Source organism: Mesorhizobium sp. P2_C4 (genome assembly GCF_056404575.1).
The window spans coordinates 1-57,671 of record NZ_JBFUDT010000003.1 but is presented as its reverse complement, the minus strand read 5'-3'; the positions used below and the strand labels follow the sequence as shown (position 1 = coordinate 57,671).

The 57,671-nt window shown below is 62.9% G+C and carries 49 protein-coding genes, 2 tRNA genes and 1 pseudogene (1 of these 52 running past the window's edge); 28 read left to right on the top strand and 24 right to left on the bottom strand.

Features of this window, described 5'->3' with window-relative positions:
• From AC1DX6_RS12780 to AC1DX6_RS12770, 3 genes are all read right to left on the bottom strand, one after another.
• On the bottom strand, positions 1-816 hold the 5' portion of the coding sequence (locus AC1DX6_RS12780) for an aldose epimerase family protein (RefSeq protein WP_477315087.1). The gene continues 210 nt to the left of window position 1, outside the view; the window shows 816 of its 1,026 coding nt (coding positions 1-816); it begins with the start codon at positions 814-816; its stop codon lies beyond the left edge, outside the window.
• Between the two features lie 93 nt (positions 817-909).
• Positions 910-2,367, bottom strand: coding sequence for an NAD-dependent succinate-semialdehyde dehydrogenase (locus AC1DX6_RS12775; protein ID WP_477313811.1), 1,458 nt, complete (start codon positions 2,365-2,367; stop codon positions 910-912).
• Positions 2,368-2,686: 319 nt separating this feature from the next.
• The gene (locus AC1DX6_RS12770) at positions 2,687-3,637 is read right to left on the bottom strand and encodes an AEC family transporter (protein WP_477313809.1); all 951 of its coding nucleotides are present in this window, start codon (positions 3,635-3,637) and stop codon (positions 2,687-2,689) included.
• Between the two features lie 145 nt (positions 3,638-3,782).
• Here AC1DX6_RS12770 and AC1DX6_RS12765 point away from each other — a divergent pair, with 145 nt between their 5' ends.
• The 10 genes from AC1DX6_RS12765 to AC1DX6_RS12720 all read left to right on the top strand — a co-directional run bounded on the left by AC1DX6_RS12765 (position 3,783) and on the right by AC1DX6_RS12720 (position 14,360).
• Positions 3,783-6,797 (top strand): caspase family protein, encoded by a 3,015-nt coding sequence (locus AC1DX6_RS12765; protein ID WP_477313807.1) that lies wholly within the window; start codon positions 3,783-3,785, stop codon positions 6,795-6,797.
• Between the two features lie 95 nt (positions 6,798-6,892).
• The gene (locus AC1DX6_RS12760) at positions 6,893-7,441 is read left to right on the top strand and encodes a histidine phosphatase family protein (RefSeq protein WP_477313805.1); all 549 of its coding nucleotides are present in this window, start codon (positions 6,893-6,895) and stop codon (positions 7,439-7,441) included.
• Between the two features lie 219 nt (positions 7,442-7,660).
• Positions 7,661-7,736: transfer RNA gene (locus AC1DX6_RS12755), tRNA-OTHER, on the top strand.
• Positions 7,737-7,738: 2 nt separating this feature from the next.
• Positions 7,739-7,807, top strand: a tRNA-Ile gene (locus AC1DX6_RS12750).
• A 359-nt stretch (positions 7,808-8,166) separates the two neighbouring features.
• On the top strand, positions 8,167-9,306 hold the full coding sequence (locus tag AC1DX6_RS12745) for a slipin family protein (protein ID WP_477313803.1): 1,140 nt from the start codon (positions 8,167-8,169) through the stop codon (positions 9,304-9,306).
• A 177-nt stretch (positions 9,307-9,483) separates the two neighbouring features.
• Positions 9,484-9,765 carry an acyl carrier protein gene (locus AC1DX6_RS12740; protein WP_006335407.1) on the top strand — a complete coding sequence of 94 codons (282 nt, stop codon included), beginning with the start codon at positions 9,484-9,486 and terminating at the stop codon, positions 9,763-9,765.
• A gap of 58 nt (positions 9,766-9,823) precedes the next feature.
• A complete protein-coding gene (locus AC1DX6_RS12735) occupies positions 9,824-11,014 on the top strand; it encodes a beta-ketoacyl-ACP synthase (protein WP_477313801.1) in 1,191 nt (396 codons plus the stop codon).
• Positions 11,015-11,028: 14 nt separating this feature from the next.
• Complete coding sequence (locus tag AC1DX6_RS12730; RefSeq protein WP_477313800.1) at positions 11,029-12,300, top strand: beta-ketoacyl-ACP synthase; 1,272 nt, start codon at positions 11,029-11,031, stop codon at positions 12,298-12,300.
• 36 nt (positions 12,301-12,336) lie between these two features.
• Positions 12,337-13,365 carry a zinc-binding dehydrogenase gene (locus AC1DX6_RS12725; protein ID WP_477313798.1) on the top strand — a complete coding sequence of 343 codons (1,029 nt, stop codon included), beginning with the start codon at positions 12,337-12,339 and terminating at the stop codon, positions 13,363-13,365.
• Between the two features lie 2 nt (positions 13,366-13,367).
• On the top strand, positions 13,368-14,360 hold the full coding sequence (locus AC1DX6_RS12720; RefSeq protein WP_477313796.1) for a lipid A biosynthesis lauroyl acyltransferase: 993 nt from the start codon (positions 13,368-13,370) through the stop codon (positions 14,358-14,360).
• A 385-nt stretch (positions 14,361-14,745) separates the two neighbouring features.
• Here AC1DX6_RS12720 and AC1DX6_RS12715 read toward each other — a convergent pair whose 3' ends face one another.
• Complete coding sequence (locus tag AC1DX6_RS12715) at positions 14,746-15,594, bottom strand: hypothetical protein (protein WP_477313794.1); 849 nt, start codon at positions 15,592-15,594, stop codon at positions 14,746-14,748.
• A 230-nt stretch (positions 15,595-15,824) separates the two neighbouring features.
• Entirely contained in the window at positions 15,825-16,256 is a 432-nt protein-coding gene (locus AC1DX6_RS12710) for a L,D-transpeptidase (protein ID WP_477313792.1), read from the bottom strand.
• A gap of 219 nt (positions 16,257-16,475) precedes the next feature.
• Here AC1DX6_RS12710 and AC1DX6_RS12705 point away from each other — a divergent pair, with 219 nt between their 5' ends.
• From AC1DX6_RS12705 to AC1DX6_RS12685, 5 genes are all read left to right on the top strand, one after another.
• Positions 16,476-17,765 (top strand): acetylornithine deacetylase/succinyl-diaminopimelate desuccinylase family protein, encoded by a 1,290-nt coding sequence (locus AC1DX6_RS12705; protein ID WP_477313790.1) that lies wholly within the window; start codon positions 16,476-16,478, stop codon positions 17,763-17,765.
• A gap of 126 nt (positions 17,766-17,891) precedes the next feature.
• Entirely contained in the window at positions 17,892-19,370 is a 1,479-nt protein-coding gene (locus tag AC1DX6_RS12700; RefSeq protein ID WP_477313788.1) for an ABC transporter substrate-binding protein, read from the top strand.
• A gap of 79 nt (positions 19,371-19,449) precedes the next feature.
• The gene (locus AC1DX6_RS12695; protein ID WP_477313786.1) at positions 19,450-20,397 is read left to right on the top strand and encodes an ABC transporter permease; all 948 of its coding nucleotides are present in this window, start codon (positions 19,450-19,452) and stop codon (positions 20,395-20,397) included.
• Complete coding sequence (locus AC1DX6_RS12690) at positions 20,394-21,263, top strand: ABC transporter permease (RefSeq protein WP_477313784.1); 870 nt, start codon at positions 20,394-20,396, stop codon at positions 21,261-21,263. The genes AC1DX6_RS12695 and AC1DX6_RS12690 overlap by 4 nt, the downstream gene beginning before the upstream one ends.
• Complete coding sequence (locus AC1DX6_RS12685) at positions 21,260-22,882, top strand: ABC transporter ATP-binding protein (protein ID WP_477313782.1); 1,623 nt, start codon at positions 21,260-21,262, stop codon at positions 22,880-22,882. The genes AC1DX6_RS12690 and AC1DX6_RS12685 overlap by 4 nt, the downstream gene beginning before the upstream one ends.
• Before the next feature lie 33 nt (positions 22,883-22,915).
• Here AC1DX6_RS12685 and AC1DX6_RS12680 read toward each other — a convergent pair whose 3' ends face one another.
• Complete coding sequence (locus tag AC1DX6_RS12680; RefSeq protein WP_477313780.1) at positions 22,916-23,347, bottom strand: TerB family tellurite resistance protein; 432 nt, start codon at positions 23,345-23,347, stop codon at positions 22,916-22,918.
• 112 nt (positions 23,348-23,459) lie between these two features.
• Between AC1DX6_RS12680 and AC1DX6_RS12675 the strand changes: the two genes are divergently transcribed.
• The 4 genes from AC1DX6_RS12675 to AC1DX6_RS12660 all read left to right on the top strand — a co-directional run bounded on the left by AC1DX6_RS12675 (position 23,460) and on the right by AC1DX6_RS12660 (position 25,929).
• A complete protein-coding gene (locus tag AC1DX6_RS12675) occupies positions 23,460-24,245 on the top strand; it encodes a TSUP family transporter (RefSeq protein WP_477313778.1) in 786 nt (261 codons plus the stop codon).
• Positions 24,246-24,298: 53 nt separating this feature from the next.
• Entirely contained in the window at positions 24,299-24,469 is a 171-nt protein-coding gene (locus AC1DX6_RS12670; protein ID WP_477313776.1) for a hypothetical protein, read from the top strand.
• A gap of 91 nt (positions 24,470-24,560) precedes the next feature.
• The gene (locus tag AC1DX6_RS12665) at positions 24,561-25,394 is read left to right on the top strand and encodes a helix-turn-helix domain-containing protein (RefSeq protein WP_477313774.1); all 834 of its coding nucleotides are present in this window, start codon (positions 24,561-24,563) and stop codon (positions 25,392-25,394) included.
• Between the two features lie 112 nt (positions 25,395-25,506).
• Positions 25,507-25,929, top strand: a complete 423-nt coding sequence (locus tag AC1DX6_RS12660) for a VOC family protein (protein WP_477313772.1) — start codon at positions 25,507-25,509, stop codon at positions 25,927-25,929.
• On the opposite strand, the gene AC1DX6_RS12655 is transcribed toward AC1DX6_RS12660, so the two are convergent.
• Both AC1DX6_RS12655 and AC1DX6_RS12650 read right to left on the bottom strand, forming a co-directional pair.
• Positions 25,926-27,401, bottom strand: coding sequence for a cobyric acid synthase (locus tag AC1DX6_RS12655; RefSeq protein WP_477313770.1), 1,476 nt, complete (start codon positions 27,399-27,401; stop codon positions 25,926-25,928). The two genes, AC1DX6_RS12660 and AC1DX6_RS12655, sit on opposite strands and share 4 nt — an antisense overlap.
• Positions 27,401-28,015, bottom strand: a complete 615-nt coding sequence (locus AC1DX6_RS12650) for a dimethylsulfonioproprionate lyase family protein (RefSeq protein WP_477313768.1) — start codon at positions 28,013-28,015, stop codon at positions 27,401-27,403. The genes AC1DX6_RS12655 and AC1DX6_RS12650 overlap by 1 nt, the downstream gene beginning before the upstream one ends.
• 151 nt (positions 28,016-28,166) lie before the next feature.
• Here AC1DX6_RS12650 and AC1DX6_RS12645 point away from each other — a divergent pair, with 151 nt between their 5' ends.
• Positions 28,167-29,333 carry an isobutyryl-CoA dehydrogenase gene (locus AC1DX6_RS12645; protein ID WP_477313766.1) on the top strand — a complete coding sequence of 389 codons (1,167 nt, stop codon included), beginning with the start codon at positions 28,167-28,169 and terminating at the stop codon, positions 29,331-29,333.
• A 24-nt stretch (positions 29,334-29,357) separates the two neighbouring features.
• Positions 29,358-30,242, top strand: coding sequence for a 3-hydroxyisobutyrate dehydrogenase (mmsB, locus tag AC1DX6_RS12640; protein ID WP_477313764.1), 885 nt, complete (start codon positions 29,358-29,360; stop codon positions 30,240-30,242).
• A gap of 279 nt (positions 30,243-30,521) precedes the next feature.
• On the opposite strand, the gene AC1DX6_RS12635 is transcribed toward mmsB, so the two are convergent.
• From AC1DX6_RS12635 to AC1DX6_RS12605, 7 genes and pseudogenes are all read right to left on the bottom strand, one after another.
• Positions 30,522-30,881, bottom strand: a complete 360-nt coding sequence (locus AC1DX6_RS12635; RefSeq protein ID WP_477313762.1) for a hypothetical protein — start codon at positions 30,879-30,881, stop codon at positions 30,522-30,524.
• Between the two features lie 143 nt (positions 30,882-31,024).
• A complete protein-coding gene (locus AC1DX6_RS12630; protein WP_477313760.1) occupies positions 31,025-32,404 on the bottom strand; it encodes an aspartate aminotransferase family protein in 1,380 nt (459 codons plus the stop codon).
• Positions 32,405-32,454: 50 nt separating this feature from the next.
• Entirely contained in the window at positions 32,455-32,580 is a 126-nt protein-coding gene (locus AC1DX6_RS12625) for a capsid protein (protein ID WP_477313758.1), read from the bottom strand.
• Between the two features lie 32 nt (positions 32,581-32,612).
• Positions 32,613-34,682 carry a prolyl oligopeptidase family serine peptidase gene (locus AC1DX6_RS12620; protein ID WP_477313756.1) on the bottom strand — a complete coding sequence of 690 codons (2,070 nt, stop codon included), beginning with the start codon at positions 34,680-34,682 and terminating at the stop codon, positions 32,613-32,615.
• Between the two features lie 97 nt (positions 34,683-34,779).
• Positions 34,780-35,940, bottom strand: a pseudogene (locus AC1DX6_RS12615) (MFS transporter).
• 113 nt (positions 35,941-36,053) lie between these two features.
• Positions 36,054-37,229 (bottom strand): MFS transporter, encoded by a 1,176-nt coding sequence (locus tag AC1DX6_RS12610; protein ID WP_477313754.1) that lies wholly within the window; start codon positions 37,227-37,229, stop codon positions 36,054-36,056.
• Between the two features lie 155 nt (positions 37,230-37,384).
• On the bottom strand, positions 37,385-38,074 hold the full coding sequence (locus tag AC1DX6_RS12605; RefSeq protein ID WP_477313752.1) for a helix-turn-helix domain-containing protein: 690 nt from the start codon (positions 38,072-38,074) through the stop codon (positions 37,385-37,387).
• A 172-nt stretch (positions 38,075-38,246) separates the two neighbouring features.
• Here AC1DX6_RS12605 and AC1DX6_RS12600 point away from each other — a divergent pair, with 172 nt between their 5' ends.
• From AC1DX6_RS12600 to AC1DX6_RS12585, 4 genes are all read left to right on the top strand, one after another.
• Complete coding sequence (locus AC1DX6_RS12600; protein WP_477313750.1) at positions 38,247-39,299, top strand: hypothetical protein; 1,053 nt, start codon at positions 38,247-38,249, stop codon at positions 39,297-39,299.
• Between the two features lie 197 nt (positions 39,300-39,496).
• Positions 39,497-41,074 carry a trimethylamine methyltransferase family protein gene (locus AC1DX6_RS12595; RefSeq protein WP_477313748.1) on the top strand — a complete coding sequence of 526 codons (1,578 nt, stop codon included), beginning with the start codon at positions 39,497-39,499 and terminating at the stop codon, positions 41,072-41,074.
• An 87-nt stretch (positions 41,075-41,161) separates the two neighbouring features.
• Complete coding sequence (locus tag AC1DX6_RS12590) at positions 41,162-43,732, top strand: GcvT family protein (protein WP_477313746.1); 2,571 nt, start codon at positions 41,162-41,164, stop codon at positions 43,730-43,732.
• 5 nt (positions 43,733-43,737) lie between these two features.
• Positions 43,738-45,093 carry a M24 family metallopeptidase gene (locus tag AC1DX6_RS12585; RefSeq protein ID WP_477315085.1) on the top strand — a complete coding sequence of 452 codons (1,356 nt, stop codon included), beginning with the start codon at positions 43,738-43,740 and terminating at the stop codon, positions 45,091-45,093.
• On the opposite strand, the gene AC1DX6_RS12580 is transcribed toward AC1DX6_RS12585, so the two are convergent.
• A complete protein-coding gene (locus AC1DX6_RS12580) occupies positions 45,058-45,885 on the bottom strand; it encodes a phosphate/phosphite/phosphonate ABC transporter substrate-binding protein (protein WP_477313744.1) in 828 nt (275 codons plus the stop codon). The two genes, AC1DX6_RS12585 and AC1DX6_RS12580, sit on opposite strands and share 36 nt — an antisense overlap.
• A 90-nt stretch (positions 45,886-45,975) precedes the next feature.
• Positions 45,976-46,986, bottom strand: a complete 1,011-nt coding sequence (locus AC1DX6_RS12575) for a fatty acid desaturase (protein ID WP_477313742.1) — start codon at positions 46,984-46,986, stop codon at positions 45,976-45,978.
• Between the two features lie 228 nt (positions 46,987-47,214).
• On the opposite strand from AC1DX6_RS12575, the gene AC1DX6_RS12570 reads away from it, so the two are divergent.
• Entirely contained in the window at positions 47,215-48,057 is an 843-nt protein-coding gene (locus tag AC1DX6_RS12570; protein WP_477247795.1) for a helix-turn-helix domain-containing protein, read from the top strand.
• 90 nt (positions 48,058-48,147) lie between these two features.
• A complete protein-coding gene (bmt, locus tag AC1DX6_RS12565) occupies positions 48,148-49,164 on the top strand; it encodes a betaine--homocysteine S-methyltransferase (protein ID WP_477313740.1) in 1,017 nt (338 codons plus the stop codon).
• Positions 49,165-49,173: 9 nt separating this feature from the next.
• Here the strand turns inward: bmt and AC1DX6_RS12560 are convergent, their stop codons facing one another.
• From AC1DX6_RS12560 to AC1DX6_RS12530, 7 genes are all read right to left on the bottom strand, one after another.
• On the bottom strand, positions 49,174-49,452 hold the full coding sequence (locus AC1DX6_RS12560) for a hypothetical protein (protein WP_477313738.1): 279 nt from the start codon (positions 49,450-49,452) through the stop codon (positions 49,174-49,176).
• 256 nt (positions 49,453-49,708) lie between these two features.
• Entirely contained in the window at positions 49,709-51,850 is a 2,142-nt protein-coding gene (locus tag AC1DX6_RS12555; protein WP_477313736.1) for a vWA domain-containing protein, read from the bottom strand.
• A gap of 2 nt (positions 51,851-51,852) precedes the next feature.
• Entirely contained in the window at positions 51,853-52,413 is a 561-nt protein-coding gene (locus AC1DX6_RS12550; protein WP_477313734.1) for an RNA polymerase sigma factor, read from the bottom strand.
• 280 nt (positions 52,414-52,693) lie between these two features.
• On the bottom strand, positions 52,694-53,872 hold the full coding sequence (locus tag AC1DX6_RS12545; RefSeq protein WP_477313732.1) for a BaiN/RdsA family NAD(P)/FAD-dependent oxidoreductase: 1,179 nt from the start codon (positions 53,870-53,872) through the stop codon (positions 52,694-52,696).
• Between the two features lie 103 nt (positions 53,873-53,975).
• Positions 53,976-54,713, bottom strand: coding sequence for a dienelactone hydrolase family protein (locus tag AC1DX6_RS12540; protein WP_477313730.1), 738 nt, complete (start codon positions 54,711-54,713; stop codon positions 53,976-53,978).
• Positions 54,714-54,818: 105 nt separating this feature from the next.
• Positions 54,819-55,490 (bottom strand): hypothetical protein, encoded by a 672-nt coding sequence (locus AC1DX6_RS12535; RefSeq protein ID WP_477313728.1) that lies wholly within the window; start codon positions 55,488-55,490, stop codon positions 54,819-54,821.
• A 96-nt stretch (positions 55,491-55,586) separates the two neighbouring features.
• Entirely contained in the window at positions 55,587-57,161 is a 1,575-nt protein-coding gene (locus tag AC1DX6_RS12530) for a trimethylamine methyltransferase family protein (protein WP_477247778.1), read from the bottom strand.
• A gap of 264 nt (positions 57,162-57,425) precedes the next feature.
• Here AC1DX6_RS12530 and AC1DX6_RS12525 point away from each other — a divergent pair.
• Positions 57,426-57,671: B12-binding domain-containing protein (locus AC1DX6_RS12525; protein WP_477313726.1), on the top strand; the 246-nt coding region annotated here is incomplete at its 3' end.

The following is a 57,671-nucleotide window of genomic DNA, read 5'->3' as shown; positions in this document are numbered from 1 at the left end:
GGTCCAGACCTCCATCTCGACACCGGAATTCGCCCCTTGCGCCCAGGATGCCTGCTTGAGCGGTCCCCGCGTCGAGGCAAGGCAAAAATTCTGGTCGTAGGGCAATTGCTCACCCTCGGTCTCCATGCGCAGCGGCCGCGCCTGACGGAAATCGAAGGGAGTGCCGTCGACCGGCTTCACCGCGCCGGTCGGAATCAGTTCGCTGTCGACCGGCGTATAGGCGCCGGCATTCAGCATCAGCCGGTGGTCGAGTATATCGCCGGCACCACCGTCATCGAGGTTGAAGTAGGAATGCTGCGCGAGATTGCACGGCGTCGGTTCCTCGCAGGTCGCCGTCAGTTCCATGCTGAGCGTGCCGGGGATTTTCAGCCGATAGGTGCAGGTCACGTCGAGCGCGCCGGGAAAGCCCATCGTGCCGTCGGGATCGTGCAGCGTCAGCGTGACGAAATCCTTGCCATGCAGAGACACCGTCCACGGCCGGTGGAAATAGCCTTGCGAGCCGCCATGCAGCGTATGCTTGTCGAGAAAATTGCGCTCCGTATCATAACGCTTGCCGGCGATGGTGAAGCGGCCACCCCCGATACGGTTGGCATAGCGTCCGACGACCGCACCGAAGAAGGCCCTGTCCGTCTCATAGGGTGCAAAACGGTCATAGCCGAGCACCAGCGGCGCGTCGTGCCCGGCCAGGCGCAGATCCTGCAGGATAGCGCCCAGCCCGATGATGTTGGCGGTGAGACCGCCGCCCTTGATGGTGAAGCGGCGGACATCCTCGCCCGCCTGCGTCGTGCCGAAAACCTCGCCGTCCTTCATCGCTATGCCCATACGTCGGTTGGTTGGTCCATGGACTTAGGCCGGCTGAATGTCGTCTGGCAAGGGCAGGCACATGGCCTGCCCTGTCCTCAATGTTTCCTAGAGGCCGAGGCCACCGATGCAGACATATTTGGTGTCGAGATAATCCTCGATGCCCTGATGTCCGCCTTCCTTGCCGAGGCCCGATTCCTTGACGCCGCCGAACGGCGCTTCCGGCGTGGTGATTAGGCCTTCATTGACGCCGACCATGCCGTATTTCAGGCCTTCCATGACCCGGAAGGCGCGGCCGAGATCGCCGGTGTAGAAATAGGCGGCAAGGCCGAACTCTGTGTCATTGGCGAGCGCGATGGCCTCTTCCTCGGTCTCGAACTTGAACACCGGGGCGATCGGGCCAAAAATCTCTTCCTTCATGAAGCGCATGTCGGGCTTGGCATTGGCGATGACGGTCGGCTGGAAGAACGAGCCGCCAAGCGCGTGGCGCTTGCCGCCGGCAACGACCTTGCCGCCCTTGGACGTGGCGTCGGCGATGAATTCCTCGACCTTCTCGACGGCCTTCTCGTCGATCAGCGGCCCCTGCTGCACGCCCTCTTCCAGGCCCGAGCCAACCTTCAGCGCATTGCTGGCAGCGACCAGCTTCTCGACAAACTTGTCGTAGACACCGGCCTGCACGAGAAAGCGGTTGGTGCACACGCAGGTCTGGCCGGAATTGCGATACTTGGCCGTGATGGCGCCGGCGACGGCACGCTCGATGTCGGCATCGTCGAAAACGAGGAACGGCGCGTTCCCGCCGAGTTCCATCGACACTTTCTTGACGGTGACAGAAGACTTCTGGATCAGCATCTTGCCGATCTCGGTCGATCCCGTGAAGGTGATCTTGCTGACCAGCGGGTTGGCGCAGATCTCGTCACCGATTTCGCTGGCCGAACCGGTCAGAATGTTGATGACGCCCTTGGGGAAGCCGACCTCTTCGGCCAGCGCGCCCCAGGCAAGGCCGGAATAAGGCGTCTGCGACGCCGGCTTGACGACGGCGGTGCAGCCGGCGGCCAACGCCGGTCCGAGCTTGCGGGCCAGCATCGAGGACGGAAAGTTCCACGGCGTGATGGCGGCGATGACGCCGACCGGCTCCTTGGTCACCAGGATGCGGCGGTCAGCCCACGGCGACGGCACGACGTCGCCATAGGTGCGGCGGCCTTCTTCGGCGAACCACAGAATGTAGGCCGCGGCCGAGCCGATTTCGCCTTTGGATTCGAACAATGACTTGCCCTGCTCGATGGTCAGCAGTTCGGCCAGCACGTCCTGATTGTCCATCATCGCGTCATGCAGCTTGCGCAGCAGCTTCGAGCGCTCGAGCGCGGTGGTCTTGCGCCATGTCTTGAAGGCGGTGGCGGCGGCCTCGATGGCGCGGTGGGTCTCGGCCTTGCCCGATTTCGGCACGGTGCCGATCTTGAGGCCGGTGGCCGGATTGTTGACGTCGACAGTCTGGCCGCTGTCGGCCTGCACCCATTCGCCGTTGATGAGATTGGCCTGCCGCATGAAATGGCTGGTTTTCTGAAGCATGGTCTAGCCTCCGTTCGGCGCTCTGACGGGCCGGTTTCTCGAGAGATATTCGGTAAGCGTGCGCTATCCCGCACGCTGGAGCCACTGCTCTTTACCTAGGGCAAGCCCGGCAAGCAATCGCAATATGGCATATAGGGGTTGGGCCAGCGCCAAGCGAGAGCAAATTGGCGTATCGCCTGAGGGTATGTTGAGATTCAGGTCAGGCCGCGCCGAGAATGGTGGGGTCCGAGAACCGGAACGGAGCGTACCTTGTACGTGAGTATCGGAAGCGCAGGAAGCCGCCTTTCACAGGTCGGCATCACCTGAATATCGACATACCTTAGCCGAAGACGTGGACAACCACCGTTAACCAGAAGGCGGTGGTGACGACCGCGCTCGCCGTCGCGATGGTCATCTGGTTCGATGCCAGCGCCTGGCCGGTGTTGAACTGCACGGCGATCAGATAGGAATTGACGCCGGATGGCAGCGCCGCCACCACGACCGCCACCTTGGCCGTCAAGGGCGGCAGGCCGAGCAGCCAGACCAGGCCGAGCACCAGCGCCGGCATCACGAACAGTTTCAGCACCGACAGCGCCATCGCCGGCCGGATGTTGCCGGTAATGCCGAAACGGCGCAGGCTGAGCCCCATAGCAAACAACGCCACCGGCCCGGCCGTGTTAGCCAGCGCATCGACCAACCGCGTGGCAAGGTTCGGCAGCGGCGCGCCGCTGAGACGCCATGCCAGCCCGGCGAGGATGCCGATGATCAGCGGGTTGGTGAACAGTCTTCTCAGAAAGCTCTGGATGATGCGCAGCGGATGCACGGGCTCGCTGCCACCGCGGCCAAATATCTCGAACATGATGATCGAAGCCATCATCATGGTCGGCAGATGCACGGAAACGAGCAGCGACAGCACTTCGAATCCGCTGGATCCGAATACACCGAGAACGAAGGGAATGCCCAGCAGCACCACGTTCGAGAAGGACGACGACACGCCACCGACGATGCCGGTGCGTGCGTCCCGCCCGAAGACCCGCGTCGTCACCAGATGGCCGGCGGCCCATGTGACTGCCACTGCCGTGAAGTAAGCGCCCCACAGCGACCAGGGCGCTACGCCGTGGAAATCGGAATTCACCATCGTCCGAAACAGCAGCAGCGGCATCGCCACGTTGATGGCGAATTCGGAGATGCCGTCCCCGCTCGCCGGTTTCAGATAGCCGGTGAGCCCGGTGAGATAGCCGAGCGCGACGAGGCTGAAGACAAAAAGAACGGTTTCGGTAAGCGGCGACATTTTTCAGGGATAGGCGAGCCCGGATGGCAGCGCAATCGCCCTGCCCTTCGCAAATCGATCCTCGATCCGGCCAGCGCCTGAATTTGATCATGGTCGGGTGGCAGCGCTATACAGGCTTGGGAGCAATGGGGCGGACACAAAGCGAATGGTCGCGACGCCGAAACAGCGTCATTTCAAACAGGCGTGGCTGACGGCTTTCGTCGCCGCTCTGTTTTGCCTTGCCGCGACGGCGCTTGCGGTTGCGGATACGGCGAGCCTGAAGGGCGTGGCGCTGATCATCGGCCAGTCGAAATACGAGCACATCACCGCCCTTGCCAATCCGGCCAACGACGCTCGCGACATGGCCAAGATGTTGACCGATCTCGGTTTCGACGCCCGCAGTGTCACCGATCGCGACGCCGCCAAGCTGAAGCGCGACCTCGAACGTTTCGTCGAGGATGCCGAAGGCGCCGATGTCGCCTTCATCTACTATTCCGGCCATGGCATTGAGGCCGGCGGCGAGAACTATCTGGTTCCGGTCGATGCCGACGTATCGTCGCTGAGGGATGCCGATGAGGCGCTGGTGCCGATTTCCGCCGTCATGGACGAATTGAAGAAGACCGTGCCGGTGACGATCATGCTGCTCGACGCCTGCCGCACCAACCCGTTTCCGCCGGATGCTGTCGTGCGCCGGGCGCCGACGGCCTCGGAGTCGCCGATTGGCGCCGGCGGGCTAGAGCCGGTGCGCGGCGCCAAGGCGCTCGGCGATGCGCCGGCGGCAACGGAAAACCTCGGCACTGTGGTCGGTTTTGCCGCCGAGCCGGGGCGCCCGGCGCTGGATGGCGCCGTCGGTGAAAACAGCCCCTATGCTGCAGCGCTGCTGCGCCACCTCGCTGCGATGAAAGGCACCGAATTCGGCTCGGTCATGCGCATGGTGACGGAAGAGGTCTATCTCGACACCAAGGCGAAGCAGCGGCCATGGGTCAATGAGAGCCTGCGCCGGCTGCTCTATTTCGGCGTCGCACCGCCGGAGCCGACCGGCGATGACGGGCTGATCACCGGCGAGCGCCGGCAATTGCTGCTGACCATTTCCGACCTGCCCGATCCCAGACGCGCGCAAGTCGAACTGGCCTCGTTTCAGGAGGGCGTACCGCTCGACGCCCTCTACGGTGTGCTCAAGGCGCTCGGTACCGAGAAGATCCCGGAGGATCCGACCGACCTGCAGAAAGTGCTCGATGCACAGGCCGATCGGCTGAAGAAGATGATCTCCGAAAGCGACGCCTTGCGCACCGACGATCCGGAGATCAAGCAGCTGGTCGCCTCCGCCGACAAGGCCACCAGCCAGGGCGCCATCGTCACGGCCCGCAAATTCCTCGACGAGGCGGTTGGCCGGGTCGAGCAGGGCAGCGGCGCGGTCGACCAGGCAGAGGAACTGATCAAGCGCAAGCGCATTGCCGATGCCGCGATCTATGCCAGGCGAGCCGATGCGTCAGCGCTGGTGTTCGACTACCAATCCGCCGCCAACGACTACGGCAAGGCGTTTTCACTGGTCGAGAAATGGGACGACAAACTGCGCTGGAACTACAAGAACCAGGAGGCCGAGGCGCTGAATGCGCACGGCGATGCCACCGGCGACAAGGACGCTCTGCAGCGCGCCATCGACGCCTACCATGTCATCCTCAACTTCATTCCCAATGGCGAACAGAATCGCGACTGGGCGATTACCCGCAACAACATGGCGGTGGTGCTGCAGACCATCGGCGAGCGCGAGACCGACACCGCTAGGCTGGAAGAGGCGGCAGACATCTTCCGTGCCTCGCTGGCCGTGTTCGAGCGTGACAAGGACGACCTCAACTGGGCCGCGGCCCAGAACAATCTGGGCAATGTGCTGTTGAAGATCGGCGAGCGCGAGAGCGACCCGAAGCGCCTGAACGAAGCGGTTGCCGCGATGCGTGCGACGCTGGAGAAGCGCCCGCGTGAAAAAGTCCCGCTGGACTGGGCCACTTCGCAGATGAATCTCGGCCTGGCGCTTTACGCGCTCTCGGAGCGCGAGCCAGGTGGCGAGCATATGACCGAGGCCGAGGCCGCCTATCGGCTGTCGCTCGAAGAATATACGAGGCAAAAGGCGCCTGTGCAGTGGGCCATGGTGCAGAACAATCTCGGCAACACGCTGGTTTCGCTGGGCACGTTGCGCAACGACAAGGCGAAAATCACCGAGGCGGCCGACGCCTTTCGCGCCGCGCTCGAGATTCGGACCCGCGAGACCTTCCCGGTCTCCTGGGCGACCAGTCGGCTCAATCTCGGCAATGCGCTGAACAGTGCTGCCCGTTTCGATCTCGGTACCAGCAATCTGGAGGAAGCTGCGGCAGCCTATGGTGATGCGCTGACGATCTTCACCCGTCAGCGTTTTCCGATGGATTGGGCCTCGACCCAGAACAATCTCGGCTCGACCTACCAGACACTTGGCCAGCGCAGCGGCGATCCGGCCAAGCTCGAGCAGTCGGCTTCTGCTTTCCGGGCGGCGCGGCGGGTCTACACCAAGAAGGACTTCCCGCTCGACTGGGCGATGACGCACTACAATCTCGGCAACACGCTGCAACTGCTCGGCGGGCTGTCCGACAAGCCCGAGCACTACAAGGATGCGATCGAGGCCTATCGCGACGCGTTGCGCGAGTACAAGCGCGAGACGACGCCGCGCCAATGGGCGCTGGCTGAGGCCGGCCTCGGCTCGGCGCTACACTGGCTGAGCATGAGCAATGCCGATCCCAAGACCCTGGTCGATTCGATCACCGCGCGACGGGCAGCACTGGAGGTGCTGACTTTCGAGACGGCGCCCGTCGATTGGGCGAACGCGCAGAACGGCATCGGCATGAGTCTGCTCAATCTCGGCAATCTCGAACGCACCGACAAATATTTGAACGATGCCGAAGCCGCCTTTTCGGCGACGCTCAAAGTCTTCACCCGTGAGAGCCTGCCGATGCAATGGGCCTTCCAGCAGAACAATCTTGGCGACATCCATTGGAATCGCGGCAGCTACGGCGGCGGCAACGCTGAATACCAGAAGGCGATCGAATTCTTCGAGAACGCCAAGCTAGGCTTTACTGAAGCCGGCTACACGCCCCCCATCGCGCTGACCGACCAGAAGATCGAGCTGGTGAAGAAGCAGATGGCGAAGAAATAGGCCCTACGCTGCCGCGCTTGTCTTTCAGCTGGCTTTGCCCTCCCTATATGCCTGTCACCGGACTCGCCTGCCGGCGACCGGGAGAAAGATAACTGATGCTTCGACTTGCCCTGGCACTGTTTCTGCTTGTCGTTCCCGCCGTGGCCCATGCAACGGATTCCGGCTGGGCGCAGTTGGCTGATGGTGGACATGTCGTGCTGCTTCGCCACGCAATGGTCACCGGCACCACCGATCCGGCTAATTTCGACATCACCAAATGCGCCACCCAGATCAACCTCTCGGCCCGCGGCCAGCAGCAGGCGGGCAAGATCGGCGCGCTGTTTGCCGCCCGCGCCGCGCCCATCGAGCGCGTGCTGTCCAGCCGCTATTGCCGCTGCCTCGACACCGCTCGCATCGCCTTCGAAGCCGAGCCGGAACCCTTCGCGCCGCTGGATCTCCTGAAGACCGATGCGACGGAAAAAGCCGCCCAGATCGCCGCTATCATGGCGGAGATCCGCGGCTATTCCGGCTCCGACAACCTGGTCATGGTCACCCATCTCGAAAACATCGTGGCGTTGACCGGCATTTCGCCGCGCGAAGGCGAAGCGGTGGTGGTCGAGCCCAAGGGCGATGGCCTGCGCGTGCTCGGCCGCGTCACCTTCTGACGGCGCGGACGTCCACAGGGCAGGTGTTGCCGAAATACAACCACCGGAAGAAGCCGCAAATTCGCCACGACAATGCCGCTTGCGACAACCCGTCGCAGGGGCTATAGGCGCGCTCCCGGTCACGAAAACCGAAGCGAGCACAACGGTTGGAGCTTTCGTCTCCGCCCGTGCAGGCGGCTTTGCCGCCCTGTATACGGCGCCGTTTCGGGGATTGGGATCGCGGATGTAGCTCAGTCAGGTAGAGCGCCGGATTTGGTTCCGGAGGTCGCAGGTTCGAATCCTGCTGTCTGCACCACGGATAGCTCAGTTGGGTAGAGCATCAGACTTATAATCTGACTGTCGAAGGTTCAAATCCTTCTCCATTGGCCTGATAAGCCAACACCTTTGGGTGGTGTTATCTGAAAAACGGTCCGGGACCGGAATGCTGAAGACCTCAAGGCGGCCGAGGCCCACGGGCCGAAGTCGTATCGAAAGGTCCGACGCCATCGGCTCGCGGCCAGGCCCGCGGTGATGATCAAGGCGCAGTGTCGCCGGCAAGGGAGGCTGCGGCCTCCGGCGCCCGCCTCGCTGCCTCGCGATCCGCTCCCGAAGGCCCGCCACGAATTGATGCCACCGGTCCCCGGATCATTCGTGCCCGGAATGACGACGTGAAACGAGAAACGAAAGGATGATCGACGCATGAATTGACGCCTCGGAAGGGGCCATGCCCGACAGGAGTAATGACAATGACCATTCTCGATAAGGTTCTTGGACGCGAGCGCGTCCTCGTAAAGGAAAACGAACGTGCCATCACCCTCTACAAGGGGGAGATCAAGGCTGTGCTGCTGCCGGGTGAGCATTGGCTCGCCAACCGGCGCCAGAGCCTTGAGGTGTTCCGGCACGATCTGAAGACCCCGGAATTCGTTTCGGCATACGAGAAGGCGTTGTTCGACAAGCTCCCGGATGTGGCCGCGCGTCATTTCACCGTCGTTCGCACCGGGCGTACGGACGTCGCAATCATCGAGCGTGACGGCAACCTCCACGCCGTTCTGGCGCCGGATCGCAAGCTCGTGCTGTGGACCGATGCCGGTCCGTGGAAGGTGACGGTGATCGACACCGCTGCCGATCTGGCGATTGATCCCTCGGTCATGCGCCGGCTCGGCCAAAGCAGGAAGACGGAATTGATGTCCGTCCATCCGGTCGTCGACGGTCAGGCCGGCCTGCTCTTCGTCGACGGCGCCCTTGTGCGGACGCTTGCCGCGGGTGTGCATGGCTTCTGGAATGTCGGACGCATGGTGCAGATCAAGGTCGTCGACCTCAAGCGCCAGTCGCTCGATGTCGCCGGACAGGAAGTGCTGACCAAGGATCGCGTCACGATCCGCGTCAACATCGCCGCCGAATACCGTGTCGTCGACCCGGTCAAGGCGGTGAGCGCTGTGAAGGACTTCTCAGAAGCCCTCTACCGCGCCCTCCAGTATGCCTTCCGCAAGGCCCTTGGGGCGCTCACGCTCGATCAGATCCTCGAAAAGAAGGTGACGATCGACGAGGAGGCTGCCGGCAAGGTCCGTGCCGACATGGCCGAGATCGGGATCGAGGTCAGCGATATCGCCCTCAAGGATGTCATCCTGCCGGGCGAGATGCGCGAGATCCTCAACCAGGTGGTTTCGGCCGAAAAGCAGGCCGAGGCCAACATTATCCGCCGTCGCGAGGAGACGAACGCCACGCGTTCCCTGCTCAACACGGCCAGGGTGATGGCCGAGAACCCGGTGATGCTGCGGTTGAAGGAGCTCGAGGCTCTGGAGACCATTGCCGGCAAGGTCGAGCGACTGACCGTCCACAACGGAACGGGCGGGCTGCTGAACGACCTGGTCAAGCTCCGCGACTGAGCTGACCCAACGTTAAATCGGAAGGGCCGCCGGGCAAACCGGCGGCCCTTCTTGTCTTTGCAACCGAGGCATCCCATCTGCGCCCGGCGTATCAGGCCTTTTCCTGCCGGGAAAAACCGATTAGACAGCGCCCAAACACATGCGGACAGATTCCGCCCGCAACCGAAGGAAAAGCCCTTGTCCACCACGTTCGACAAAGTCGCCAAGATTATCGCCGACACCAGCGAGATCGATATCGACACCATCACGCCTGAAAGCCACACCATCGACGATCTCGGCATCGACAGCCTCGACTTCCTCGACATCGTCTTTGCCATCGACAAGGAATTCGGCATCAAGGTGCCGCTGGAAAAGTGGACGCAAGAGGTCAATGACGGCAAGGCCTCAACCGACGACTATTTCGTCATGAAGAACCTGTGCGCCAAGATCGACGCGCTGGTTGCGGCCAAGAACGCCTGATGTGGCCCAAGTCGCGCGGCCTTGACGCGCCTTGCAGCCTGACCCACAACAGCCGCCCATGAGCCCCCACGACGTCGTCATCACTGGCATTGGCCTTGTCTCCTCGCTAGGAGAGGGTCCGGATGCGCACTGGCAGAAGCTCGCTCAGCCGGGCCTGACCCCCGTGCTCGAAGCCGCGCGCTTCTTGCCCTACACCGTCCATCCCTTGCCGGAGATCGACTGGAACCTGCAGATCGTCAAGCGTGGCGATCAGCGGCAGATGGAGACATGGCAGCGGCTCGGCACCTATGCCGCCGGCCTGGCGCTGGACGATGCCGGCATCAAGGGCAATGACGAGCTCTGCGCGACCATGGACATGGTGGTGGCCGCCGGCGGCGGCGAGCGCGACGAGGCGGTCGACGCGGCCATTCTCGCCGCTTCGGAAAGCCGCAACGACCGCGACGTGCTGCTCAACGAGAAGCTGACCACGGAATTGCGCCCGACGCTGTTCCTGGCCCAGCTTTCCAACCTGCTCGCCGGCAACATCTCGATCGTTCACAAGGTGACCGGTTCCTCGCGCACCTTCATGGGTGAGGAAGGGGCAGGCGTCGCCGCTGTCGAGACGGCTGCCGCGCGCATCCGCTCCGGCCAGTCGACGCATATACTGGTCGGCGGCGCCTTCCAGACCGAGCATTCCGACATGCTGCTTGGCTATGAACTGGCCGGCTATCTGCACCGCGGCGCCTGGAAGCCTGTCTGGCAAAGGCAAGGTGCCGAGGGCGGCGGCGTGGTGACCGGATCCGGCGGCGCCTTCCTGGTTCTCGAACAGCGTGAGCACGCGACCAACCGCGGGCGAAAAATCTATGCCGAACTCGGCCCGGTCGTATCCGGGCGCGCCAAGCGCCGGCAGGGCGAACTCGACGCCAGCATCGCCGCGCTCATCAAGCAGGCTGCCTTGCCGAACGGCGAGTTGCTTGCCATCTCTGGTGCCTCCGGCGCGCATGCCGCGACCGCGGCCGAGAAATCGGCGCTCGATGCCAATCCGGCGATATCAGCCCGCGGCTTCTCGACTTTGACCGGCCATATGAAGGAAGCGCAGTTTCCCTTCGCCGTTGCGCTGGCGGCGCTGGCCGTCGACCGCAAGGCCGCCTACCCCGCTTTTGACGCTGTAGCCGAGAAGCCATTCAAAGGCGTTCCGAAAACCGTGCTTGCAACCGCGATCGGCTATCACCAATTCGAGGGCTTGGCGCTGGTCAACGCTGCCGACTAAGGGTTCAAGAAAAAATGGCCAATCTGAACGACCATATGGGCAGGCCGATCGTCGCCGTCACCGGTATCGGCGTGGTGACCTCGCTCGGCGTCGGCAAGACCGACAATTGGGCGGCACTGACCGCCGGCAAGTCCGGCATCCATCCGATCACCCGCTTCCCGGTCGATCATCTGAACACGCGTATCTCGGGCATGGTCGACTTTCTGCCGTCCAGTTCCAAGGGCGCCAGCCTCCTGACCTACGAACTGGCCGAGACGGCCGCGCGCGAAGCTGTCGCGGAATCGGGTCTTGATTCCGGCGATTTCGGCGGACCGCTGTTCCTCGCCTCGCCGCCGGTCGAACTCGACTGGAGCGAGCGGTTTTCGCTCTACAATTCCGACAGCCAAAACGCCGGCGCCGAAAGGCTGCTGCGGGTGGCGCGCGGACTGAAGGAACTCGATATTTTCGAAACCACCCAGTTCGGGTCAATCGCCGACCGGCTTGCCGACAGCTTCGGCACGCGCGGCCTGCCGATCACGCTGTCGACCGCGTGCGCCTCGGGCGCCACCGCCATCCAGCTCGGCGTCGAAGCAATCCGCCGCGGCGAATGCGACCGGGCGCTGGCGATCGGCGCCGACGGCTCGGCCACCGCCGAGGCGCTGATCCGCTTCTCGCTGCTGTCCGCACTTTCGACCCATAACGACATCCCGGAGAAGGCATCCAAGCCGTTCTCCAAGGACCGTGACGGCTTCGTACTGGCCGAGGGCTCGGGCGCGCTGGTGCTGGAATCGCTGGAAGCGGCTCTTGCCCGTGGCGCGACCATCCTCGGCATCCTGCGCGGCTGCGGCGAAAAAGCCGACGATTTTCACCGCACCCGCTCCAAGCCCGACGGTTCGCCGGCGATCGCCGCGGTCCGTGCCGCCCTTGCCGATGCAGGCTTGAGCAAAGACGAGATCGATTACGTCAACGCCCATGGCACTTCGACGCCTGAAAATGACAAGATGGAGCATCTGTCGCTGTCGACGGTATTCGGTGACCGGATCGGCTCGATGCCGGTCTCGTCGAACAAGTCGATGATCGGCCACACACTGTCGGCGGCCGGCGCGGTCGAGGCGGCGTTTTCGCTGATGACCATGCGCGAAAGCGTCATCCCGCCGACCATCAACTACGACAATCCCGATCCGGCGATCGTCCTCGACGTGGTGCCGAACAAGAAGCGCAACGCCGAGGTTGGCACCGTCCTGTCGAACTCCTTCGGCTTCGGCGGCCAGAACACTTGCCTTGTCATGGCGCGGGAACCGGTCTAAGCGACCTCTTTCCGCCAATCAGAACCGACAGGCTCAATGCGCGCATTGCAACTTATCGAGGATCGCCGTCTTGAGACGGTGGATCTGCCGCCTCCCCCGCCGCCTTCGCTCGGCGAAGTCACGCTGCGCATCAAGGCAGTGGCGCTGAACCACATCGACGTCTGGGGCTGGCGCGGCATGGCCTTCGCCAAGCGCAAGCTGCCGCTGGTCGTCGGCGCGGAAGCCTCCGGCGAGGTCGAGGCCGTCGGTCCCGGCGTATCCAATCTGCTGCCCGGGCAATTGGTGTCGATCTATGGCGCCCGCACCTGCGGCCTTTGCCGTGCCTGCCGCGAAGGCCGCGACAATCTCTGCGAGCATGTCTCCGGCGTTCATGGCTTCCACCTCGACGGCTTTGCGCAAGAGAAGATCAACCTGCCGGCCCGCCTGCTGGTCCCTGCCCCGCCCGGCGTGACCGACATTGGCGCGGCCGTCGCGCCGGTCACCTTCGGCACCGTCGAGCATATGCTGTTCGACAATGCCAGGCTGCAGCCAGGCGAGACCATTCTGGTCCATGCCGGCGGCTCCGGCATCGGCTCGGCCGCCATTCAGCTGGCGAAGAAGATGGGCTGCACGGTGATCACCACCGTCGGCTCGAACGAGAAGATCGACAAGGCGCGAGCGCTGGGTGCCGACCATGTCATCAACCACCGCGACGACCGCTTCGAAGGCGTCGTGCGCAAGCTGACCAAGAAGAAAGGCGTCGACGTCGTGTTCGAGCATGTCGGCACTGACACTTTTGCCGCCTCGATGCTGTGTCTGAAGCGCGGCGGACGCCTGGTGACCTGCGGCTCGACCTCCGGCGTGTCGACGCAGATCAACCTGATGCAGCTGTTCCAACAGCAGTTGAAGCTGCTCGGCTCCTTCGGCTGCCGCATGGAAAACATGGCCAACGCCATGCAGAAGATGGCGGCGGGACAGGTCGCGCCGGTCATCGACACCGAAGTCGGCTTCGGCGATATCGACGCCGCTCTGAAGCGCATGGAAGGCCGTGACGTGTTCGGCAAGATCATCCTGCGCGTCGACTGAGAATGGTCGGCAAAGTGCTCAGGAAAGCCCGCAGAGACTTCATGTTTCGCTATGGCCGGCGGCTTCGCCAGATGGAGCATTGGCTGGTCGCGCGCCTGGCCATGACGATCATCTCGCTGCTGCGCCTGCTGCCGGCCGACAAGGCGCTCAATTTCGCCGACCGCGTCGCCCGCCGCATCGGACCGCGGGTCGGACGTCACCGGGTGGCGGTCAACAATCTGCGCCTCGCCTATCCGGAAAAGAGCGACGCCGAGATCGAAGCCATCGCGCTCGACATGTGGGGCAATATGGCTCGCCTCGCCGCCGAGTACATTTTCCTCGACGCGCTTTTCGACTATGACCCGAATGCAACCACGCCCGGCAGGGTCGAGGTTCGCGGCGCCGATCATTTCGTCGAGATCGCCGGCGAGCAAAAGCCGCACATCCTGTTCACCGGCCATCTCGGCAATTTCGAGCTGCTGCCGGTGGCCGCCGCCACCTTCGGCATGAAGATCACCGCGCTGTTCCGCCCGCCCAACAATCCCTATCTCGCCGACTACATCCACTCGACGCGTCGCTCGACGATGGGCGCCTTGCTGCCGTCTTCGACTGGCGCCTCATTTGCGCTTGCCGCCATTCTGGAAAACGGCGGCAATATCGGCGTGCTGGTCGACCAGAAATTCTCGAGCGGGCTGGAGACGACCTTTTTCGGCCGTACCTGCCAGAGCAATCCGGTGCTCGGCATGCTGGCCCGCCACTATGACTGCGACGTCTATCCCGCGCGCTGCGTCCGGCTGCCGGGCAACCGTTTCCGGCTCGAGATCGAGGACAAGCTGACCTTGCCGCGCACCGAGGCCGGCAGCGTCGATGTTCCCGCCACCACCCAGCTTCTCGCTGATGTGGTCGAACGCTGGGTGCGCGAGGATCCCGGCCAATGGATGTGGTTCCACAAGCGCTGGGAGATCAGTGGCCGTCGCCGCAGCCGGCGCGGGCAGGCAAAGGAAGCCGCCAGCTAGATCCCGAACCAATGGTTCGCGCAGCGAAAAACGAACCCGTCACTTCGGAAAGATCAAGGTCAAACAAGAAGATAGAGCCCCGTCCTCATTCCATCGGATTGGACCGGACTCCGAACCCTTCTCTTCGCAACATTGCCTCGGTGGTTGCCAAGCTCATCCGCCATTGCGGGCAAAAAGCGTGCAACGAGAAAAAGCCGCGGAGATTTCCCTCCGCGGCTTTCGGTCGATTCTGTGTCCGCTTTGACCCGTTGGACGCTGCTAGAGCATGATCCCGAAAAGTGGGAACCGGTTTTCTCGGACAAAAACGGGAACCGTTTTGTCCAGAGATCATGCTCAAACAAGAAAGCTAGAGCCCCATCCCGATTTCATCGGGATGGAACAGGCTCTAGAACAATGGGACGATAATGTTCGGTCGGTACGTATCCATCGTGGCGCCGTTGCGATCTTCGTCGAGCAGCGTGTCGGAACCGAAACTTGCCCGCAAGCCAACTACATATTTGTGAACGTTTATGCTTCCGCCGCCGATACCGCCGCCTGCGGAGATGTGGTCCAGCTGATAGCGCCCGAACAGCGAGATGGGCGTGCCGGAAAACCGGTACATGGCCTGCAGCGCTCCAGAGACGGTGTCGAGATGGGCGCCAAATCCCGAGAGCCGGGAAAAACCGAGTTCGCCGTCGAAGCGAAGATTGTCCTGGGCGAAATAGCGCACTACACCCCGCCCACCCCAATTGTCGAAATGCCCGGATTCTCCTGAGGCCCGAAGCTGACCGTAGTTAACCTGGCCATAGAGGGTGACATTGCCCATGTATAGCTGGGCCTCGGGTCCGACCGCGAAGCTGTAGAGGTTCGGGCCGCCAAAGTCGCCGCCATAGCCGGTGACCGACGCAAAGCCGCCAAGCGCATAGGTGCTCGGATCGCGCCAGTAGCCGTGAACAGCACCGCCGTAGCCGTAGATGTTGTTGTCCTCTACCCAAAGCGAATCGACGAACGCGTCAGTCTGTATGTTCCAGCGCGAATCGATCGGGAAATTGACTCGGCCTACGCCGCCGGCGGTCGTTGCCGTTTCGTGCCCACCTTCGGCCGACAGATAAATCCCACCGAGATAGGCCTCGACGTAGCCGGAAATATGCGGCTGGGTGATAGCGGGATCCATGACTATCGGAGCGACGGCATCGGCGGCGAAGGCCGATGTGGCTGTTGCAGCAAGCGCCGCGCCAAGAAGAAGTCGATACATCACAGAACCCCCTCGTCTTTTACCTATTCGGCATCTACCATCAATGTCCACTGACGCAAGCATAAGTAGCGTCAAACCCGGCAGACGGGCCGAGTTAGTTGGCCAATGCGATATTCCTGCAACATTTGGCGCCAAAGTTGTTTGAAAACACGCAAGCAACCACATGCCAGCCAGACGGACGTGGAACACTGCCGTCCGCCAGGATCGCCTGTCTCTTCGTCAACGCAGAGTTAGTTGGTGACGACGATCCGAGTGTTGCCAAAGCCGACTTCGCGCACCATCGAATAGAAGGTTGCCGCATTGGCAGTGTGCAGACGTACGCAGCCATGCGATGCGGGGCGCCCAAGCTGTCTGACCGCACCCGTGCCGTGGATGGCGTAGCCGCCGTGGAAGAACACCGAATAAGGCATCGGCGACATATGGTACTTTTTCGAATACCACATCCGCGCCGTGCGTTGCGGCCGGTAGGTGCCGCGCGGCGTGAAATAGCCAGGACGAGCCGTGGAGACGGTCCACCGGTAAATCGACAGGCCATATCTGACAGTCATCGTCTGCGACGACACGTCGATACTCGCTTCCAACATGGCCGCGTTGCTTGCGGCCGGCGCCCCAAACAGCGCTGTTGCCAGCATCGCTGCTGCAAATAGAATCGACTTCTTCATGCGATCAAACCCCTTTGATGCCCCTTGCCTGCCCAGCTTCACGCCGTATTTCAGTTTTTTAAAGACAGGTGAATGAAGTAACACACACTCATTGACAAATTCGCCAATCTAAAGCAGCGAATTTGAACGATTTTCCCGCCATAGTTGCTGCAACGACACGCAACATCGACGGGGGTGTCGGGCTTGCAAAACCACCCCTTTGCCTGCTCAAATCGCCGGATGAACGAACGACTTTTTAAAGCAGTCGACGATCGGGTCGATGATCTGGTTGCGCTGACTGCTGAGCTGATCCGCTTTCCGACCATCAACCCGCCCGGCGAGGCCTATCGTCCCTGCGCAGAATATGTCGGCGCGCGACTGAAGAAGCGCGGCTTCGAAATCGAATTCATCCGCGCCGAAGGCACGCCCGGCGACAGCGACCGCTATCCGCGCGTCAATGTCGTCGCCCGCTTCGACGGCCGCTCATCCGGCGCCTGCGTCCATTTCAACTCGCATATCGACGTCGTCGAAGCCGGTGACGGCTGGACGGTCGATCCCTTCGCCGGCATCGTCAGGGACGGCAAGGTCTATGGCCGCGGCGCCTGCGACATGAAGGGCGGCCTGGCCGCCTCGATCATTGCCGCCGAAGCCTTCATGGACGTCTTTCCAGACTTTCCCGGCGCCATCGAAATATCGGGTACGGTCGACGAGGAGTCCGGCGGCTTCGGCGGCGTCGCCCATCTGGCAGGGCTCGGCTATTTCTCAAAACCCAGGGTCGACCATGTCATCATCCCCGAGCCCTTGAACAAGGACCGCATCTGCCTTGGCCATCGCGGTGTCTGGTGGGCGGAGATCGAGACCAAGGGCGAAATCGCGCATGGCTCGATGCCCTTCCTCGGCGACAATGCGGTGCGCCACATGGGCGCCGTTCTGCAGGCCTTCGAGGATGAGCTGTTTCCTGCCCTCGATCGCAAGGTGACCCGCATGCCGGTCGTGCCCGAGGGGGCAAAACGCTCGACCATGAACATCAATTCGATCCATGGCGGCCAGACCGAGGATTTCCGGCCCGGCCTGCCCTCGCCCAACGTGCCGGATTCCTGCCGGCTGACGATCGATCGCCGCTTCCTGCTGGAAGAGGATCTGGGCACCGTCAAAAGCGAAGTGACCGATATCCTCGAGCGGCTGAAGCGCGAGCGCAAAAAATTCAACTACGAAATTCGCGACCTGATGGAGGTGCTGCCGCTGATGACTGAGCGCGACGCCCCGGTGGTCAAGGCGGTGGCGCAAGGCATCATGGCGATCTTCGACCGCGAACCCGACTATGTCATTTCGCCCGGCACCTACGACCAGAAGCACATTGCCCGCATCGGCCACATCTACGACTGCATCGCCTATGGTCCGGGCATTCTCGACCTCGCCCACCGGCCCGACGAATGGGTCGGGATATCGGACATGGTGGAATCGGCGAAGGTGATGGCGATCGGGCTGAACGTGCTGCTCAGGGGCGCCGGCCCCGGCGGCACGCTTTGATTGGCCAGGCCGGCAGTTTGAGAAAAACATTCCCCCCGACAGGCTCGCGCAGCATGAAACGCGATTTACTATGGCTGAAAATCACGCTTCTATCCCCCTGGTTTTGAGCACATTGGGAGTTGCACGATGAAATTGTGGAAAACCATTCTCGCCGCCGCGGCGCTGGCGCTGGCCACTGGCACCTCGGCTTTTGCAGCGCGCACCGACCTGGTCATCGGCATTCCGCTCGAACCACCGCATCTCGATCCGACCGCCAGTGCCGCGGCAGCGATCGACGAGGTGCTTTACGCCAATGTGTTCGAGGGTCTGACCCGCATCGGCCCGAATGGCGAGGTGCTGCCGGATCTCGCCGAGAGCTGGACCATTTCCGATGACGGCAAGACCTACACGTTCAAGCTGCACACCGGCGTGAAATTCCATGACGGCACCGACTTCAACGCCGACGACGTGAAATTCTCGCTCGACCGCGCCCGCGCCGACAATTCCGTCAACGCGCAAAAGGGCCTGTTCGCGGCAATAGACAAGGTCGACGTCGTCGACCCGGCGACAGTGAAAGTCACGCTGAAGAACCCGCAAGGCTCCTTCCTCTACAATATGGGCTGGGGTGACGCGGTCATTGTCGCGCCGGAGACAGCCGACACCAACAAGGAAAAGCCGGTTGGCACCGGCCCGTTCAAATTCCAGAGCTGGGCCAAGGGCTCGTCGATCACGCTGGTGAAATCCGACACTTACTGGGGAGCGCCCGTTTCTCTCGACAAGGCCGAGTTCCGCATCGTGCCTGACGCCGCCGCTGCCGTGCCGGCGTTGCTCTCCGGCGACATCCAGGCCTTCCCGTTCTTCGACCCCGACAGTGTCGCGCAGGTCAAGGACGACTCCCGCTTCAAGGTGGTGATCGGCGCCACCGAGGGTGAAACCATCCTGTCCATCAACAACAAGAAGCCGCCCTTCGACAAGCTGCAGGTCAGGCAGGCGATCTCCTACGCGCTCGACCGCAAGGCGATCATCGACGGCGCCTCGGCTGGCCTCGGCGTGCCGATCGGCTCGCATATGTCGCCCGCCAGCAAGGACTATGTCGACCTCACCGGCCGCTATCCGCACGATGTCGCGAAAGCCAAGGAACTGTTGAAGGAGGCGGGCCTGGAAAATGGCTTCAAGGCGACGCTGAAGCTACCGCCGCCCTCCTATGCCAGGCTTGGCGGCGAGATCATCGCCTCGCAGCTTCGCGACGTCGGCATCGACCTGGAGATCATTCCGGTCGAATGGGCGCAGTGGCTGGATCAGGTGTTCACCAAGAAGGACTACGACCTGACCATCGTCTCCCACACCGAGCCCAACGACATCGATATCTATTCGCGCAAGGACTATTATTTCAACTACGACAATCCGGCCTTCGACAAGATCATCGCCGACCTCAACCTCACCTCCGACGCAGCCAAGCGCAAGGAGCTGCTGGGCCAAGCGCAGAAGATCCTGGCCGACGACGCCGTGGTCGGATTCCTCTACGAACTGCCGAAAGTCGGCGTCTGGGATGCCAAGCTGCAGGGGCTTTGGGAAAACGCCCCGATCCAGGCCAATGACCTGACCAAGGTGAAGTGGTCGGATTGATCTCGTTGTCGCGAGAAACGCGCTGCCCCGGAAACGGAAACCGCTTCCGGGGCAGATGTTTTTCCGGCAGGCTGTGCCGATGACCGCCTACCTCCTCAAACGTCTCATCATCGCCGTGCTCACGCTGGTGCTGGCCTCGATGGTGGTCTTCGCCGTGCTGGAGATTCTCCCCGGCGATCCGGCGCGGCTGATGCTGGGCCTCAACGCCAGCGCCGACCAGGTTGAATTGCTGCGCAACCAGATGGGCCTCAACGCGCCGCTTGCCTGGCGCTATCTGCACTGGACCGGCGGCTTGCTCAGCCTCGATTTCGGTCGCTCCTACACCTATTCGGTGCCGGTCATTGACCTCGTTCGCGAGCGGCTCGTCGTCTCGCTGCCACTGGCGCTGATCGCGCTCGCTCTCTCCACGGCTATTGCCATACCGGTCGGGCTGTTTTCCGCCAGCCGCCGTGGACAGGCCGGCGACACGATTGCGATGGGTGCGGCCCAACTCGGCGTCGCCGTGCCGAACTTCTGGTTCGCGCTGATGCTGATCTACCTCTTTGCCGTCTGGTTGCGGCTGGTGCCGGCCGGCGGCTTTCCCGGCTGGAGCGCCGGTGTGTGGCCGGCGCTGAAATCGCTGCTGCTGCCGGCGGTGGCGCTTGCCTTGCCGCAAGCGGCGATCCTGGCGCGCGTCACCCGCTCAGCGCTGATCGAAGTGCTGAACGAGGACTATATCCGCACCGCTCGCGCCAAGGGCCTGCCCTACCGCGATGTGCTTTGGCGGCACGCGCTGCGCAACGCCATGATCCCGGTGCTGACCATTCTTGGGCTGCAATTCGCCTTCCTGCTTGCCGGCACCATCATTATCGAGAACGTCTTTTACCTCCCCGGCCTCGGCCGGCTGGTGTTCCAGGCGATCACCCAGCGCGACCTGATCGTGGTCGAAAGCGTCGTCATGTTGCTGGTCGCCGCCGTCATCGCCGTCAACTTCGCTGTCGATCTCTCCTATGCGGTCATCGATCCACGCCTGAGAAGCCGGCAATGACACTGCGCTTCGAAATCCCTGAGGAGAATTTTGCCGGCATTCTGGCCAAGGCGTTCAAGAACCGCTCGTTCCTCGCCGGCTTCATCATCACCGTGCTGGTGGCTGCAGTGGCGCTGCTCTCCTACGTCTGGACACCTGACGACGTCACCAAACTGGTCATATCGGACAAGGCGCAGGCGCCATCGCTAACGCACTGGTTCGGCACCGACCATTTCGGCCGCGACATCCTGTCGATGATCATGGTCGGCGCCCGCAATTCGATCGCCGTGGCCTTGGTCGCCGTCGGCATCGGCATGGGCGTCGGCGTGCCGCTCGGCGCCTTCGCCGCGGCGCGCGGCGGCCTCGTCGACGAAGCGGTCATGCGGCTGAACGACCTTGTCTTCGCCTTCCCCGCACTGCTTTCGGCAATCATGATCACCGCCATCTTCGGCCCAGGTGCGGTCAACGCCATCATCGCCATCGGCATCTTCAACATTCCCGTATTTGCCCGCGTCGCTCGCGCCGGCGCGCTGGCGATCTGGCCGCGCGAATTCATCCTGGCGGCGCGTGCCGCCGGCAAGAGCACAAGCCTGATCACCATCGAGCATGTGCTGCCCAACATCGCCACGCTGCTCCTGGTGCAAGGCACCATCCAGTTCGCGCTCGGCATCCTGGCGGAAGCCGGCCTGTCCTATGTCGGGTTGGGCGCCCAGCCGCCAATGCCGAGCTGGGGCCGCATGCTGTTCGACGCGCAGACCCGCATGGTGGTGGCGCCGTGGATGGCGATCTTTCCCGGCATGGCGATCGTCATCACCGTGCTCGGCCTGAACCTGCTCGGTGACGGCATCGCCGACATTCTCGACCCGAAATCGCGGCGGCAGCGATGAGCCTGCTCGACATCGAGAACCTGTCGCTGACAATCGGCGACACGCCAATCTTGAAGGGCATCGAGCTGTCGGTCGCGCCCGGCGAAGTGATGGGACTGGTCGGCGAATCCGGCTCGGGCAAGTCGATGACGGCGCTGACCGTGATGCGGCTGCTGCCCTTTGCGGCACGCGCCACCGGGCGTGTCAGCTTCGACGGCATCGATATCCTGGCGGCGAGCGAAGACCAGATGTGCGCCCTGCGCGGCGACGACATCGGCATGGTGTTCCAGGAACCGATGACGGCGCTGAACCCGGTCAAGACCATTGGCGAGCAGGTTGCCGAAGGCATACGCTGGCACACCAAAGCCAGCCGCGCCGAGGCCGAAGATCGGGCGCGAAAAATGCTCGACCGGGTCGGCCTGCCCTCGGCGAAATTTCCGCTGTCGCGCTATCCGCACGAGCTGTCCGGCGGTCAGCGCCAGCGTGTCGTCATCGCCATTGCCTGCGCGCTGAAACCGAAGCTCTTAATCGCCGACGAGCCGACCACCGCGCTCGACGTGGTGCTGCAGGCGCAGATCCTCGACCTGTTGCGCGACCTCGTCGCCGAGAACCGCATGGGTCTGCTGCTGATCTCGCACGACCTCGCGGTTGTCACAGAAATGGCGGACCGCATCACCATCCTGCGCCATGGCGAGGTGATGGAGGCCGGCGACACCGCGCGCACGCTCTCCGGCCAACTGCATCCCTACACGCGCCAGCTGGCACAGGCGTCGATGCATGTGCCGGCGCGCCCCAGAACGCACGATTCCGGCCAGGGCAAGCCCCTGCTTCAGGTCGAAAGCGTGACCCGCGATTATCCGGGGCGGCGCACCTCGCTGTTCAGGCACGCGGTTCCAATCCGCGCCGTCGACGACGTCTCCTTCTCGATGGGACCGGGCCAGTCGGTGGCGCTTGTGGGACGCTCCGGTTGCGGCAAGTCCACGCTCGCCCGCATGATCCTGGCGCTGGACAAGTCGACCTCGGGGACAATCCGGTTTCGCGGCGAGACGATCACCGGCAAGGGCGAAGCCGACCTCAAGCCGGTACGGCGCGACATGCAGGTGGTGTTCCAGGACCCCTATGGCTCCTTCGATCCGCGCCAGAAGGTCGAAAGACTGGTGGCCGAACCGCTGCATGTGCTGGAGAAGAAACCGGCCCCCGGCGAGCGGCGCGAAATGGTGGCGCATGCGCTGCATGAGGTCGGCCTCAGCCCACGCGACATGGACAAATATCCGCATGAATTTTCAGGCGGCCAACGCCAGCGGCTGTCGATTGCCCGCGCCATCATCACCAGGCCGAAACTGGTTGTCGCCGACGAGCCGGTCTCGGCGCTCGACGTCTCGATCCGCGCCCAGATTCTTGACCTGTTCGCCGAGCTCAACCAGAAACTCGGCATCGCCTACCTGTTCATCACCCACGATCTGACCGTCGCCCGAGCCATCACCGACGAAGTACTGGTGATGCATGAAGGCAAGATCGTCGAGCGCGGCAGGACGAAGGAGGTGCTCGACCACCCGCAATCCGAGGCAGCCAAGGCGCTGGTCGCCGCTGCTCCGGATTTGCACCGGGCGATCGCACGGCGGATGCAGGAACAGGGGTGAGCAGCCGGTTCGCTGCCGTGCGTTCAGAAAGGCCTATTCTTCCGGCTTCACCACATCGACCGGGCTGATGTCGAGCAGGTCGAGCGTACGGCGCAACAGGCGCACCTCGCTCTCGGCAAGATGTGAATCGGCCTTGGCGATCTCGGCCATATGACGGGCGAGCAACTTGCGCCGTTCGACGTCGAGGTCGCGGAATTGTGCAATGGCTTGCGAGCCGTTGGTCTCGTAGCCGAACTCGTTGAGATACTCGATGACGCTGTCGATGCTGGCTTCCGGAATACCGAAGGCTTCCTTGCAGATGCGCCTGAAGGCGACCATTTCGCTCTCCGAGACCGAACCGTCGGCCAGGATCATGCGAAACAGCATCAAGAGTTCCGCCGAAAGCACCGGATCGTCCGCCACCTTGCGCACGCCGGGGTCGCCCTCGAAGATCGAACGTATCTGGTCGAGCAATGCCATTGCCATCAATCCCTTTTCGAATCGTTCATTCGTAGCGCGGAATCGGCCTTGCGCAAACCGGGTGGTCGTGGTCGAACCCGCTGCACCGTTTTCCCGCCCGAACGCTTCCCGAAATCCGATGTTCGATCCCGCCACCCAGACCGTCGCCATGCTCGCCTTCGCCGGCTTTGCCGCCGGCTTCGTGGATTCGATAGCCGGCGGTGGCGGCCTGATTACCATTCCAGCGCTGCTTCTCGCCGGGTTTTCGCCGGTCGCTGCACTGGGAACCAACAAGCTGCAGGGCATGTTCGGCTCCGGCTCGGCGACCATCCACTACGCCTCGAAAGGCCATGTCGACCTTCGCCGGCAGCTTCCCTCGGCGCTGCTGGCGCTTGCCGGCAGTGCAGCCGGTGCCTTGCTGGCGACAGTCGTGCCGGGCGACTTCCTGCGGGCGCTCCTGCCGCTGCTGCTGATCGCCATTGCGCTCTATTTCGCCCTCAAACCCAACATGGACGACGTCGACCGTGCAGAGCGCCTGTCGCCGTTCTTGTTCGGGCTGACTGTCGCGCCTGTGGTCGGCTTCTATGACGGCCTGTTCGGACCGGGCGCCGGCTCTTTCTACATGCTGGCCTTCGTCACGCTGGCCGGCTATGGCGTGCTGAAGGCAACGGCGCATACCAAGCTGCTCAATTTCGCCTCCAACATCGGCGGCTTCATCGTTTTCGCTGCTGTCGGCGTCGTCTACTGGAAGATCGGCCTGATGATGGGCGTCGCCCAGTTCCTTGGCGCCCGCGTCGGCGCCAGCCTTGCTATCCGCATCGGCGCCAGGCTGATCAAGCCGCTGCTGGTAATCGTGTGCCTGGCGTTGGCGACAAAGCTGCTGGCGGACCCCGCGAACCCATTGCGCCAGCTGATTGGTCTATAATCACGCGCCCTGATAGAATGTGAGCGTACGAATCATGTTGAGGAGGACCACACATGAATCTCAGTGCACCGACGCAAATGATTTTTATTATTTCCCTTGTCATCGCCATCATCGGCATTCTCGCCGCGCTTGGCGTTCTTGCGTTCATTCCCCTCGCATCAGTGTGGATTGTTCTCATCGCCTACATCGTTCTTGCCGCCGGCTGCATGATGCGCGGCGCCTAAACATCTCAGGCAACTCGGAGCGCCCGGCCACAAGCCGGGCGCTTTTGATTCTGGCGCATGGTCTGCTAGGTTCGCCCCGGAGGAAGGGCCAATGCCGGTCGAGACAGAGCGTCGCAAGGACCAGGACCGACCGGTCGCCGATCGGTTCGAGATGGTAAGGCGCGCGCCCGGCGATCGGCTCCAGGGTGCGGTAACCGACATATGCGGCTACCGCGAAACGGCGCCCGGCCATTTCCGTAACGTCGGATACGCGTCGCTGACAGTGCCGCTGGTCATCAGCTTCGCCGAACCTTTTTCCATCGGGCTCGGCAAGAACCCCGGCGACAATGACCGCTTCGCCAGTTTCGCTGCCGGCCTCTATGCCGGGCCGGTGGTGATCGAATCCTTCGGCGGCGCCTGCTGCATCCAGATCAATTTCACCCCGCTTGGCGCCCGCCGGTTCTTTGGCCGGCCGATGAGCGAGTTGACGGACACCATGGTTGGCCTCGACGATGTGCTCGGCCTTGAAGGCATCGCGCTGCGCGAACGGCTTGGCAATGCGCGGGACTGGAACACGCGCTTTGCCATCGCCGAGACCTTCGTCGCCACCCGCATGACCGAGACTCGCGAAACGCAAGCCGAAATCGCCTGGGCCTATGACAGGATCACGGCTTCGGGCGGCCGCATTCGCATTGGGTCGCTTGCCGACAGATTGGGTTGGAGCCGCAAGCATCTTGCCGGAAAATTCTCCAACGCAATCGGCGTTGGGCCCAAGACGTTGTCGCGCATCGTCCGCTTCAACCGCGCGCTCGGTCTGTCGAGACAGGGCGAGAACGATTGGGCCGACATCGCCGCCGACTGCGGCTATGCCGACCAGGCGCATCTGGTGCGCGAATTCCGCGACCTTGCCGGCCAAACGCCGACCGCGCTTTCTGTCCAGGCATAGATTCAAAGGTCACTCGAGCAATCGCGCCGTGCTCAGGTAACATTTCTTCAAGACGCCAAAGCAGCCTTCGCCCAGATTGGGGTATCGACCAACCCAACCGAAGGAGATTGTCATGCCCACAACCACTGAACCGCCCCGGCTTTACCCGACGCTGCGGTACAAGAATGCGGCCAAGATGATCGATTGGCTGTGCGAGGCCTTCGGCTTCAGCGTCCGTGCCCGCTACGGCGAAGGCGATGTCGTACATCATGCCGAGCTGAGCTTCGGCTCGTCGATGATCATGCTGGGCACCGCGCGCGACGACAAGTTTGGCAAGATGGTCGGCGCGCCGGGCTCCGGTGGCGGCAGAGCCATCTATGTCGCCGTCGCCGATGCCGACGTCACCTATCTCAGCGCCAAAAAGGCCGGCGCCGAAATCCTCGAAGAGCTTGTCGACCGCGACTATGGCAGCCGCGAATTCATCTGCCGCGACCCGGAAGGCAATGTCTGGTCGCTCGGCACCTATTGGCCGAAGGCAGGTGAACCCGCCAGCTAACGCGCGAGACCAAAAATTGCGTCACAGTCGAGATGGGTTTCCAGCTCGGCTGCGACCTCGTCCAGCGCCCGTTCGACCTCGGCGCGGTAGTCGATGCCGCCGCCTTTGAAGCCGAGGTTTTCCAGGAACCGGGCGCGAAAGGCGTCGGCGGAGAAAAGCCCGTGCAGATAGGTACCAGACACCTTGCCGTCAGAGGAAATGGCGCCGTCGTCGACGCCGTTGATGACGGCGGACGGCCGAGCCATGTCCGCACCGGTGGTGCGGCCGAGATGGATCTCATAGCCCTCCAGCGGCAGGTCGAACGGCACCGAGCGGGCGCTGACGTTGCGCACTGTCTTTTCCGGCTCCATCACCGTTTCGACGTCGAGCAGGCCAAGCCCCTCCGCCTCGGTGACACTGCCCTCGATGCCGTCTGGATCGCGCACCACTTTCCCCAGCATCTGGAAACCGCCACAAATGCCAACGACATGGCCACCGCGTTTCCTGTGAGCGAGCAGATCGCTGTCCCAGCCATTCTCGCGGAATTTCAGGAGATCGCCGATGGTCGATTTCGAGCCGGGAATGACCACCAGCCCGGCATCTTGAGGCAGGCGTTGGCCAGGCGGAACGAACACGACTTCCACCTGCGGTTCGGCCTTGAGCGGGTCGAGATCGTCGAAATTGGCGATGCGGCCAAGCATCGGCACCGCCACCTTCAGCGCCCGCTTCTCGCCGGACACCAGCCGTTCGAGCACGACGGAATCCTCAGAAGGCAGCCGTGCCGCCGCCTTCAGCCATGGCACGACACCAAAGCAGCGCCAGCCGGTGAATTTTCCGATCGCCTTGATGCCATCATCGAACAGCGAGACATCGCCACGGAACTTGTTGATAAGATAGCCGGCGATCATGCGCCGGTCCTCCTCCGGCAGGATCAGATGCGTGCCGGCGACCGAGGCGATGACGCCGCCTCGGTCGATGTCGCCGACCAGGATCACCGGCACATTGGCGCGCGTGGCAAAGCCCATATTGGCGATATCGCGGCTTCGGAGATTGATCTCGGCCGGCGATCCCGCACCCTCGACGATGACGAGGTCGGCGCCCTCGCCGACCTTCGCCCAGGAGTCCAGCACGGCATCCATCAGCCGGCCCTTCAACGCCTGATAGTCGCGCGCCCTCGCCTCGCCGAACACCTTGCCTTGCACCACCACCTGCGCACCGACATCGGTCTGCGGCTTCAGCAGCACCGGATTCATATGGACGGTTGGCGCCACACCGCAAGCAATCGCCTGCAGCCATTGGGCGCGGCCGATCTCACCGCCGCCAGCATTGTTGTCGCCCGGAATGTCGGCCACTGCGGCGTTGTTCGACATGTTCTGCGGCTTGAACGGCCGCACCTTCAGCCCACGCTTCTTCGCTGCGCGACAGAGACCCGCGACCAGCACCGTCTTGCCGACATCGGAGCCGGTGCCTTGCAGCATGATTGCCTTGGCCATCAGTTCCTGCCCTGCGCAACGGTTCCGGTGATCGTCGATTTCGCCGCCAGCGGTCCGCCGCGCCAGATGTAAAGCGCCAGCAAAGGCTCCTTGCCGGTGCGCATGGCGTGGTTCACATCAGACGCATGGTGGATCACCTCGCCCGCCGGGCGAACGCGAAGCCCGCTTTCACCCATGCGCCACTCAGTGCCGCCGGTCAGCGGGATGTAGATTTCCTCGGCGATGTGGTGATGGTCGGGATAGACGATGTCAGGTCCGAGGATCAGCAGGCCGCCCGCGACCTCGTCATTGACGAAATGGCCGCGCGTGCCGAACACCTCCAGCCAGCCATAATTGTCGATGAAGGCCTTGCCGAAATCCGCCTCGCTGTAGGTCTGACCCCAGCGCAAATCGTTCCGGCGCTCCGCCAACAGCTGTGCCAGCGGCCTGGCGCTCGCCGGCGCCAGTTCGACAATGCGGTCGAGTTGGTGAAGGCAGGTCAGCGTATGCGGTTCGAGCGATCGCGCCGGCATGTCCCAGCCGATCCTGGCCACGGCATCACGCACCAGCCTGTCGTCAAACGTTTCGAGAAAGTCGCGGAAGCGTTTGAGCAGTTCATCGAAATTTGTAGTCATGCTTTGGTCCGGACACCCATTCGCGCACAGCCGCTCCGCAGGTGGACCGGGTTGCGCGGCGGCATCATTGGTCTAGATTGGTGCCCGCGCAAAGCCAAAAACAACAGGCCAGCAAGCCAACCCCCAGCTGGGGAAACACAGGGAGCACGCCATGGACGCCGCTGTCGATGCGAGCACCAGCCAGTTCGAACTCAACGAGGACCAGCGCGCCATCCAGGAGATGGCCGAGGCCTTCGCCGCCGATCGCGTCGCGCCCAATGCGCTCGAATGGGATCGCAACAAGCACTTTCCCGCCGACGTGGTCCGCGAGACGGGTCCGCTCGGCCTCGGCGGCATCTATGTCCGCGACGATGTCGGCGGCTCGGGGCTGGGCAGGCTCGACGCCGTTTTGATCTTCGAGGCGCTGTCGCGCGCCGACCCGGCGTTTTCGTCCTTCATCTCGATCCACAACATGGCGGCGTCGATGATCGACCGCTTCGGCAGCGACGAGCAGCGCCAGCGCCTCCTGCCGAAGTTGACCTCGATGGAATGGCTGGCCAGCTATTGCCTGACCGAGCCCGGTTCCGGATCCGACGCAGCGGCCCTGAAGACGCGCGCGGTGAAAGGCGGCGCTGATTATGTGCTGAACGGCGCCAAGCAGTTCATCTCCGGCGCGGGAGACAGCGATCTCTACGTTGTCATGGCGCGCACCGGCGCCGATGGGCCGAAAGGCATTTCCACCTTTGTCGTGCCAAAGGACGCCCCCGGCCTGTCCTTCGGCGCCAACGAGCACAAGATGGGCTGGCACATGCAGTCGACCCGTCAGGTCATTTTCGAGGACTGCAAGGTGCCGGCGGAAAACCTGCTTTCGGCTGAGGGAGCCGGCTTCGGAATCGCCATGGCCGGGCTCGACGGCGGTCGGCTAAACATCGCGGCCTGTTCGCTGGGCGGCGCACAGTCGGCGCTCGACAAGGCGCTGTCCTACACCGCCGAGCGCGAGGCCTTCGGTTCCAAGATCAACCAGTTCCAGGCGCTGCAGTTCAAGCTTGCCGATATGGAAACGGAGTTGCAGGCAGCGCGCATTTTCCTTTACGCCGCCGCTTCGAAACTCGACCGCAAGGCGCCGGACGCCGGCAAATGGTCGGCCATGGCCAAGCGCTTCGTCACCGACATCGGCTTCAACATCGCCAATGACGCGCTGCAACTGCATGGCGGCTACGGCTATTTGCACGACTACGGCGTCGAGAAACTAGTGCGCGACCTGCGCGTCCATCAGATCCTCGAAGGCACCAACGAGATCATGCGCGTCATCGTTGCACGCGCCCTCATCGGCCGCTGACGCTACCAAAATCGGGAGAATACAATGACGACCATCGCCTTCATCGGCCTAGGGAACATGGGCAATCCAATGGCCGCCAACCTCGTCAAGGCGGGGCACACCGTGCATGGCTTCGACCTGATGCCGGAGAATTTGACCGTCGCTCGCGACCATGGCGTCGTCATCATGGCCAACGCGCTTGCCGCAGTGAAGGACGCCGACGTCGTCATCACCATGCTGCCGGCCGGCAAGCATGTGTTGTCTGTGTATGAGGACATCGCGCCCAAGGCCAAGCCGGGCGCCCTGTTCATCGATTCCTCGACCATAGACGTTGAATCCGCCCGCAAGGCGCATGCCGTCGCTAGGAAGCACGGCCTGTCGTCAATCGACGCGCCGGTTTCCGGCGGCACTGGTGGCGCCACTGCCGGCACGCTGACCTTCATGGCCGGCGGCTCGAAGGACGCCTTCGCCGCGGCCGAACCAATTCTGAAGCCGATGGCCGGCCGCATCGTCCATTGCGGCGATGACGGCGCCGGACAGGCCGCGAAGATCTGCAACAACATGATGCTTGGCATTTCGATGATCGGCGTCGCCGAAGCCTTCGTGCTGGCGGAAAAACTCGGCCTGTCGCATCAGGCGCTGTTCGACGTCGCCTCGACATCCTCGGGCCAATGCTGGTCGCTGACCACCTATTGCCCGGTGCCCGGCCCCGTGCCGGCCTCGCCCGCCAATCGCGACTACAAACCCGGCTTTGCCGCGGCACTCATGCTGAAGGATTTGAAGCTTTCACAGGAAGCAGCACAAGGCGCCGGTGCGGTGACGCCATTGGGCGCCGAGGCCACGCAACTTTACGCATTGTTCAATGCCCAGGGGCATGCCGGCACCGATTTTTCCGGCATAATAAATTTTCTGCGCGGTAACCCAGCGTAAGTTTCGAATTTTACAGCGATTTTGTCGATTTTTTCGAGCAAGAAAAATCGCAAATTCAGATTTGCTTAAGCTCTCAATAACCTGACGGTAACGATGTCCCTATAAAACGGATTTCGAGGCGGACATATCGCATCCGCCCGGCGCTCCGGATCAGGTCTCGCGTACCGGAGCCCGTAAGTTTCGCAGTGTTCAGTAGCGAAGCGCCATGCGTATCTGGCAAAGCCGCGTTCCCGATGGAGCGCGGTTTTTGCGTTTCCGCCACGCGCCGTCTTGTGCAGATCAGGCCTTGGTCGACAGCCGGCGAAAATTGGCTTTCACAGCGCGGCTGGCTGGCTTCAGCGCCGCGCTGATCGAGCGTTCCGCCGCGACACCGCTAAACAGCGATGGCATCCGACCGGAAAGAACCTCCGGCCAGAAGCGCGCGGCCGACTGCAGCAGCGCCATCTGTGCCGCAAACGTCCCTTCGGCTACAGCGGTGGCCTTTTCCTGCACCGCGCGTGCGGTTTCAGGACTATAGGCTTGGCCGTTTTCGGCGGCCATCAGCGGCAATCGCATCATCGCCACCAGGGGCGCCAGCATCAGGTCGTTTCCGATCGCGACCGCGTCCAGCGCCCGTTGGCTCTTGGTGGTTCTTGTCATGAAAATTGTCGCCCAAAATGCAGCCGGTGTGGCCGGTCCCAGAACACTACGCGCGACGAGGGCAATTCGTTCCCTGATGGCACTACGAAAGGTGCATTCGAGGCCGGGCGTGCCGACAGCGGCACGCCCGGCTGTTGTTTGGCTTATCGCTTGCGCAAATCCGCCAGCGCCAGGTCGAGCGCCTTGGCGATGCGGTTGCAAGCCATGTCGATCGTCTCGCGCGTCCAGATCAGCGGCGGCGACAGGATCATCGTGTCGCCGGTGGCGCGCAGCATCAGGCCCTGGGTAATGGCGTGGTCGCGAACGGTCACCGCAGCGCTCCCCGAAGGCAGGAAGCGCTCCTTGGTCGCCTTATCCCTAACGATCTCGATCGCTCCCATCAGCCCGATCGAACGCACCTCGCCGACCAGCTCATGGTCGGCAATCCGCTCCTGCAGCGCCTGCGCGAAATACGGACCGGTGTCGTTCTTGACCCGGTCGACCAGGCCCTCGCGCTCAATGATCTCGATGTTCTTCAGCGCCACCGCGCAGGCCACGGGATGCCCGGCATAGGTATAGCCGTGATAGAACTCGCCACCCTTTTCGACCAGCGTCGCGGCGATACGGTCGCCGACCAGCAGCGCCGACAGCGGCTGGTAACCGGAGGTCAGCGCCTTGGCCGTGGTGATGGTGTCGGGCTCGATGCCGAAGGTCTGGGCCGCAAACCACTCGCCGGTGCGGCCATAGCCTGTGATGACCTCGTCCAACATCAGCAACACATCGTATTTGCGGCAAATGCGCTGCACTTCCGGCCAGTAGCTCATCGGCGGTATCTTCACCCCGCCTGCCCCCATCACCGGTTCGCCGATGAAGGCGGCCACCTTGTCGGCGCCGGCTTCGAGGATGGCGTCCTCGACCGCCTTTGCCGCGCGCAGGCCGAAATCATGGTCGCTTTCGCCAGGCAGAGCCAGTTCGTAGGCATAGGGCATCATCACATGAACGATGTTGGGCACCGCGCCACCGAGCTGCTTGTGCATCAAATCCATGCCGCCGAGCGAGGTGCCGGCGATGGTCGAGCCGTGATAGCCCATCTTGCGCGAGATGATGCGGTTCTTCTCCGGCTTGCCTTCCAGCGCCCAGTAGTGCCGCACGAGCCGCAGCGCCGTATCGTTGGCCTCCGAGCCGGAGGAACCATAAAACACCTGGTTGACGCCCTTGGGCGCCAGCTCCGCCAGCTTCTTCGACAACAGGACCGGCGTCGGCGTCGAGCATTTGAAGAAGGAGTTGTAGTAAGGCAGTTCCTTCATCTGGGCATAGGCCGCGTCGGCCAGCTCGTCGCGGCCATAGCCGACATTGACGCACCACAGCCCGGCCATGCCATCGAGGATTTCCGTGCCGTCGGCATCGTAGATGAACGGTCCGTTGGCGTGGGTGATGATGCGCGAGCCGGCCTCACGCAATTCCTTGTGGTCGGTGAACGGATGGAGGTGATGCGCGGCGTCGATCTGCTGAAGCTGCTTCAGCGAGTAATTCTGATAAGTCATGATTTGACCTTCCTCTTTGAACCAATCCGGCGATTGCCGGGGCGGATTCTTCAGAGGCAGGCAGGAGGCGAATAGCCGATGCGGGCGCACAGCCGCAGAAGCTCGGCGCGCAGCGTGCGCGGCGACGGCGTCACCGCCACCCCAAATGTGCAAACCAATGTCACTGCCGGAGCCATGAAGGCACCTTAGGCTGTCTGAGGCCTTCAGTTCAAGTCGTACCGCTCAGCGCCCGCTGCAGGAAGACATATTTCATCGCCGCCTGGGCCGCTTGCGGCCGGCGATCGCCGCGCCCGCCATGGCCGCCCTCGGTTTCCTCGAAGAACAGCGTCTTGTCATGACCGGCAGCCTGCAGGCGAGCCGCCATCTTGCGGGCATGGCCGGGGTGAACGCGATCGTCGGCGGTCGACGTCGTCAGCAGCACCGGCGGATAGGCGGCATCGGCCGAGACATGCTGGTAGGGCGAATAGGCGGCAAGCCAAGCCGCCTCTTCCGGTTTCGCCGGATCGCCATACTCGGCCATCCAGGAGGCGCCGGGCGGCAGCTCGGTGTAGCGCAGCATGTCGAGCAACGGCACGTCGATGATGACGGCGCCGAACAGCTCCGGGTGCTGGGTCAGCGAAACGCCGGTCAGCAGGCCGCCATTCGAGCCGCCCTGGATGCCGAGCGTCGCCGGCGTGGCAATGCCGCGCTTCACCAGGTCTTGCGCCACGGCGGCGAAATCGTCGAAGGCGTTCTGCCGGTTGGCCTTCAATGCCGCCTGGTGCCAGTTCGGACCGAACTCGCCGCCGCCGCGGATATTGGCCTGCACATAGGCATTGCCCTTCTCCAGCCACAGCCTGCCACGCACGCCGGCATAGCCGGGCAACAGCGGCACTTCGAAACCGCCATACCCGTAGAGCAGCGTCGGCACCGGACCGTCCTGGTCGCGTCGCCGGACGACGAAATAGGGAATCGCGGTGCCATCCTTCGAGCGCGCCTCGAACTGTTCGGAGATGAGAGGCGATGCATCGAAACGTGCCGGCTGTGCCTTCACCGTCGTCAGCGTCACCCCATTGTCATCTGACCAGATGATCGAGCTCGGCGTCAGGAAATCGGTGAAGGAGAAGGAGACGCTGGCGCCGAAATGCTCGGCATGGCTGATGCCGACATTGCCGTTTTCAGGCAGTGCCACGGGCTTCAGCGACCAGCCGCCGTCATTGCGCTCGCAAACGACGACCTTGCCACGCACATTGTCCATCAAATTGATGAACAGCCGGTCCTGCGTGCGGGTGATGCCGGCGATCGAGACGCGATGCGCCGGCTCGAACAAGGTCTCCACAGGGCCGAGCGCACCGGTTTCGACCCACCGCACCAGATCCAGCGAATAGAGGCCGTCAGGTTGGCACAGCGTGCCGTCGGGCGCCGTCCATGGGCTGCGTACGCCGAAGACCAGCTGATCCACGAAGATCGCGGTATCGGTCGTGTCGTCCGGTAGCGGGACGCGCCTGTTTTCGCCGGAAGGCAGACGCAGGAAAAGGTGCGATGCGAAGAAGTTGAGCGTCCTGCCAAGGATCAGATAGCGTCGGTCGCCATCGAACTCGAGCGCCGCGCCAACGGCGAGATCATCCTTCTGCGCCTCGAAGATCGGCGCCGCGTCTTCCAGCGGCGTGCCGCGCGTCCAAAGCTTGATCACGCGCGGATAGCCCGATTCCGTCTTGTCGGCCTCTTCGAACGCCGCCGAAACGATGACCGTGTCCTTGTCCAGCCAACCGAAGCCCGACTTCGAAGCGGGCGCGCGAAAGCCGTCCTCGACGAACGACTTGGTCGCAATGTCGAATTCACGCATCTCGCTGGCGTCACCACCGTCAGGGGACATCGAGAGCAGGCAGCGGTTGAAATCGGGGTAGAGCCGGCTGGCGCCGCTGAACACCCATTTCACCCCGTCCTTTGCCGCAAGCTGGTCGAAGTCGATGATCGTTTCCCAGTCCGGCTTCTCGGTCTTGTAGGAAGCGACGCTCGTGCGCCGCCACAGGCCGAGCACATTGGTCTTGTCCTGCCAGAAATTGTAGACATGGCCGTTAAGTGCCGCCCCGACCGCGATGTTGTCTTCGGCCGTCATCAGGTCGAGCGCGGTCTCGAACGAAGCCTGGTAGGACGGATCGCCCTGCAGTTCGGTGACCGTGACCTCATTTTGGCGATGCACCCAGTCGAGCGCGTCTTTGCCGTTCCTGTCCTCCAGCCAGAGGAACTTGTCCTCGGCGGCGGCTTCGGTCTGGCGTTTTGTCGTCGATTGGGTCACGCGTGGTCTCCGAGCTATTGTCTGGCAGCTCCGCCTACATCGCCCTGCTGGCGCCCACATTCAAGATGGTGACGTTAGGTCATCAGGCGGCTCTGCCTCAAACCATCCGTCGACGCAGAGCCGTGGCAACCGCCAGCAGCAGACAGATCGCGCCCAACGTTATCGGCAGACCGCCGGCGCCGATCACGTCCATGACGCCACCGGCCAGCGGCGGCACGGCGATGCCGCCGAACGCCCCACATCAGCGAGAAGGCGGCGTTGCCGGCGACCAGCGCCGAGCCGGTGAAGCGCTCGCCGAGCTCGATGATCGACATGGTGTAGATGCCGTAGGAAACCGCGCCCCAGATGAACACGCAGGGCCAGATCAGCGGCGTCTCGATGAGCAGCGGCAACAGCGCGCAGCCCAGCAGCGTCAGCAGGACGCAGATGAACCGCACCAGCCGCGACGTCAGCCGCTCCGCCAGCAGGCCGAGCGGCACCTGCATGGCAATGTTGCCGGCGATCATCGTCGACAGCAGCGCCGACATCCTGATATCCGCGATGCCGTAATGCGTTCCGTAGACCGGCAGCAGCGCCAGCACGCCTTGTTCGAAGTTTGCGGCCACCACGACGGCGGACAACAGCAGCCAGGCCTGCGGCACGAAGCCATGACGGAAACCCGGTGGCCGGCCTCGTCGACCTTAGGCAGCCGCCGCAGCACAAGGGCCAGGCAGAAGCCGCAAAGGACGAAAGCGGCGATGCCGACGAGAAACGGCGGCCACCCCTCGGTGCCGACGACAAGCAGACAAAGCGGGCCGGCCGCGAACCCTGCGGAAATGATCGTCGAATAGACCCCCATCACCCGACCTCGTCTCGCCGGCGGGGCGAGTGCGATCACCCAGGTCTCGCTCAGCACATAGAGCGGATTGGTCACCACGCCGATCAGGAAGCGCAGCGGAAACCACAGATAGACATTTTGCGTACAGCCGATGAGCGCCAGCACGATGGCCGAAAGTGCCGCGCAGGTGAGTGCGGTAGGCCCTGCCCCGAACCGGCGCGCCAGCGCCGGGATCAGCGGTGACGACAGGATGAAGCCGACCGGCGTGATCGCCGCAGACAGGCCGATGATCGCCGGCGAGATGCCCTGGCGCTGCAGGATGAAGCTCAACAGCGGATAGGAAAGCCCTTGCGCAATGGCGAATACCGACACGGTCGCGATCACGCCGGCGATCGCCGCCCATTGCATCGTCTCGTTGTCATTCGATTCCGCCAGGTTCATTGTGCGCACCGCAATCGGGGCTGCAGGATCAGCGGTTCGGTTCCAGCGCAGTAAGCCCCTCGCTGGCGAAAACCGATTGCTCCAGCCAATGCCTGTCAGGAGGCCCGGGCTTGTCAGGAGGCCCGGCGCACGGACGAGCGGTAGAGTGCAAACGTCACCAGCAGAATGTCGAGACCGGCGATCACCACCGGCAAGCCCAGCGGACCGACAAACTGCATCAGCGTGCCGGCGCCCGGCGGACCGACGATGCCGCCGGCACCCCACATCAGCGCGAAGGCCGCATTGCCGGCGACCAGCGCCGTTCCCTTGAAGCGGGTGCCGAGTTCGACCAGCGCCATCGTGTATACGCCATAACCGACCGCACCCATGACCAGAAGCACGAGCCAGATCGCCGTCGTCGTGATCAGCAAGGGCAGCAGAGCCGCGCAGATTGCAGTCGCCAATGCGCAAAAGATGATCATCGCCCGGCCGCCGAAACGCTCGGCCAGCAAGCCAAGCGGAATTTGCAGGAAGATGTTGCCCAGGGACAGGGCCATCACCAGTGCTGCCAGCACCCTTTCAGGCAAGCCATAGGCAGCGCCGAAGACCGGCATCAGAGCATATGTGCCCTGCTGGACCGCCGCTGAAACCAGCACGGCAAACAGCAGCGCCGGCGCCAGCCTGGCGAAACCGAAAAAACCGCCGGAAGACTGGCCGTCATCCTCGAAGCCGGCAAGGCTCGACGAAACGCTGCGCAGGATGGCGGCGCAAAGCGTGAAGCCTCCTATACCGACAAGAAAAGGAATCCAGCCCGTTGTGCCGACCGCGGTCAGCACCAGAGGCCCGGCCGCATAGCCGGCGCCGAGCACGGTATTGAACGCGCCCATCACCCTGCCGCGGCGCGATGGCGGCGCCAGCGACAATGCCCAGACCTCGCCAAGGATGTAGAGCGGGTTGATGACGACGCCGATGATGAAGCGGATGACGAACCAGGCCACCCAGTCCTGCAAATAGCCGATCGCAAGAAAACACAGCGCCCCGATAAGCGAGCAGCCGACGGCCAGCGTGCGTGCGCCAACCAGCCGCACGGCGGCCGGCACGAAAGACGCCGAAAGGATCAGCCCGAGCGGCATCATGGCCGCCGACAGGCCGATCAGCGCCGGCGACATCCCTTGCTTCTGCATCAGCAGCGTGAACAGCGGCGAACTCAGCCCTTGCGCCGCGCCGAACATGGCAAGGGCAGCAGTTACCCCGGCAAGCGCCGCCCATTGCGTCCCCGCTTCGCCATCGCTCGAGCCGGTCGTGGCCATGCTGCTCTCATCACCCGGATAATTGCCGCGCATCGAGGCGGCGTGCCCCAGCTACCGGTTGAATGCCGGAAAAGGAAGGTCCAGGGCAGAAATCCAATTGTACGGGATGCCCGCCGCGTTCGGCAGGCGCTTTGCCTGGGCCGGCATCGCGATCGCTACGTCAACAGTCTTGCGTTGCCGCCTTGGACGATCATGGTGAGATGCCTCTGGTAGTCCGAATATTCGGCATTTTCCCGTTGGATACGGCCGAGTTTCGGGTCGGCAGTGTTCGACCAGGGCAGCAGTGCGATTGGCGCCGCAACAGGAGTAAGATTGCTGCCTGCGCCCACGGCCAATGTCGCTATCAATCCGTAGATTTCGCCACTGATTTGAGGACGACCCAGAATGACAAGGCGCATCTGCCCCTGATCATTGGTGTAGAGATAGATCTGCCCCGATTTGTTAGGCATCGAGACAACGCCCTTTTGCGAAAATGGGGCGTCCAGCCGATCCGTTTCGCGAAACGCCAGGCAGCCCTGACTGTCGTCCCAGTATATTTGCATGCGATACGCATAGATCGCGCCTGCGACCTCAAACGAAGGCCGCAGCGTCAAATAATCTCCTTCCAGCCAGGCAACGCCAGCCTTGGCATATCCGCCGAGATGAACCCCGGCAGAAGGCTTGAAGGCCGGATCGCGCAACGAGACGCCTAAGGCGGCCTCCAGCCGAACAATACTCGCGGTTGTGAACGGACGGCTGCCGTTGAGGACCTTTTCCAGGGTTGAAATGCTGATTTTGGCGGTGTCGGCCAGCATCTGACGCGACATGCGACGGCGGGCCAATTCCTCTCGGATGCGCTGCGCCATCGTTATGTTCTGGTTCTTGGACGGTTCGATATCTGGCCTCATCTTGGCACCGGACAAATCCGCACAAAGCCATACATCACGCGACCGCCAATGCCAATCAAGGCCAAACAAAACGCTAACCCCGGGAGGCCGTCAAACGCATTGTTCACAACGGATACGAGCGGGGGATGCGATGACTATTTTCACCTTCTGCAGGCAATTGGCCATGACCGGCGCTTGCATATTCCTGATGACCGGCACAGCGTTCGCGTGGCCGATCATGAGCGGCGACACACGGCGCTCGGAGTGTGTCGAGGCCTTGGCGATGGCCTCGGCGCAATTCAAGTCCGACACGTTCAGTATGCGGGCGCCGTTGCCCATCGCGGCCGCTGCAATGTCGCGATTGGTGCTCAGCGTCAGCGAAGAGCATATCGAGGCAGGCGACGCCCAAAGTGCCGATCCCAACGTGTTCGGCAAAATGACTTATCCGGGCAATCCCAACACGCTGCGCAACGTGTACTGGCAAATTTCGCCGCAGCGGGGCAAGCGACTGATTGTAGCCGAGAGCCAGGTTGGCTGGCGTGGCGACTGGTACAGTTATTATCTGGCCGATCCGTCGCTTCCCGTCGAAACGTACCTGGTGGATCCTGAGCAGCTAAGAAGGCTCGGATTGAAACCTGTAATCGGCGAAGTATGGCGGCCGCTGCAGCTGCTGCAGAATTCGGCGTCGGGCCAGATTTGGGCCATAGATCAAAATGAGCAAAGGAACTGGGACGTATACATACTGGACGAGGCCGGCATGTCCGCCCGTTGCCACGTCGCCTTCATGCCTGATGTGCCCTCTGCGGTCCGACTGTTGCCGAAACCGACGCAACGCTTTGCAAGCTTGCTTGCCGAGGCGCTCGGGCCAGGAAGAAATGAAGGCACACTTCAGCCCACCGCTCGGATTGCATATGATGTGGAACAAGCTTGGGCCAATGCCGCCATGCGGCCATGGGCGCTAAAACGCGAGCCCTACAACTCACGCGCCGAGGTTGATGACGGCCTCGAAAAATGGGCAATGCGCGGCCCGAAATATCGCCGCACATACCGCGCCATCCGTAGGCAATACCCGAAAGCAGTTGCGGCGCTGGCGTCCTACTATCGCACTACTTTCAGCAAGTCGCCGCAGGCCGCACGGGAAATGGCAGCTCAATCTATGGACTACCTATACCGCAGTTATTTCGTCTTCCATCGCGAGTCATGAGGCACCCCGCCCGGTTTGACCTGAAAAACGATCCTCGCCCTCAAGATCGCAAAATCGGTCATCCAGTCGATTGAGACTGTTGCAACCTGCCGTTCCGGCATGTCGCTTCCCTCGCCCTAGTGGTCGCCGCCTCCGCAATGGCTGGACAGCCGGCGGTCCATATTGCAGCCGCACTGTCGCAGCGTACGAGGCCATCCATGACCGCCGCCCTTCATCCCGCCGAACCGGCATTGGCAACCGACCGCGCCCGTCGCGGCGGCCGCGCGGGCAAGCGCGCCGGCGGCTCGGCCGCGTTCGAGCAGCCAGCCTTCCGCCAGCTGAAAAACCCGCTGACGCCGACCAAGCTGGTCTCGGACGACGAACTGGAATCGATCCACCTCGCCTCTCTGCGCGTGCTCAGGGAAATCGGCGTCGACGTCCTGCATGACGAGGCCCGCCGCATCATGAAGGCGCATGGCGCCGATGTTCGCGACGGCAGCGAGCGCGTGCGCTTCGACAGCGACATGATCCTCGACCTTGTCTCGAACTGCCCGTCCGAATTCACCATCCATGCCCGCAATCCGGCGCACAATGTGCGCTTCGGCGGCAACAATCTGATCATCTCGATGATGGCGTCGGCGCCCAACTGCTCCGACATCGATCGCGGCCGCCGGCCCGGCAACCAGCAGGACTACCGCAACTTCCTCAAGCTTGCGCAGATGCACAACATCCTGAACTGCACGGGCGGCTATCCGGTCGAGCCGACCGATATCCATCCCTCAGTCCGCCACCTCGAGTGCATCCGCGATCTCAGCGTGCTCACCGACAAGGTGTTCCACATCTATTCGCTCGGCAAGGAGCGCAATGTCGACGGCATCGAGATCGCCAGGATCGCGCGCGGTATCAGCCATGAACAGATGCTCGAAGAGCCGTCCGTCTTCACCATCATCAACACCAATTCGCCGCTCAAGCTCGACGTGCCGATGATGGAAGGCATCATCCAGATGTCGAGCAAGGGTCAGGTCGTCGTGGTGACGCCGTTCACCCTCTCGGGTGCCATGGCGCCGGTCACCATCGCCGGCGCGCTGGTGCAGCAGAACGCCGAGGCGCTGTCTGGCATCGCCTTTGCCCAGATGGTGCGCAAGGGCGCGCCCGTCGGCTATGGCGGCTTTACCTCCAATGTCGACATGAAGTCCGGTTCACCGGCTTTCGGCACACCGGAATATATGAAAGCGCAGCTCGTCGGCGGCCAGCTTGCCCGCCGCTACAACATCCCCTACCGCACTTCCAACACCTGCGCTGCCAACACGGTCGACGCGCAGGCCGCCTATGAAAGCGTGTTCTCGCTGTGGGGCGCCATCCAGGGCGGCGGCAATCTGATGATGCATGCGGCCGGCTGGCTCGAAGGCGGCCTGCGCTGCTCCTACGAAAAGACCATCGTCGACATCGACCTCTTGCAGATGGTGGCCGAATTCCTGACCCCGCTCGACCTTTCCGACGAGGCGCTCGGCTTCGACGCCATCCAGTCCGTCGGCCCCGGCGGCCATTTCTTTGGCACCCAGCACACGCAGGACCGCTACAAGACCGCCTTCTATTCGCCGATCATTTCCGACTGGCGCAATTTCGAAACCTGGGCGGAAGCAGGCTCGCCGACGGCGCTCGAAAAGGCCAACCGCGTCTGGAAGGAGCGGCTGGCATCCTACGAAGAGCCCTACATGGACCCGGCCATCCGCGAAGAACTCAACGCCTTCGTCGCCAAGCGCCGCTCCGAAGGCGGCGCGCCGACCGATTTTTGACCGAAAAGCAGCGATGGATTTGACGCCGGCGCTGCTCGTCGCTCATCAAACATCTGATTCAATCTACGCAAAAACGGACCTATCTTCATGAAATCTCATGCAAAAGCGGTTGTCATCGGCGGCGGCGTCGTCGGCTGCTCGGTGCTCTATCACCTGGCCAAGGCCGGCTGGACCGACATCATGCTGATCGAGCGCTCGGAGCTGACCTCCGGCTCGTCCTGGCATGCAGCCGGCGGCTTCCACACGCTGAATGGCGACCCCAACGTCGCCAAGCTGCAGGCCTATACGGTGCAGCTCTACAAGGAGATCGAGGAGCTTTCCGGCCAGTCCTGCTCGCTGCATCTGACCGGCGGCGTGATGATGGCCGATACGCCCGAGCGCATGGACTTCCTGCGCCTTGCCCACGCCAAGGGCCGCTATCTCGGCATGGACACCGAACTGATCACGCCGTCCGAAGCCAAGGCGATGTTCCCGCTGATGGACGAGACCAATTTCGTCGGCGCCATGTGGGATCCAGTCGAAGGCCACCTTGACCCCTCCGGCACCACCATCGCCTATTCCAAGGCGGCGAAAAAGCTGGGTGCCGAGATCGTGCTGCGCAACCGCGTCGTCGAGCTGACGCAGGAGGTCGACGGCACCTGGAATGTCGTCACCGAGCAAGGCACGGTGAAGGCCGAGCATGTCGTCAACTGCGGTGGCCTGTGGGCGCGCGAAATCGGCCGCATGGTCGGCGTCGAACTGCCGGTGCTGGCCATGGAGCACATGTATCTTCTGACCGAACCGATGCCGGAGGTCGAGGAATTCAACAAGTCGACCGGCCGCGAGATGATCGGCGTGCTCGACTTCAAGGGCGAAATCTACACCCGCCAGGAGCGCAATGGCATCCTGCTCGGCACCTATGAGAAGGCCTGCAAGCCGTGGTCACCGGTCAACACGCCGTGGGATTTCGGCCACGAACTGCTGCAGCCCGATATCGACCGCATCGCGCCGTCGCTGGAGATCGGCTTCAAGCATTTCCCCGGCATCGAGAAGGCCGGCATCAAGCAGATCATCAACGGCCCCTTCACCTTCGCGCTCGATGGCAACCCGCTGGTCGGCCCGGTGCAGGGCCTGACCAATTTCTGGTGCGCCTGCGCCGTCATGGCCGGCTTCAGCCAAGGCGGCGGCGTCGGTCTGGCGCTGTCCAACTGGATGGTCAATGGCGATCCCGGCTTCGACGTCTGGGGCATGGACGTGGCGCGTTTCGGCGAATGGGCCGGCCTGCGCTACACCAACGCCAAGGTGCGCGAAAATTATTCGCGGCGTTTCTCCATCCGTTTCCCCAACGAGGAATTGCCCGCCGCTCGGCCCGCGCAGACGACGCCGCTCTACGACACGATGCTGGCCAACAACGCCGTCATGGGCGACTCCTGGGGTCTTGAGACACCGCTCTGGTTCGCACCGAAGGGCAAGGAACCTAGGGATATCGTCTCCTTCCACCGTTCCAACGATTTCGGGCCGATCGGTGAGGAAGTGCGCGCCACGCGCGAAAAGGTCGGCGTCACCGAGATCGCCAACTTCGCCAAATACGAGGTGTCCGGCCTGGGATCGGAGGATTTCCTCAACTGTCTCATGACCAACCGGATGCCGAAGACCGGCCGCATCGTGCTGACGCCGATGCTGAACGAATTCGGCCGGCTGATCGGCGACTTCACCATCGCCAAGGCCGGCGACGACCGCTTCATGATCTGGGGCTCGTCCGCGGCGCAGAAGTACCATATGCGCTGGTTCGAGAAGCATTTGCCAAAGGACGGCTCGGTACGCATCCACCGCTTCGACCAGACCCTCGTCGGTCTCTCCATCGCAGGGCCGAAATCGCGCGACCTGTTGCAGAAGCTGGTCGATGTCGACATCTCGACCAAGGCTTTCCGCTTCATGGATTTCCGCGAAATGGCGGTCGGCGGCGCACCCTGCCTGGTCAACCGCATCACCTATACCGGCGACCTCGGCTACGAGATCTGGATGGCGCCCGCCTATCAGCGCCTGGTCTACAAGGCGATCAAGGACGCCGGCGAAGAATTCGGCCTCGTCGACTTCGGCATGCGCGCTTTGCTCTCCATGCGCCTGGAAAAGAACTTCCCGACCTGGTTCCGCGAGTTGCGGCCGATCTACGGGCCCTACGAAGGGGCGATGGACCGCTTCATCAAGCTCGAGAAGAACGACTTCATCGGCCGCGAAGCCGCCGCCAAGGAACAGGCCGAGGGACCAAAACTGCGCCGTGTCTCCTTCATCGTCGATGCCGCCGACGCCGACGTGATGGGCGACGAGCCGATCTGGGCCAAGGTCAGCAAGGATTACGGCACGGTGGAAAAGCCGCATGGCTATGGCGCACCACGCTTCGACACGTCAGGCAAGGAAATACGCGGCTCCAAGGCTGCCGAAGGCGCATCCGCCGTGCGCGGTATCGTAGATGGCGACTGGCGCGTGGTCGGCTGGGTGACCTCGGGCGGCTATGCGCACTATGTGCAAAAGTCGATGGCACAAGGCTATGTGCCGGCAGCCCTTGCCGAGAACGAGACCGCCGGCCTGTTCGAGATCGAGATCCTCGGCCACCGGCGGCCGGCCCGCATCAATGTCGAGCCGCCCTTCGATCCCAGCGGCGACAAGATGCGGACTTGAGCGTCATGCACAGCGAGGCGCCAAAGGGGAGCTTCGGCCGCCATCGCAAAATCATGCCGTTCGAGCCGGGTTCGATCGAGGCGTTGCGCGAGGACTCCCGCCAGAAGGCGGCCTCGCTGAACCAGCATGTGCTGGGCTATGGCATGCAAGCAGAAGCTGAATGGGCAGCGGCAGGCATTGCCGCGCCCGATCTGCCGGCGATGCGAAAGTACCGGCTGGAACGCATCCGCGCCGAGCTGAAACGGCGCGGCTATGCCGGCGCCCTGCTCTACGATCCCGTCAACATCCGCTACGCCACCGACAGCACCAACATGCAGCTCTGGGTCGCGCACAATCCGACGCGGCATTGTTTCGTCGCCACCGAAGGGCCGGTGGTGTTGTTCGATTATTTTTCCTGCGAGCACCTGTCCGATCATTCCGGCGTCGTCGACGAGGTGCGGCCGGCCGTGTCGTGGATGTATCTCTACAGCGGCGAGCTGACGGAGCAGAAGGTAAGCCGCTGGGCCGCCGGCATCGCAGATCTGGTGAAGGAACATGGCGGCGGCAACAGCCGTATCGCCGTCGATCACATTAATCCGGAAGGTGTCGAGGAACTGGCTCGTCGCGGCGTCACCATCGGCAATGGCGAAGCGGTGATGGAGAACGCCCGGTTGATCAAATCGCCGGACGAAATCCTGGCCATGCGCCGCGCCATTGTCGCCTGCGAGGCGGCGATGGGCGAGATGGAGCAGGCGCTGAAGCCCGGCATTTCCGAAAACGAGCTATGGGCCGAACTGCATCGCGGCAACATCGCGCGCGGCGGCGAGTGGATCGAGACCCGGCTGCTGGCGTCAGGTCCGCGCACCAATCCGTGGTTCCAGGAATGCTCGTCGCGCATCGTTGAGGCAGGAGACCTCGTCGCTTTCGACACCGACCTGATCGGCCCCTACGGCTTCTGCGCCGACCTGTCACGCACCTGGCTTTGCGGCGATGCGCAACCATCAAACGAACAGCACGACCTGTTCCGCATTGCTGCCGACCAGATCGCCCACAACACCGCTCTGATGCAGCCCGGCATATCCTTCCGCGACCTCGTCGAACGCTCGGCGGTGCCGCCCGGCGATTGCTTCCCGACGCGTTACGGCGTGCTCTATCACGGAGTCGGACTGGCCGACGAATACCCGACCTTGCCGCATGCCAGCGACTGGACGTCAGACACGCCCGATGGCGTTCTGGAACCGGGAATGGTGCTGTGCGTGGAAAGCTATATCGGCAGGCTCGGCGGGCGCGAGGGCGTCAAGATCGAGGAGCAGATCCTGATCACCGCGACCGGCAACCAGCAGCTTTCAACCTACCCGTTGGATGCGAGGCTGCTCGGCTAATCCGGCAAGCGCTTCGCGCATTGCCCGGACCGTCTTTTCCGGCGTCGCTGCGGCTGTAATGAACGGCAGGCCCTTGCGCCGCGCCGTCCAGCCAACGACCACCACCTTCTGCGCCGCAGGCTCGAAACGCTGCGCCAGCGCCCAGCTCTCGCAGTCGATGGCTGCGACATCCGCCCTGCCCTCGGCGACGGCGACGATCGAGCCGCGGTGGCCGCCGCTTTCGCTGCGCGACGAAAAGACATCAAGGCTTTCGCCCAGTGTCTCCAGATCGCGCGTCAGCCCGATGAAGCCCGACATGGAATCGCGGCTGTTGAAGGTGAAGCGCTTGCCACGGATCAAATCAAGCGGGAGGAAGGGGCTGCCATCGGCGGGCGATCGAGCCTCAGGCCCCTCGCCTGTGCGCATCACCAGCGCGCTGGAATAGAGCTCGCCTTGCCCACCCTCATAAGCGTCGTAGCTTGGCTGGCCAACCACCTGCACATGCCTGGACAAGCCAAGCTCCATCGGCCCCCAGCAGGTCTGCGCGAACAACAGCGCCGGATGCAGCCAAAGCTTGTGATAGTCGAGTTCGTCTGGCGGCAGGGTCGCGGGATCTGGCGCGATCGATGCACCGGCAGCATCCCTGATACCGCCCGGCACCGCCGGCAGATCGCCATTGCGGCGCACGATGGTCTGCGGCGCGTCGACCCCCCTCAGCCCGAAGGCATCGCGCAAGCGTGCCCATTGCGCGTCGACCTCGCCGCGCACTTCGGGCCAGTCATACATAGGCAACGCTACAACCAATTCGCTCATGCCGACATTCAATCATCATGTCTGGAGAAAGGATCGCAAGAACGCGGCGTCCAATCAGAATTGGCCGACACGGACCCCGGATGCCCGAAATTATTCCTTGGGCGGCTCGGCGGGAACTGGCGCACTGCCAAGCCCGCTGATGCTGCGCGCCCTGACGCGCGGCTTGAAGGCCCTGCCCGGTTCGGCTTGACGCCGCAGAACCGGATGCACGATCGGCTCCTTCGCCTTGAAGGCGTAAGCCTTGATCAGCGCGAAATAGTTCGGATAGGCGTAGCCATTGTTCATCCGCAGCCATTCGTCACGGCGGTCGCGAAACAGTTTTGGCAGCCGATACCAGGCCACCGTCGGGCTCTTGTGGTGGACGAAATGCAGATTGTTGTTGAGGAACAGGAAGGACAGCGGCGAGCGCTCGACGATCACCGTGCGTCCCTCTGGATGCTCCGACCATTGATGCTCGGCAAAAGTGCGGATCGAGATCAGCGACTGGCCGAGCCACACCGGCACCAGGATGTAGAGCCACAGTGGAATGCCAAAGCCGAACTGCACGATCGGCAGCACGATTGCGAGGCCGATGGCGTGCAGCAACCATGCCTTGCGGATCGCCTTGTCGCCGGCGGCCATCTGCTTGGCGTCGTCGATGAAGAAGCCAACGCAGGACAGCCACGGCCCAAGCACGAAGCGGCCGGCCATGGTGTTGTTGATCTTCAGCAGGAATTTCATCAGCGGCGGCAAATCGTCATGCTGCCAGAGCGCCTGGTAATAGCTCTCGGGATCGTCCAGCGGATCGGTCAGCCGTTCGTCGGCGTGGTGGCGCAGATGAATGGTCTTGAAGCGGCGGAACGGCCAGACCAGCCCGATCGGCAGGAAGACAAACGCTTCGTTGAGCTGCGCGTTGCGGGTCGGATGACCGTGCAGCACTTCGTGCATGATCGAGGATTGCAATGCAGCGGTGACGGCCAGGATGGCAAGCGCCAAAAGCGGATAGGAAGGCCAGATCAAAAAGCCGGTGACGAGCCATAGTGCGTAACAGAAGAAAGCGAGAACCACGGTCGGCCATTCGATGGCCGGTGCGCCGCTTCGTCTCTTACCCATGCTTGTCATGCGATCGACCACTGCCTTTCAGTCGTCGGAACCATTTTGATTCCTGACAGCATTGTGTCAGGAGCCTCGGGTTGCTGCAACGCGACAAAGCGCACAAACTGTTGCGATTGCGCATTTTAAGCCGCATATGTTATCTATTGTAAACAAGCTTAGGGATTCATTTACGCCTGAGGCGCGGTCTCGGCAGCTTCGGCGCAAATTTTTCCTCCAACTGCTGGAGCAAAGCGCATGGACAAGCGCGACCTGTCGACGATCTTTCGCGAGCGCCTGAAGATGCTCCTGACAAGGTCCGACCTGAACCAGTCGGCCTTCGCGGCCGCGGTCGGTATCGACCGCTCGGCGCTGTCGCAGTTGCTATCGGGCGCTTCCACCCGCCTGCCCCGCGCCGAAACGCTGCTCAACATCGCCGCCGAGTTCAAGGTGTCGCTCGACTGGCTGCTCGGACTGAGTCAGGACGAAGGCGTCACCGGCGAAATCCGCGAGAGCCTGGAGATCGAGGAAGCGACCGGCGGTTTCGACCGCACCTTGCTGGCCAGATGGCATTCGGAGGCCGCCGGCACAAAAATCCGCTACGTGCCGGCCGGCATTCCCGACCTTTTGCGCACCGAGGCGCTGGTCGAATACGAAGCCGGCATCACCAACAAGAGCCGTGAGGCGCAGGCCGGCGAAACGCAATACCGCATCGACTACAATCGGCGGCCGGAAACCGACATGGAAGTCTGCATGCCGCGCCACACCCTCGAAATCTTTGCGCGCGGGCTGGGCGTGTGGGATCGTTTCCCGGAGGCCGACCGCCACCAGCAGCTTCTGCACATGGCGACGCTGCTCGACGACCTCTATCCCACCTTCCGTCTGTTTCTCTACGACGGGCGGATGCGCTATTCGATCCCCTACACCATTTTTGGGCCCTATCGCGCCGCGATCTATGTCGGCGACATGTACCTGGTGCTCAACGCGACCCAGCCGATCCAGACGCTGACCCGCCATTTCGACAATCTGATCCGCGCCGCCGACATCAATGCGCATGAAGCCGCCGGCTTCGCGCATAAGCTCGCCGAAATGCGATTTTGACCATCGGTTGGGTCGTCCGACATTGACTAGACATAAAGAGTTCTTTATATCCTTATCTCAATAGAGATGTCCCGGAAGGCGTTTTCCACCATGACCAACCCGATTGACGCGCTGCTTGCCGAAAAGGGTATTCTGCTGGCCGATGGCGCCACCGGCACCAATCTGTTCGCCATGGGCCTCGAGGCCGGCGAAGCGCCCGAGCTGCTGAACGAGACCGCGCCCGACACCATCACCAGCCTGCATCAGAATTTCGTCGACGCCGGCGCCGACATCATCCTGACCAATTCCTTCGGCGGCACTCGCCACCGGCTGAAGCTGCACCATGCGCAGGACCGCGTTCATGTGCTGAACAAGCGCGCCGCCGAGATCGCCCGCGCCGTTGCCGACAAGGCCGGGCGCAAAGTCATCGTCGCCGGCTCGGTCGGCCCGACCGGCGAATTGCTGGTGCCGCTCGGCGCCATGACCTATGACGAGGCAGTTGATGCCTTTGCCGAACAAATCGAGGGCTTGAAGGAAGGCGGCGCCGAAGTCGCCTGGATCGAAACCATGTCGGCGCCGGACGAAATCCGCGCTGCCGCCGAAGCCGCCATCCGCGTTGGCCTGCCCTACACCTATACCGGTTCCTTCGACACTGCCGGCCGCACCATGATGGGGCTGTTGCCAAAGGATATCCACGGCGTCGTCGACGGACTTTCGCAGCGCCCGCTTGGCGTCGGCGCCAATTGCGGTGTCGGCGCGTCCGACATCCTGGCTTCGCTGCTCGACATGACCGAGGCGAAGCCGGAAGCGACGGTCATCGTCAAGGGCAATTGCGGCATTCCGGAATTCCGTGGCACCGAAATCCACTATTCCGGCACGCCCGAACTGATGGCCGACTATGTCAGGCTGGCGGTCGATGCCGGCGCCAAAATCGTCGGCGGCTGCTGCGGCACCTCGTTCCAGCACCTTGCCGCGATGCGCAAGGCGCTCGACGCACACACCAAGGCGGATCGGCCGACTGTTGCGGCGATTGTCGAGCGCATCGGCCCGATGCGCAACAAGGTGGCGACGGAAAACACCGCCGAGACCAGCGAAGCCCGCCGCGAGCGGCGGCGCAGCCGGGCTTGATATTTTCGGCTATTCGCTGTTTTCGGCGTAGCGGGACAGCGCCGTGTTGAAATCGGTGCCGGCGCTGTTGGCATCGCCGCCCATCGTCACCAACGCACCCGATGTGCCGGGATCGGTGATCTGCTCGAGCATGACGCGGAAGCGGTCGTTGTGCAGCGCCGACATGGCGGTTTGGCGGGCGGCATTGACGTCATCCATCATGCGCCGGGATTCGGGCGACGCTGTCGGCCCGGGCGCTTGCACATCCCTTGCCGATGGCAGTGTGGTCGCGATGTTCCTGATCAGCAATTGCGGCCCCCTCAAGCCCAAACGTGACTTGTTACATAGCAAGAGGAAATTGCGATCGGGTGGCGGAAATCTCGCGCAATTTAACGATTCCGCACATAGGCGAGACCAGAGTCGATTTTCGCCAGGAGCACGCAGATGCGCCGCACCAAAAAAAGGCCGGCAAGGGAAGAACCCTCGCCGGCCTGCCTCACCCGCCCATAGGCCGGTTTCCCGTGTCAGAACGATCCCATCTGAAAGAAACCGGCCGTCATCGCCACTACCGGTTGCCGCCGAGCGCCGAGGCAAGGCGCACGAGCGAAAGGAACTCTGACCTGTACCCAAACGGGTCGGCTCCTCGGGCGGCAGTGGCAATCTCCATGATCTTGTCGTAACCGAACTTCGCGGTCGCATCCTCGTCGCGCAGCTTCTGGCCGAAGGCGGCGACAGCGACGGAGAAACGCTGGTCAGTGCTGGCTTCGTCGAAGGACGATACCTCGTTGGCGGAGGTCACCGGCGTGGTGATCAGCTTCGAAATGTCTTCGTTCGGCAGCTTGTAGCGGATCTTGACGAAGGCATATTCGTCCGCATTGGCGACACCGCCATTGTTCACCGTCGCCTGGCCATAGCGCAGCGGATCGATCTGCTCGCCGCCACTGCCCTTGGGCGTGATCTCGTAGACCGCGGTGACCGAATGGCCGGAGCCGATATCGCCGGCATCGACGCGGTCATTGTTGAAGTCCTCGCGGTTGAGCGCCCGGGTCTCATAGCCAATCAGGCGGTATTCCGAGACCTTGTCCGGGTTGAACTCGACCTGGATCTTCACGTCCTTGGCGATGGTAAACAGCGTCGACGACGCATCCTCGACCAGCACCTTCTCGGCCTCGGCGAGCGTGTCGATATAGGCGGCGGTGCCGTTGCCGTTCTGCGCGATGGTCTGCATCATCTGGTCGTTCAGATTGCCGCGGCCGAAACCGAAGACCGACAGGAAGACGCCAGTCTTGCGCTCGCTCTCGATCAACCGCTTCAGGTCGTCGTCATCAGTCTGGCCGACATTGAAGTCGCCATCGGTCGCCAGCATCACGCGGTTGACGCCGTCCTTGACGAAGGATTGCTGGGCAAGCTTGTAGGCTTCCTTGATGCCCGCCTCGCCGGCCGTCGAGCCGCCCGGCTGCAAATTGTCGATGGCGTTGAGGATCTTGTCCTTCTCGGTGACCTTGGTCGGCATCAGCACGGTGCCGGCCTCACCCGCATAGGTGACTATCGAGATGGTGTCGTCCGCCTTGAGCTTGCTGACCAGCAGCCGGAACGCCGACTTGAGCAGCGGCAGCTTGTCCGGCTCGTCCATCGAGCCCGATACATCAATCAGGAACACCAGATTGGCCTTGGGCTGCTCGACCGGCTTGACGTCAAAGCCCTTGATGGCGACGTGCATCAGCTTGGTGTGCGTGTTCCACGGCGTCGGCATGACGCTGACGGTCGAGTTGAACGGCGTCGATGCCGAGTCCGGCCCCTTCCAGTCATAGGGGAAGTAGTTGACCATCTCCTCGACGCGCACCGTGTCGGCCTGCGGCAGGTAGCCCTGCTTCAGCGAGCTGCGCACGAAAGAATAGGAAGCCGTGTCGACGTCGATCGAGAAGGTCGAGACCGGATCTTCGAGTGCTGCATGCACCGGGTTGGTTTTGAAATCCTCGACGCGGTCGCGGTTTTCCTCTTGCGGCAACAACTGATCGGCCGGCGCGGTTGCCGGCTGCGGCGCCATCAGCTTGGACTCGGCTGTTGTGCCCTGCACGCGACCAAACCGCGCCGTGTTGTCGGCCATGGGCTGGCTCGCACCACCATCCAGCGCGAACTCGCCGCTAGGCGCCGGCGCCGGCTCGGCCAAACCACGCGACAGGGCGTCCTGCTGCGCCAGACCGCTAGCGACGGTCGACTCGGATTTCGGCGGCGAGGCTGGTTTATCGAGCGCCACGCTGGCGTCACGGCTTTCGCTGTCGGCGTCGGCCTTCTTCTGCTTGTCGCCTTCGGCAACAGGCTCCTGCTTGACCGTCGCCAGCCCGTTGGTCGCCGGCCCATTGGTCGCGGGTTTGTCGGCCAGCGTTTCGGTGATCTTCTCGTCCCCGGCGAATTTGGAAGGCTGCTCCTGCAACATATGGAAGGTGGCGTATCCGGCGATCGGCAGGGCGACGAGCCCGGCAATGGCCGGCGTGGCGTAAAGTTTCTTTTGCATGATCTCGCTCCAGAGCTTTTGTGCTCGCTCTGTGAGACGAAGCCCGGCAGCCGATCCTTGGGTGGCAGGTGAAGTTTTTTCTTCCAGATCATAGGCGCGCATGGCGGCGGTGAAGGCGCGGGCCTTCGCGTCGCTGTCCGGCGCCGGCACTGCTGCGTCGCGCAGCCTGTTGAGTTCGTTGTCGTCGACCATGGTCACACTTCCCCGGCTGCGCGCATGAGCACTTTCAGCCGTTTCTTCGCTTCATGGATGTGCCAGGAAACCGTCGTCTCCGAGATTGCCATCGCCTCGGCGGCGGCCGCATGGTTCAAGCCTTCGCCATAGACCAGCAGCACCGCGTCGCGCTGCTTGTCGGGCAGCTTTCGCACCGCCGCCCACAGCGCCTCCGCCGGGTCTTCGGGCTCGGCCGATGCCTCGCCCGATATCATGCTGTAGGCGCCGTAGGCTTCGGTCTTGACGTTTTCGCGCGTGGTCTTGCGCATCATGTCGCGCGCCGCGTTCAGCGTCATGGTGTAGAGCCAGGTCGTGAAGGCGCCGCTGCCATGATAGTCACGGATCGCCCGGCCAAGCCGGACGCAGACTTCCTGGGCGATATCCTCGGCGTCGGCCTTCTTTCCGCACCAGCGATAGGCAGCGCGATAGACAAAGTTGTAGTGCCTTTCGAGCAATTTGCCGAAGGCACCCCTGTCTCCGCCCTTCGCCCGCCCGATCAGATCGGCGTCGGAGGCTTCGCTTTCATCCAGCATCATCGCCATCATTTGCCTGTTGGACGAAGGCTAATGGCCAATCCTTGGGGTTATGGAAAGAAATTTTTCGGGAGCAACGGATTCGGGTGCGCAACAGGTGTGTTGAGATTCAGGTCAGGCCGAGCCGAGGATGGTGGGTTCCGAGAACCGGAGCGGAGCGTACTTCAGTACGTGAGCACCGGCCTACGCCGGCCGTAGCCTTGGCTGCCACAATCCTTCATGAGTGCTTCGGCCGGCGAAGGCCGGAAGCGCAGGAGACCATGGCTCGCAGGCCGGCCTCACCTGAATATCAGCACACCTGGCCCGCGACCCAGCCCGACGACCATGCCCATTGGAAGTTATAACCGCCCAGCCAACCCGTGACATCGACGACCTCGCCGATGAAAAACAGGCCGGGCACCCATTTCGCCTGCATCGTCTTCTGGTCGAGCGCGTTGGTATCGACGCCGCCAAGCGTCACTTCGGCGGTGCGGTAGCCCTCGGAGCCGGCCGGCTTGATGCGCCAGTCGTTGACGGCGGCATCGACGGTTTTCATCTGCAGGTCCGTCAAATCGGCAAGATTGCCGTCGATCCCGGTGCGCTCGGCGACGGCCTGTGCAAGACGCTTCGGCAGATGGTTTGCCAGCACCGTCTGCACCGCCTGTCTGCCGTTGACGCGCCGTGCCACGCGAAGCAGCTCGGCGATATCCACCCCGGGCAGCATGGCGATGTGGATCTCGTCGCCCTCGCGCCAGTAGGACGATATTTGCAGGATGGAGGGTCCACTCAAGCCCCGATGCGTGAACAGCATCGCCTCCGAAAACCGCGTCTTGCCGCAAGCGACTTCGGCGTCGACGGCATTGCCGGCCAGCGGCGCAAGCCGCTCGAGCGTCCTTGCGTCGAAGGTCAGCGGCACCAAAGCCGGGCGGGTTTCGGCCACGGCCACGCCGAACCGCGCCGCCAGTTCGTAGCCAAAGCCCGACGCACCCATTTTTGGGATCGACTTGCCGCCGCACGCCACGACCAGCGATCGGCAGGCGACCGTGCCGGTGGAGAGCGCCAGGACAAAGCCTTCCGCGCTTTTCTCGACATTCCGGACCTCGGTCGACAGTACCAGTTCGACACCGCGGTCCTGCATTTCCTGGACCAGCATGTCGATGATCAGGCGTGCCGAGCCATCGCAGAACAGCTGTCCCAGCGTCTTCTCGTGATAGGCGATGCCGTGGCGTTCGACGAGCGCGATGAAATCGCGCTGTGTGTAGCGGCTCAGCGCCGAGATGCAGAAATGCGGATTGCCCGAGAGGAAGTTCTTCGGGCTCGTGTGGATGTTGGTGAAATTGCACCGGCCACCGCCCGAGATGCGGATTTTTTCGCCTGGCTTTGCCGCGTGATCGAGCACCAGAACCGAACGGCCGCGCTTGCCGGCCTCGATGGCGCACATCATTCCGGCGGCACCCGCGCCGATCACCACCACATCATAGGATTGCATCAGGCCAATCGTTCCCGCTCGACCGGCGCCGATTTAGCAGGTCGCGCCAATCGTGCAGTCTCTACCCGTTCGATACGACTGCAGGCAACGCCTCGATCAGCGTTTAGATCAGCGTCTCGGCAAACAGCGTTGTCAATCGTTTCCAGTGGCGCTCCGCGCCGGTCGCGTTGAAGACGCTGTGATCCGACACGCACCAGCCATGCGCCATGCCGGCATAGTTTTCGATGGCGTGGTCGACTTCCGCCACGCGCAGCGCCTCGGCCAGTCGCGCCGACTGCTCCGGCGGAAAGCTGCGGTCGACGCCGGCAACGCCGACATAGACGCGCGCCTTGATCGAGGCCGCCTTGCGGTGCGGGCTGTCGGCATTGTCGCCGGCCAGATTGCCGCCGTGGAAGCTGGCGGCGGCCTTTATCCGGTCGGGATAGGTTGCTGCCGCATTCAATGCCCGGGCGCCGCCCATGCAATAGCCGACAGTGCCGACTGGCCCGGTGACGCCTTCTCGCGTGAGCGCATCGAGGAATGCGCCGCTGTCGCGAATGGTCATGTCCTGCGTCGTGCCGTGCACCAACGCCATCAGCGCAGCTTTCGTCTCCTCAACAACGAAAGCGGTCTTGGCCTCGAACGGCCCATAGGGCGCATTGCGATAGAGGAGGTCCGGCACCAGCACCGCATAGCCCTCGCCCGCAAGCCTCTCCGCCATCTGGTCGAGTGCCGGCCGCGGACCGAAGGCATCCATATAGAGAATGATGCCGGCCTTGGACGAGGAAGCGGCTCCCGAGCGAAAAAGCCCGGCTTTGGCTACGCCGTCGCTGGTCTTGATCTCAATGTCCTGCTTCGCCATCGCCCGCTCCGTTGCCTGTCGTGCGATACATATCCGCGGGCGTTCTCAGGGCAAGCCATTCCCTGAGCCTTGCGTTCAAGATTTCGTGCGGCGTTGAGGTGCGAGCTACAGGCCGGCAAAGCTCGCCATGTGAAAGGCCTGAATGTCCGGGGGATAGCGATAGGCCGTGCCATAGGGACAGGCGTTGCGGTCGAGGCAGCCGCCGCTGCGGCACGGTTCGCCATTCGCTCCCCGCACATGCGCCCGGCAGGTCTCATAGGCGAAACCATCCGCGGAATAGGCGTCGACCGGACAGGATTTCAAACAGGGTTTTTCGACACATGCGTCGCAAAGGTGAATCACCTCGCGAGGTTCTGGAAGCGCCATCTCGTCCTCGAACAGCAAGGCACCGCGATAGGCATGCCAGAGCCCGTATTGCGGATGCATGAGAATGCCGAGCGGCGACGGCTTCAGCCCCTCCGCCCGCATCGCCCATTGCTGGAACGGCAGATACGGCCTGTCCGAAGGCGAAACGGCGCGCGCCCCGAATTTTTCCGCCACCGCGCCGATCACCTCGCGTGACCACGTATCGAGCGGATTGGCGATGGGCTGGTTCTCCCGCCACCTCAAAAAGTGCGGCCAAGGTGCCGCACCGGCCTGCCCCACCAGCAGCACGGACTTGATCGGAGCGCCGGAGAGGCCGGTTGGCGGCGTTTCGCCTGAAACAAAATTGAAGCCACCCCGAAGGATAAGGCCGTGGGCGGAAAGCGCCGTCGCTATTTCCTCAACGGCGCGCAACGATCATCCCTTCTTGTCGGGGTCGGAGAAAGCGCTCCGCCAGACTTCCTTGTGGATGATGTTGGCGACTTTAGCCCCGCCTGACTCGGGCTCCTTTCAAGTGAAGGCGTCAGCCATCGACGCCTTCTTGGTCGCGATGTAATCCTTCAGTCCGTCGTCGATGCCCGGATCGAGATACGGCGCCTCGTAGGTCTCCAGCCAGCGGCGGGCGAGTTCGTTGGCGCGCTGCGGCGCTGTCTTTTCGCCTTCAGCCAGCCACTGCTCATAGGAATTGTTGTCGGCGATGTTGGAGCGGTAGAAGGCGGTCTGGAAATTGGCCTGCGTGTGATCGCAGCCGAGATAGTGGCTACCCGGACCGACCTGGCGGATGGCATCCATCGCCTGGCCGTTTTCCGACAGGTCGACGCCTTCGGAAAACTTTTGCGTCATGCCGAGCTGGTCGATGTCCATCATGAACTTTTCGTAGCAGGAGGCGAGCCCGCCCTCGAGCCAGCCGGCCGAATGCAGCACGAAGTTGGTGCCGGCAAGAATGGTCGAGTTCAGTGTGTTGGCGCTTTCATAGGCCGCCTGCGCATCCGGGATTTTCGAGGCGCAGAGCGAGCCGCCGGTACGGAACGGCAGGCCGAGCCGGCGCGCAAGCTGTGCCGCGCCGTAAGAAACCAGCGACGGTTCCGGCGTGCCGAAGGTCGGCGCGCCCGACTGCATCGAGATCGACGAGGCAAACGTGCCGAACAGCACCGGAGCGCCCGGCCGGATCAATTGCGTGAACGATGCGCCGGCCAGCACTTCGGCCAGAACCTGCGTCAGCGTGCCGGCGACCGTCACCGGGCTCATCGCGCCGGCAAGGATGAACGGGGTGACGATGCAGGCCTGGTTGTGGCGCGAATAGACTTTCAGCGCGCCGAGCATGGTTTCGTCGAACACCATCGGCGAGTTGGCGTTGATCAGGCTGGTCAGCACGGTGTTGTTTTCGACAAAGTCGTCGCCGAACACGATCTTGGCCATGGCGACGGTGTCTTCGGCGCGCTCCGGCGCGGTCACCGAGCCCATGAACGGCTTGTCCGAATATTTGATGTGGCTGTAGATCATGTCGAGGTGGCGTTTGTTGACCGGCACGTCGACCGGCTCGCACACCGTGCCGCCCGAATGGTGGATCGACGGCGCCATATAGGCGAGCTTCACGAAATTGCGGAAATCCTCGATCGTCGCGTAGCGCCTGACGCCATCGAGATCGCGCACGAAGGGCGGGCCGTAGACCGGCGCGAAGACCGTGGCGTTGCCGCCGATCTGCACCGAGCGCTCGGCGTTGCGGGCATGCTGGGTGTAGATGGGCGGCGCCGTCTTCAGCAGCGAACGGCAAAGGCCCTTGGGAAAATGCACGCGCTCGCCCTTGACGTCGGCGCCAGCCTCTTTCCACAGCTGCAACGCCTCGGCGTCGTCGCGAAAGATGATGCCGATCTCTTCGAGCACCGTGTCGGTGTTCTTCTCGATCAGCGCCAGGCCTTCCTCGTTCAGCACCTCATAGACGTTGATCTTGCGCTTGATGTAGGTGAGCTGGGTGCCGGGGCCGCCGCCCGAACGTGCCGCGCGCCTTGCAGCAGCGCCGCCGCTGGCAGCGCGTCCGCGCCGTGCGTTTGACGCTTCCTGATCGACTGGCGCGTTCTCACTCATGATCGTTCTTCCCTGAAACCTTGAAAACCGTTGCGGCCGCGTCTTGCGGCATCTGGCCGGATCGTAGCCATGCACCCTATTCGAAACGGCCCGCCAGCGCCAACGCCTGTCGCAAAATCGACAAGAAAACCAATAGATTTCCAGTCGCTTTCCTTTTGCGGGAAGTCGCAAATCAGCTATGGATCGATGCCTGTAGCGGGTTAGGTATTGAAATGATATTTGAGGCCTCGCATTGCATCCGCGTGGCAGGGAGCTGAATTAAAAATGGCCGACGACGAGATCATCCTTTCCGAGCTTTCCGACGACGAGTTGGTGCAGCAGATGCACGACGACCTCTATGACGGGTTGAAGGAAGAGATCGAGGAAGGCACCAACATCCTGCTCGAGCGCGGCTGGGTGCCCTACAAGGTGCTGACCGAGGCACTGGTCGAAGGCATGCGCATCGTTGGCGAGGATTTTCGCGACGGCATCCTGTTCGTCCCCGAAGTGCTGTTGTCCGCCAACGCGATG

Bases quoted from the DNA above. Each gene is read 5' to 3' on its own strand.
- AC1DX6_RS12685 (WP_477313782.1), top strand. From the start codon at position 21,260: ATGAGCCTGCTCGACATCGAGAACCTGTCGCTGACAATCGGCGACACG.
- AC1DX6_RS12540 (WP_477313730.1), bottom strand. From the start codon at position 54,713: ATGGCGAAGCAGGACATTGAGATCAAGACCAGCGACGGCGTAGCCAAA.
- AC1DX6_RS12710 (WP_477313792.1), bottom strand. From the start codon at position 16,256: ATGAAGAAGTCGATTCTATTTGCAGCAGCGATGCTGGCAACAGCGCTG.
- AC1DX6_RS12595 (WP_477313748.1), top strand. From the start codon at position 39,497: ATGACCGCCGCCCTTCATCCCGCCGAACCGGCATTGGCAACCGACCGC.
- AC1DX6_RS12715 (WP_477313794.1), bottom strand. From the start codon at position 15,594: ATGTATCGACTTCTTCTTGGCGCGGCGCTTGCTGCAACAGCCACATCG.
- AC1DX6_RS12760 (WP_477313805.1), top strand. From the start codon at position 6,893: ATGCTTCGACTTGCCCTGGCACTGTTTCTGCTTGTCGTTCCCGCCGTG.
- AC1DX6_RS12545 (WP_477313732.1), bottom strand. From the start codon at position 53,872: ATGCAATCCTATGATGTGGTGGTGATCGGCGCGGGTGCCGCCGGAATG.
- AC1DX6_RS12605 (WP_477313752.1), bottom strand. From the start codon at position 38,074: ATGGCGCAGCGCATCCGAGAGGAATTGGCCCGCCGTCGCATGTCGCGT.
- AC1DX6_RS12730 (WP_477313800.1), top strand. From the start codon at position 11,029: ATGGCCAATCTGAACGACCATATGGGCAGGCCGATCGTCGCCGTCACC.
- AC1DX6_RS12665 (WP_477313774.1), top strand. From the start codon at position 24,561: ATGCCGGTCGAGACAGAGCGTCGCAAGGACCAGGACCGACCGGTCGCC.
- AC1DX6_RS12770 (WP_477313809.1), bottom strand. From the start codon at position 3,637: ATGTCGCCGCTTACCGAAACCGTTCTTTTTGTCTTCAGCCTCGTCGCG.
- AC1DX6_RS12600 (WP_477313750.1), top strand. From the start codon at position 38,247: ATGACTATTTTCACCTTCTGCAGGCAATTGGCCATGACCGGCGCTTGC.
- AC1DX6_RS12645 (WP_477313766.1), top strand. From the start codon at position 28,167: ATGGACGCCGCTGTCGATGCGAGCACCAGCCAGTTCGAACTCAACGAG.
- AC1DX6_RS12720 (WP_477313796.1), top strand. From the start codon at position 13,368: ATGGTCGGCAAAGTGCTCAGGAAAGCCCGCAGAGACTTCATGTTTCGC.
- AC1DX6_RS12580 (WP_477313744.1), bottom strand. From the start codon at position 45,885: ATGAGCGAATTGGTTGTAGCGTTGCCTATGTATGACTGGCCCGAAGTG.
- AC1DX6_RS12705 (WP_477313790.1), top strand. From the start codon at position 16,476: ATGAACGAACGACTTTTTAAAGCAGTCGACGATCGGGTCGATGATCTG.
- AC1DX6_RS12775 (WP_477313811.1), bottom strand. From the start codon at position 2,367: ATGCTTCAGAAAACCAGCCATTTCATGCGGCAGGCCAATCTCATCAAC.
- AC1DX6_RS12745 (WP_477313803.1), top strand. From the start codon at position 8,167: ATGACCATTCTCGATAAGGTTCTTGGACGCGAGCGCGTCCTCGTAAAG.
- AC1DX6_RS12675 (WP_477313778.1), top strand. From the start codon at position 23,460: ATGTTCGATCCCGCCACCCAGACCGTCGCCATGCTCGCCTTCGCCGGC.
- AC1DX6_RS12550 (WP_477313734.1), bottom strand. From the start codon at position 52,413: ATGGCGATGATGCTGGATGAAAGCGAAGCCTCCGACGCCGATCTGATC.
- AC1DX6_RS12555 (WP_477313736.1), bottom strand. From the start codon at position 51,850: ATGGTCGACGACAACGAACTCAACAGGCTGCGCGACGCAGCAGTGCCG.
- AC1DX6_RS12690 (WP_477313784.1), top strand. From the start codon at position 20,394: ATGACACTGCGCTTCGAAATCCCTGAGGAGAATTTTGCCGGCATTCTG.
- AC1DX6_RS12570 (WP_477247795.1), top strand. From the start codon at position 47,215: ATGGACAAGCGCGACCTGTCGACGATCTTTCGCGAGCGCCTGAAGATG.
- bmt (WP_477313740.1), top strand. From the start codon at position 48,148: ATGACCAACCCGATTGACGCGCTGCTTGCCGAAAAGGGTATTCTGCTG.
- AC1DX6_RS12635 (WP_477313762.1), bottom strand. From the start codon at position 30,881: ATGACAAGAACCACCAAGAGCCAACGGGCGCTGGACGCGGTCGCGATC.
- AC1DX6_RS12670 (WP_477313776.1), top strand. From the start codon at position 24,299: ATGAATCTCAGTGCACCGACGCAAATGATTTTTATTATTTCCCTTGTC.
- AC1DX6_RS12660 (WP_477313772.1), top strand. From the start codon at position 25,507: ATGCCCACAACCACTGAACCGCCCCGGCTTTACCCGACGCTGCGGTAC.
- AC1DX6_RS12590 (WP_477313746.1), top strand. From the start codon at position 41,162: ATGAAATCTCATGCAAAAGCGGTTGTCATCGGCGGCGGCGTCGTCGGC.
- AC1DX6_RS12765 (WP_477313807.1), top strand. From the start codon at position 3,783: ATGGTCGCGACGCCGAAACAGCGTCATTTCAAACAGGCGTGGCTGACG.
- AC1DX6_RS12610 (WP_477313754.1), bottom strand. From the start codon at position 37,229: ATGGCCACGACCGGCTCGAGCGATGGCGAAGCGGGGACGCAATGGGCG.
- AC1DX6_RS12680 (WP_477313780.1), bottom strand. From the start codon at position 23,347: ATGGCAATGGCATTGCTCGACCAGATACGTTCGATCTTCGAGGGCGAC.
- mmsB (WP_477313764.1), top strand. From the start codon at position 29,358: ATGACGACCATCGCCTTCATCGGCCTAGGGAACATGGGCAATCCAATG.
- AC1DX6_RS12575 (WP_477313742.1), bottom strand. From the start codon at position 46,986: ATGACAAGCATGGGTAAGAGACGAAGCGGCGCACCGGCCATCGAATGG.
- AC1DX6_RS12700 (WP_477313788.1), top strand. From the start codon at position 17,892: ATGAAATTGTGGAAAACCATTCTCGCCGCCGCGGCGCTGGCGCTGGCC.
- AC1DX6_RS12630 (WP_477313760.1), bottom strand. From the start codon at position 32,404: ATGACTTATCAGAATTACTCGCTGAAGCAGCTTCAGCAGATCGACGCC.
- AC1DX6_RS12735 (WP_477313801.1), top strand. From the start codon at position 9,824: ATGAGCCCCCACGACGTCGTCATCACTGGCATTGGCCTTGTCTCCTCG.
- AC1DX6_RS12585 (WP_477315085.1), top strand. From the start codon at position 43,738: ATGCACAGCGAGGCGCCAAAGGGGAGCTTCGGCCGCCATCGCAAAATC.
- AC1DX6_RS12695 (WP_477313786.1), top strand. From the start codon at position 19,450: ATGACCGCCTACCTCCTCAAACGTCTCATCATCGCCGTGCTCACGCTG.
- AC1DX6_RS12655 (WP_477313770.1), bottom strand. From the start codon at position 27,401: ATGGCCAAGGCAATCATGCTGCAAGGCACCGGCTCCGATGTCGGCAAG.
- AC1DX6_RS12650 (WP_477313768.1), bottom strand. From the start codon at position 28,015: ATGACTACAAATTTCGATGAACTGCTCAAACGCTTCCGCGACTTTCTC.
- AC1DX6_RS12625 (WP_477313758.1), bottom strand. From the start codon at position 32,580: ATGGCTCCGGCAGTGACATTGGTTTGCACATTTGGGGTGGCGGTGACG.
- AC1DX6_RS12725 (WP_477313798.1), top strand. From the start codon at position 12,337: ATGCGCGCATTGCAACTTATCGAGGATCGCCGTCTTGAGACGGTGGAT.
- AC1DX6_RS12530 (WP_477247778.1), bottom strand. From the start codon at position 57,161: ATGAGTGAGAACGCGCCAGTCGATCAGGAAGCGTCAAACGCACGGCGC.